Source organism: Paenibacillus rhizosphaerae (genome assembly GCF_014192015.1).
Taxonomy (GTDB): Bacteria; Bacillota; Bacilli; order Paenibacillales; family Paenibacillaceae; genus Paenibacillus_AQ; species Paenibacillus_AQ rhizosphaerae.
Genome location: NZ_JACHXJ010000002.1, coordinates 1 through 57,671, shown reverse-complemented (window position 1 = coordinate 57,671; position 57,671 = coordinate 1). Strand labels below are relative to the sequence as shown.

The window sequence follows — 57,671 nt, the reverse complement described above, 5'->3', positions numbered from 1 at the left end:
ACACCACGACCTGCGCTTTGGTCATAGCGGCCGCAATCGCCTCAGGCGGCTCCTCCCCTGACTTTGCGCGCTCCTTCATGAGCGCCAGCATCGACTCGGCACCGAGACGCTTTCCAGCTTCATGCAGCGCTTCGGCCAGCTCCTTCCGGCTCTCATCGGTAACGACCAGAAAAGTCTCTCCGGATTTCAAGCCAAGGCAATCGGCCAACGTGTTCATACTGATTTCAACGATCTTTTCATTCATTGCGAAACAGCTTCCTTCCTTATGAGAAATAGGGCTCGACCGGCTCAAATCATTTCCGATACGATTTTAGCCATAATAGCATTCGACAGAATGACCGGCAAGCCGGAGGCTTCGGCCACGATACGGCGCGCTTCCTCCGTGTATCCCATACAGTCCAGCAGGATCAGATCCGTCTGGTCCTTCAGCGCTTGTGCGGCGGTTTCGAAATTCCCTTCATCAAAAATGTACGGCGAAGCAACGGCATACACCGGATGCAGGCCATGAAGTTCAAATTTTGACTTCATGCTGTCCTTCTGCTCCTCCAGCGGAACGATGACGCCCAAACGTCTTGGGCCTGCCATTGCTTTCACCGCCGGGGGAATGATATGATCCGGCTCGATCAAATAGGAAGATTGGGCAGCGAGTCCCGGAAACACGCCTGTGCACAGCAGCAAAATCTGCCGGATGCCCTGCTCTTCCATGACATGAATTTTCTGCTGAAGGAGCGGCTGCATCTTGCGTCTTCCCATGACGACCGACTGCCCTGTCGTTAACCGCGAGGTGAGCGTATGGTCCCCTTCCTCCGGCTTCAGCTTGGCGTCGATTTCTTCCTTGGTCATTCCGTCCAGCACGCCGGCCTGGACGATATCCACCCGGCTTGGCAGATGCTCTTCCAGAATCGGCGTAACATCCTTCCGTGGCGCCTGCCCGATCGTAATTACTCCCAGTTTCGTCATACCGCTGCTCCTCCTTCGCCATGAACAATATCGAGTGAAACTTCCCCAATACACACTGCTCGTGATCCCCTTGTTTCGTCATGTTTGAATCGTGAGGAAACGGGGGGTCTCCCTGCCGAAAAAGGGAAGACGGCCGTTTGGCCTCTTCCCTCTTCCATGATGATTCAGGCATGCCCCGCCGTCTGCAGCACCTTCATCGAACCGTACAGCTTGACGATCCGGTCATATTCATCCGGATTATAAAACGCGCAGGTTCCGTTCGTGACCTCCTTGGCGACTTCAACCGCAAAGCGGACCGCGGCGGCGATGTCGATCTCATGGCTCGCCCCTGTGCCGCAGCCCGGAACGACCGACTGCGCCGTGACGGCTACACCTACAACCGGTGCCGAGGTAGCCACGGCAGGCTGTAAGATCGAGTTGATGTGGTACAAGTCGTTGCCGTAAGGCGTAATGTCCTGCATCGTGATCGGGAACGTCACCGGCAGCAATCCCGTCGTCATTTCCATAATGCGCAGCAGGTCCTCACTCACCCGCAAAATGTAACCTTCCTTGACGGTCGGCGAAATAGCAAAGCCTTTATGGTTAATGACCCGGTTGCCCTTCGTCGTGTCGATCGAGAGAACGGCGTCCATTTCCGGCAGCACTTCGTGGGCGTTCATGGCACCGATATCGACCGGCGAATCCATAAAATCAACCGGTTCATGCGGACGGGTCGGGGCGTTGGGACAAATATGCGTCGTCACGATGACGTCGCCTTTGAGGCGGTCTCCCTTCACCTGCATGTCCGCGAGCTTGAGCGCGGAAGCAACCGCCGCTACAGCCCCGTCAGCGTCGGAAACGAGTCCAATCCGGCTTGGACGGGCGCCGATGCCGCCAAGGCGTCCAACGATGCCGAGGGTCGGAACGGACCCGCCCTTGGACTTGCCTTCGGTTCCCGGAATGACGATTTTAATAAAATCGGTGCTTCCCTTTTCACCTGTTACTTTTTGCACCTCGACGGAAACATCCGCATAGCCGGCGAACAGCGTTTTGACCTTCTCTCCCGTTACATACCCATCATCCATCGCATCCAGCGAAATCATCGTTTGCTTGAGTGTCATCTGACCGATACCTCCATCTTCTGTCTGTTGTGCGGGTGTTTTCTCCGTAACCTTCGAACGATCCGTAACAATTTAAAACAAATATTCCAGAACCGGCTTCTTGATAATGTCTTCCACCGGCAGCATCAGCTTCTTGTTGCGCATCGTGCTGCTGAGGAGCAGCTTCTCCTTCGGTACAACGATCACGGCGAGCTGCTGTCCCTTCTCTAAAGCGGCGGTGACGACCGGTCTGGCCGTCTTGGCGTCCAGGGTCATGATCAAGTCCGGGAATGTCCCGAAGCGTTCCCCGTCCTTTTCCAGCGTCATGTATTCATTCCAGAACGTCATTTCGAACCCGTCGATCTGCACGGTACCGACATCGAATCCACCGGTCGTCTCGATCTGGAAATCCGTTACTTCTCCGGCTGCAACGATCCGGCCGCCCAGCTTCGCGACAACCGCGTCGATGGCGGCTTCACCTTTGGCGCCGAGCAGCGCACGGCCGACCTCGATCGCCTGCGAGATGGCTCCCGGAGCGCCGTTCTGCTTCGCATAGGCTGCGGTCACCGGATTTCTCGCCACAGCGACCAGACCGCCCGCTTCAACCGACGCCTTGCGGACCATCGACGCCGCTTTGCCAAGGGAGCCTGAAATGCTGAACTCCAGATAATTGTCGCCTTTGCCGCCGATGGCCGTTTGGTGGGACACGTAATCTTCCACCTCCGATAGATTCAGTGCGCCCATCGTGCCTGTCGGATGCGCTCTGCCGTTGCAGGCGAAGTCGACCAGCGGAATTCCCGTGATGACCGACTGCAGCCATCCGTTGACCGTTGTGCCGGCCCCATTCTCATTGGTGTGAATGGCCGAGATCGGCTTGCCAAGCAAGCCGGCCAGCATATCTAGCGCTTTGGAGTAGTGAATGGGCTTCAGATACTTATCCTTTGCCCCTGGGGCACCGACCAGCGATACGGTCACGAGCGTGTCGTTATCGGCGAATTCGTCGATAGTACGCAGCTCCGGCTGCCCGAGCTCGAGCGCGAGCCGGCCAATCTGCAGGCCTTCCTCGATCCAGCCGCCACCGCCGCCGCCCAGTACCGCGCCGCCATAAACGGCGCTCTCCATCATGTTTTCATCCAAAGGTATACGTGCCATTAGTGTTATGCACCTACTTTCTGATTTTGAATATCGAGTTAAAGAAGCTGTACAGCGCGTCCCCTGCGATAAAACCGGCTGCCAGGATACTCATCGGCGTCTCGGCTTCCTTGCCTTTTACCTTCAAGACGACGATCCGGATCAAGAGACCCGCCAGAACAGCCCAGCAGGCGTTCGGTGTCGCAATGAGGAGGCCAGTCGCAAACATGACGCCGATCTGGCGCTTGGCGCCGCCGACGAGCTGAAGAATTGCGCCAGGAATCGCCCACAACAGCAGCTTCATTGCCACATCGCCCGAGGTTCCCGCTTGAATCGTCGATACGTAGACCGTATCGATCGGCGGAACGAGCTTTTGCGAGAAGTAGGAGTTATACGTCAGGGCAACGACGATGACGGCTACGCCGAAGGCGATCATGCCTGTCATGTACTGCTGTTTTCTGCCCCGCTTTTCAAATTCGGGGTCTTCCCCGTTGCCGCGCAGAATGTACCCTGTCTTCAGGTCGTATCCCATATCCGCAAACGCCGGGCCCGTAGCGGCACTGAATCCGGCCAAAAGGGCCAGCGCCACCGGCGGAAAGCCGATCAGCATGCCGAACAAGAGCGTAATGAACGCGACGGCAAAGGCTGGGAACCAGCCGGAATGCATGGCGGCGATGCCGACGATAATTTCGTGCACAAACGCGGCAAAGGCCGCAAAAAACAGGAAGCCGATCAGCATGCCAAGGGACATCTTCGTCATCAGACCGCCGATGATGGCGATAATGAGTGCTATAACCAGGTAAGCGACAAAGCCCAGTCCCAGAGAGCGTCTCGCTTCGCCCTCCGTGCGGGTGTACTTCGAATCGTCAGCTTCCCGCTCCGATTTTTTCGGCCGCTTGAAAATCAGGATCGCGGCTTGGACGAGGGCAACGATCCCTGCACCGATCATGACACCATGGGCGATATAGAGAGCCTCCACGTCAATGTTGAACCACGGAATGGAATACTGCCGGATCAGAAGGCCGATGCCGAACATGCTGAGCGCCCAGATGTTGCCGATAAAGGCGACGCCGAAGGCCGACATCGAAATGTGGAAATAGGAACCGATGAGTCCGAGCGCCGTACCGACGCCGAGCAGTCCGGCACGCTTGCCGCCCTTATCGCCGGCTATGATCGATTCGGCGGTCGCTACGCCCGGAGCCCATGTCCCCGACGCCGGGAACAGCTTCGAGTCGAACAGCTTGTACAGCAGCGCCGCATCCACGAACATGGCCATAGCCGCGCCGATCAGCATCGGAACGATCAGCTTCGTCTCCCCCATTACGAACGGAATGCCGATCGGAATAAACAAACTGTTGGCCGCTCCGAATGTGGCCGAGGATATCGAAGTCTGCACCATATTTTGCCGGTGTACCGACTTGTATTTCTTAAAGACCGCGATCGGAATCCTCGCGATCAGCATCGCCACGAGCGCTCCGATAATGGCCGTATTCGGCGTAACACCAAGCGTGGTAACGATTTGTATACCGACGATGGCACCCAGGATGCCGGTAACGATGTTGAGTATCAAGCCGAAGGGCTCAAAAATGCTGGGGTGCTTTTCTTTGCCGCCTGCTTGTTCTGCTTCGTGTTTTACTTCGCTCATGATAACGCCTCCAATATATATGAATTTCACTCGGCACTTTAAACGTTCATTTCTTTAGTTCAATCTATATTGCAGGCCGCATTTTGAAGGATATGTTTTATGCTGCTCCACAAGCGGTGTTGTTTTGGTCCAGACGGCCACCGCAGGTAGTAGAAGAATTCCAGCCACCCAACCGTATAAGAAAAGGAGATTCCATTGCCTCGCATCAGGGGCATACAGTACTGGCAAATCCGAGCGATCAGGAAGCGGAAATAATCTGCTTATAGTAGTTTGCGGCCATCAGGCCTTCCGCTTCTACGATATCAACGACGGGAACCTGGAGCTCTTTCCGGATCACGTCGGCAAAAGAGATCGTAGAGAACCCGGTGCAAGCGAATACAATCGCTTTTGCGCCCTTTTGCACCAGGGACCGTGCTCCTTCCAGCGCTGTCTGCCGTCCCGCTTCCGTCAGCAGATCCGTCGTGTTCGACACGCCTTCAGGCCGGCAGTATCCCACAATGAGCTCATCCAGCAAAACTTTCATGACCGGCGGAATCCCTTCGGTGATCCCCAATAATCCGACGGGCTCACCGAGCGAGAGAGCGACCAGGGCAGCCGAGCTTCCGGCCCCGATCACGGGGATCGACACGCGGCTGCGCAATTCCCGGACGCCCGGATCGGCGGCGCAGCTGACAATCAGCAGGCGGCAGCCTTCCTGCTCCATCTGGATGCCCAGCTCTACGATTTTCGGAAGGGCCAATTCCTCCGACGCATCATCATAAATGCCCAGCGGTTGATCGGGTATGCTTCTGCTCATGACAGGGACTTCAAACTGCTTATGAATCAAGTTTCCGTGCGCTTGCAGCACTTCATTATCTTTCGCCGTAAATACACGAATTAATCCTATCAAGTCGATCACCCCTTCGTTCCTTTAAACTATTGATGTTAAAATATATTACATTAGATTTTATGCCTTTCACCACGATGGAACAATGTACTCATCCACCAAAACTGAAAACGACCCTTTGTGCTCCTGGCACAAAGGGTCGCTCTGATCCGCTAATGATTTAATAAATAAAATGTCGTGCATAAATACAGTTCGAAACGGCACCGTGGATTGTTAAAATCCAGGTCGATAATCGATTTAATCCGGTCCATCCGGTAATTTACCGAATTGCGGTGAATAAACATCCGCCGCGACGTTTCGTTCAGGCTGCCGCCTGTCGCCAAATAATGATATAGCGTCCTGACGTAATTTGTGCCGTGGGTCCTGTCGTGTTCGGCGAGCACGCCTACTTTTTCCTCGACGAACGTGCTTAGGCGGGTGGGGTCGGTCGATTCCTGCAGCAAGTGGATCATCTCCACTTCCGTGTAGGTGAACATCCGGCGTTCCTGGTTCAGCCGGTATCCGATCGACACCGCCGTTCGGGCTTCGCCATAGCTACGGTGCGCCTCAACCAGGGAGCCCGGACGGCCGATGCCAATCCGGACTCCTTCCCACGAGCTCAGCTGCCCGGAAAGGGCATCGCACCATGGAAGCGGCACATCCTTGTCCACGGTCCGGCGGTCCTGTCCCGCTGGCTTGGCGGAGGGCAGAAACAGCACGATCCTTCCCCCGTGGATTTGAAGCTGGGAACGGACCTTCCGCGCGGCGGACTCCTTGCGAATGAACGCCTGAATGTTGGTGACGACAGCGCTGTCCTCATTGTAAAAAGGCTCGTCCGCCTCTACGACAGCCACTTCCCACAGCCACTCGGGCGAAAGGCCAAGCTGCCGCCCCCTGGAGGCCGTCACCCGCTCATCGGACACCGTGTTTAAAATCAGCTCCTCGAAAAACGTGCCCCGAAGCCGGTTTTCCGTGTCCTTGGCAATCTTGTTCCTCATGAGCTCAAGCGAGAAAACGAGCCTTGCCTGCTCAATCAGCATGAGATCCAGCTCATTCAGCTCCCGCTTCTCCACCGCGAATTTACCCAGCATTTTGTTGTCGACGCTGACCTCCCACTGGTGATGTTTCCCCGAAGACCGGTAAGGATACCCTTCCGGCGACGAGGCCAGCACCTCTCCGGTCTTTCCAATGATCCATATCGGTGAATCAATCAACTCCGAGACGTTGTCGGCGACGACCTGAATGCCTTTATTGTTCAACACCAGACGGGTCAGCGCCTTGTTGACCTCTTCGGCCCGCCTTAGCAGCACGGCCTGCCGATTCAAAATTTGATCCATAACATGATACGTTATGTCAATGTAAGCCATTCCGATAGGAAGCTGAATGATCGGAATATCGTATTGGTTGCTTTTATCGATCATTTCCTGCGGGATATGGGGAATAAAGCGTTCCGGCTTAATGGCCACCCCCGCCCCGTTCACTTTGGCGAGCTGTTCGATCATTTCGACCAACAGCGACGGGTCGTTCCGGGTCGAATAGCCTGTCGTCAGCACCATCTCGCCTTCCCGCAGCCAGTTTCCGATATCGGGAACCTCCCAAATATCAATATATTGCACGATCCGGTCCAGGCCGCGTTCCCCGCTGATCAGCTGCGCATGCTCCATCACCGGCAGCTTCAGCATCTCCCTGACCGTCAAACCTTTCGGACTCATAGCATCACCTCGCGGTTCACGGATGTCTGGGTGCAGCATGTCATCATGCTTTTTGTAACCGCTTGAATACGCCCCTTTTTTATTGTACCTTACCACTAAACCCGGATGCCATCGCTTTGTAGCCGCAGCCAAAAGAAGGAAAGAGCCCGACTCCCGGGCATAAACAGCAAAAAACCGTTCAGCATCCGAACGGTTTCTTTAGAAACGGCCCGCCTGCTGAGCCATTTCGAGCATATGAAAAAGGTGGTTTAACGCTGCGTGCTCCCATTACGGCTGCCGCATTTTGGAGCGGAACAAACGCGAGAGCATACCTGGCCACGGACTGTTCCAGCCGGCATGCAGCTGTACTGTGCTTTCCACAGGTTTTTCCTTTGCACGCAGCAACCGGCTCCTTCGTCTGTGCAGATCCGCGTGCTTGTATTCCATCAATTTCTCTTGTACATAGTGGTGTTCCATCATATTTTTCTCCTCCGATCTATATTACGCATAGATGGGGAGGTGTTCGCCTACTGGCGTGCCGACACTTTTTGTTTCGAGGCATCCTCGGCATGTTCCGACCGTTTTTTAAAAATCACCTTACGGATGCTCTCCTGAGACAGGTGAAAAGCCTGTTTCAAGTATTCGATTGAATGACCTTGGCAATGAAGAGCAAAGATCTCCTCGTTTCTGCGTTCGATCATTTGCCGTGTCCCGCTGTTTACACCCCATCCGACGCGTTCGTTGCTTCTCTTCGGGATGTAAATCAGCTCGCCCTCAATATGTTTCTGAAGTTCCTTCAGTAAACTAGGGGGAAGCACATCCCTCCCGTTTTTGTAATTCACGATAAACGTCCTCCTTAAACTTCAACAGATGTCCAGTTCCGACGGTTGTTTCAAACCCGCTAAATGCTTGGATCATGCTGTTTTCGCCTCCTTTCGAATTATGTACCCATATATTTTAATAAAACGGTATAAGGGGAGCCGATCGGCCCCCCGATACTGCGGGGCTTCGCTTACGCGAAGACCACCTCGTATTGTGTGATCAAATTGCATCAGCCTCCTTTCGTACAGAATCGTCGGCCGTCCGACACCTTTATTAACTCATATTTTGGGAATTCCAGCAAGTGAAAGAACGGATATAAATATTCTTTACCTCTTCAAAAATTACAGGATAAATCCCCGCACCCGCGTCAGCGCCGGGCTACCGTAGGAGAATTCCCATCAGCAAGCCGCTTTCCTGCCGCCAATAATCCGGCTGCCCCGGTACCTCCTGCAGCATTAATCCCGTCAGCAAAGACAGGTAGAGAAACAGCAGCCGGCGGGGATCTCCTTCACGGAATTCGCCTGCTTCCTGGCCCTTGACCAAGATCGGAACCAACTGCTCGATCGTATCCTCTGGCGAATACCGCCCGATCATTTCCTTCGCCCGCTCCGGAACATCGCTCGAGGTTTGGGCCTGGTGGATGAGCAGAAAGGCATCCTTATTGTCGCCCTCCAGCATAGCTTCAGTCAGGACGCGGAATTGCTCGGCGGGGCTGCCCGGCATACGCCCCAGCTCATTCATCGAGTGCTGCGCCTCCTCCATCGCCTCCTGCACGAGCTCGGTAAACAGCTCTTCCTTGGAGCTGAAGTAGCGGTAAGACAGCCCTTGGCTGATTCCCGCTTCGGCGGCAATCATGCTCATTTTCGTTCCGTTGATCCCGTGGCGGGCGAACACCTTAAGCGCCGCTTTCTTGATCTGTTCCCTGCGTTCATCGTGAATCTGTTCCAACTGCTGCTCGTTCAGCGGTGCCACGTTGGCGCCCTCCTTTTTGTCAGTCATATCTGCTTTTATTGTATCCGTCGCAAGCCCGGTCCGGCAAGGAGTCCGGTCTGCTCTTCACTCACCTGCCACAGACGGCTCGCGCCGGCTTCGGCCCGCGCAGCTTCGGAAGGGGTCTGCAGCTTCATGTCCGCGTAATAACCGCCGCTCTCCAGCAGATGCTCCGGTGATTCCGCGAGCCATACGAGCGTCTGTGCACCTTGTTCCGGCGTTCTGGAGAAAGGCTTCATGCAGGCCATCGTCAGCCGGGCCAGCCCTCCGTTATCCTGGTTGAAGTTGGTCGCGACCAGGCCGGGATCAAAACAGTGGGCCGTAACTCCCGTACCCTTGAGCCGTCTGGCCAGCTCAGCGGTGAACAGAATATTGGCCAGTTTGCTCTGGCCATAACGGAGATTCGCGCCTCCGAGAAGCGCCTTCGATCCGCTGTACAGGCGGTCACCATTTAAATCGGTGAAGTCGATCCCTCTCTTCACCATTTTATGACCATGGGAGGAGGTCGTAATAATCCGGGCATCGCCGCTTTCTTTCAGCCGATCGAGCAGTAGATTGGTCAGGAGAAACGGACCCAGATGGTTCACCGCCCAGGTCATTTCCAGACCGTCCTCCGACAGCTTTTGCTTAACGAACATCGTCCCCGCGTTATTGATCAGTCGATCGATCCGCGGAACGCGGTCCAATATTTCGGCCGCTGCCCGGCGAATATCCCGCTGGGATGACATATCGGCAATGAAGCAGTCTACCTGGGCTTCTCCGTTCGTCATCTTACCCAGCTCTGCTGACAACTCCGCAGCTTTGCTGCGGCTCCGTGCCAAGATGCCCAGCTTCGCCCCTTTCAGCACCAATGCCTTGGCCGCCGCGTGCCCAATGCCGCTGGTAGCTCCCGTGATCACGATATATTTGTCTTCAAGCGTCCTGCTATTGTTGAACCATGCCGTATTGTTCATCTTCGATCGACCGCCTTTACCCGATTTATGAATGAATTATTCATTCATTTGTCTTCAGTATATATTTCCTCCCAGTAACTGTCAATCGTATTTTCAAAAAATTAGTCAACAAACCGGTATCCCAAAAAAAATAAGACCGCCCCTTTCCCAAGGGACAGTCTCGTTCAATGCTATTTCCACCCGCTTGTCACGATATCTTCCTGCGGGTTGTTCAAATATTGCGGCACCTCATCCTCATGCATAATCCACAGTTCGTGCAGCGCGCGCGTGCAGCCGACGTACATCAGCTTGGCATCCCAGGCCTGATCGCCGTAATGGGCAAGATCCGCATCGGCCACGATGACGGCGTCGAATTCCAAACCTTTGGACAAGTACACGGGTAGAACCGATAAACCGCCTTCGTACGCCTTTTTGCCGCCGTCAATCAAATGAAGGTCGGGCATTCCGGGGGCCAGCTGCTCATACAGCCGGGCGGCGTCGGCCAGCGTCCGCGTTAGAATGGCTACGGTCCGGTAATCGCCGCCGGCCAGCTGCTGCAGCCCTTCCTGAAGGGAGCGGAACCTCCCCGCTTCTCCCGTAAGGTACGGAAGAATGCGCACCGGATTGCCGCTGCGGAAGACGGGTACGGCGAGCAAATCGCTTTTCACGCCATGTTCCAAAATGCCGTTGGCGAATTCGATAATTTCCATCGTCGAGCGGTAGCTTCGCGTCAGGGCAAAGTAGGCGGTGTTTTCCGGAGCGAACAGCGAGCTCATTTCCTCCCAGCCGTGGACGCCGCGGTAGGCGTGAATCCCTTGGGACAAGTCGCCGAGGATTGTGAAGGAGTGCCCCCGCACGAACAAGTCCAGCACCGCCACCTGAAACGGGGAAAAATCCTGCGCTTCATCGATGACGATATGGTCAAAGCGCTGCTCCCCCGTAATGTCGTTCAGCAGGTAGTGCATATAGAGGAGCGCCGGAAGATCCTCTTCCCGGATGACATCCTTTTTCAAGTCGGACTGGGTAGACTTCAGCACCGCGGCAGGAATGCCGCTCAGCGCTTCCTCCGGCCAGCCGCCGGCCGTTTTGACGGCTTTGAACATCTGCCTGTACAGCAGCAGCGGCTCGTATTTCGGCCATTTGTTCGCATAGGACTTTTCGCGCTGCGCCGCCTTCTTCTTCCGGTCCTTGAGCGCTGCGGCCGAAGGTGACTTCTTCAGCTCCATTTCGACCCAGCGGTGGATTCTGGCCATGACCCTTTCTTTTCGTTTCGCCAGCGGGTACGGCTTATATTCCTCATTGAACCAGTGCAGAATCGTCTCTCTTGCCAGGGTTGCCCCTTCCCACGGCATAAAATCGCCGGGTGGCACCGAGCTCGACTCCATGGATGACAAGCAGTCACGGATCATCTGCATGAATCGGATCGATCCCTTGAACCGTCCCGGCACGTCATCGGTGATATCCGGCATGCCCCCGGGCGTCTCGAACCAATGCCGCAGCGTTTCTTCGTTATCGGCCAGCGGAAGGTCAAGCCCCAGCAGCCGCATGGCCCAGTCCGCAAACGTGCTCTGCTGGATATCTCCAACCCCGAGCTCAGGCAGCACGTCGGAGATGTAATCCAGGAACATGTGGTTCGGGGCAAAAATGATCATTTTGTCCGCCGACACCTGATCCTTGTACTGGTACAGCAGAAAAGCCAGGCGGTGCAGCGCCACGGTTGTTTTACCGCTTCCCGCCACCCCTTGAATGATGAGCGCCGTGTTCCGCGCGGCCCGGATGATCCGGTCCTGCTCTGCCTGGATCGTCGACACGATGTCCCGCAGGCGGTTGTCCTTGTTCTCGCCCAGCCGGTACACGAGAAACTCGTCGGACACGGCGGGCTGGTCGCTCTCGCGGTTGTATGTATCGGCCACCCTCTCCAAAATCTGCTTGCGGATCACCACGTTTCGCTTCAAATACACCAGCCCTTCGATGATGCCATCAGGCGCTTCGTACGAAGCCGTTTCTTCCCCGCCCGTAAACGAATAGAACAAGCTGGCCACCGGCGCCCGCCAGTCAATCACCATCGGCTGGTCGCCGACCTCCGCTTGGTCCACGCCGATTTTTCCGATGTAGAGCGGCTTGCGTTCCCCGCTTCCTTCCTGGAAGTCCAGCCGGCCGAAATAAGGCTCCTGCAGGCTTTTGGCCAGAGCCTGGCGCTTCTCTTCCCGCCCCGCTTCCAGCACCTGTTCCGTAAAATCATGCCCGGTATATACCGGAATGCCGCGCAGCCTCTCCAGCTGGCGGTCGATCTCGGCGATCGTCGCATTCAGCCTACTCTCTTCCTCTTGATAGGCACTTTGAAAATCGGTCTCCACTTTCAGTTACCTCCTAAAAGTATTCAGGAGCGGACGGACCGCTCCTGCTCTTGTAAGCCAATGCTTAAGGTTTATCCATAAGCCGCGCTTAAAAAGGATATTCAGTATATCACAATCCGGAGGCACTTTACCATAGGGGATTTGAGATCCCCGAGAATCGTGAAAGGACTACATACGATCTATATTCCTTTCGCTGTGACTTTTGCAAGGTTTACTGCAGCTTATTTTCGTACCTGACCTTCCCCTCGCGGTCCAGTCCTTTGATGGATTGCCATCTGAAATCCCGTCCCTCCGTTTTCCACACAAACAGGAACATGTGGTCATCCGATATGCTTTGCCGTTCCGAACCCGACGTCGCCGTATTGCTGCTGCGATCCTCCATCACCACATCCAGTTCCACGGTAACGATGTCGGGATCGTTGACATAACCGTAAAATTTGGCCAGCCCGCCATCCGATCCGGTGCTGTTGATGTCCCAGCTGTAAGCCAACGGTTTTTCCGGGTTTTTGGGCACACCTGCGACACCTCCACTGGGGTGCCACTTCAAATGGCTCCTGGTGACCGTATCGGCAGAAAACCACTGCTTGTAGGTGCCGAGGAACACCACGGTATCCTGATCCACCTGAACCTTCCTCACCACCTTGGACGGCCCGTAATGATAGCTTCGCTCGGAAAGCTCATGGGCGCCCTGAGCCGTAAAGCTGCCGCGATCCAATCCAGATACCCATAGCAGTATCATGAATAAAATCAGGACCGCACACCATTCCAGCACTCCGCCCAGCCTGCTGATCTTCATTCGGTGCTCTCCTCCTTCTCCAGGAGAATCAGCAGCTCGCCCTGCCGGTCATACCAATCATAGCGGAGGGTCAGCTTGTTGATCCCCGCGGGCAGCGGGTCAAAATAGATCCATCCGTTCTCTCCCCACGGCACCCCGGTGCTGCTCGCCCCGTGCTGGACCAGTTCCTTCCCTGACGCGTTCAGCAGTTTGACGGAAGCCGTCGGGAAGGACCAGCCGTCCCGTACCTTTTTGCGGAAAGAGTAGCGGATAGCGGTCCGCTTAGAGGTGGTGTACAGTTCCTTTAATGTAAATGTATCGTCATCCATGTTCAGCTTCCGGTTCACCGGATAAGCCGTAACCCGGCCGTCGTTTTTCAAGTCCGCGATCATGAGCCGGTTGCCGTCTCTCCAAGGGAGCCAGTCGACCAGCTGGAACAGCAGCAGCGTGGCAAATACGAAAATAAGCAGCCTTCGTGCAATCATCCCCACCGTAACATTTTTCAAGGGCATGCTCCTTAATTTCATCAGGGATCTCAATAGCCATTTGTCCGCAACCCAATTCCCGGTGCAGCGATCGTTCTTCCGCTCCAGCCTCTTCACACGGTGGAAGATCCGGTCGCCTAATGCGTTGTTTTGCCGCTGAAAATCAAAAAACAGCCAGGGCGGGTCAACGCACACTGACTGTTTTAACATTCCCCATTATTCATGAATTCAGGATGAAATCTCGTATGAAGTCCGGAAATCAGACGAAAATGCTCACAACGTTAAGCTTTCCCGTATTTCGAACGGTAAAACGCCTTGTTTTCCAGCGCCCGCACCGGCGTGGTCCATTCATCCGTCATGGACATCGTATCGATGGCGTCCTCGGCGGCCTGCAGCTTGGCATCCATCTGGTCGATGAGATGAAGGGCAAGCGCCTCCGGGATTTGCGGCTGCACCGGACTGCCCCACTCGGCCAAATTATGATGGGCCAGAATAATGTGCTGCAGCAGCACGATTTTCTCCGCGTTCAGGTCCATGCCGTGAAGCACCGCCGCCTCCGTGATCCAGCTGACCGCCAGCGGAATGTGGCCGATCAGCTTACCGGTGAAGCTGTACTCGCTGACGATGCCCAGCTCCGCCGTCAGTTCTTCCGTCTTAGCGATATCATGCAGAATAATGCCCGATACGAGCAGATCCCGATTCAAGAACGGCCGCTGCATGCACACGAACTCGGCCAGCTCCAGCATCCGCACCACATGGTAGGCCAGGCCGGCGTAGAAAGCATGGTGCATCCCTTTGGCAGCCGGATAATGCATGAGCTTATCCCCAACCTTGCCGTAGCAGTGCTCGATAATTTTTCGGAGCTCCGGATCCTGGACGCTTGCCGCCGCTGCCTTAATCGTATAGACCAGGTCTGCCGGCTGCACGGGAGCCGACCGTACGAAATCGGTGATGCTGTACCCGTCTTCATCCTTAGCCGGCCGGAGCTGCGTTACTTTAAATTGCAGCCGCTCCCGGTACAGCTGGACGATGCCCCGCACTTTGACGAGCATCGGCGCGAAGAACGTCTCCTTGTCCGTCGAGGAGGTATCCCACAGTTTCGCCGGGATTTCCCCGCTCGTATCCGATAAGATCATATCCAAATAATCCTTGGGCGGCGTGGCGTTCGTCTGTTTGACCTGCAGCGATTTCAGCAGATAGAAGCCCGTAATTTCCTGCCCTTCGGTAAACGATTGAATAAGTGTCATCTCTTTAAATCCTCCTAAAATAATTCACTGAAAAAACGGTTCAGGACAGTTTTCCTAGCTGTCCCTATCCATTACCCCAAACCGGAAAGATCCACCCGACCTATATCGGGTTCCCTTTCGCGCGCTTCCACTTTCGCGATTTATGCCTTAGAGGAATGCATGCAGCACGAAGTTCGCCACAAACAGCGCTGCAATGCCGTACAGCACAGGCGAAACTTCCCGGCCTCTGCCCTGGGCCAGCTTTACTCCCGGGTAAGCGATAAAGCCGAAAGCCATGCCGTCCACAATGCTGTACGTAAAAGGAATCATAACCATAATGAGAAACGCCGGAAACGCTTCGGTCAAATCCGCAAACTCCATCTCTTTGACGTTCTGGACCATCAGCCCGCCGATCACGATCAGGACGGGCGCGATGGCACTGTCCGGTATGTAGCTAAGAAGCGGGATGAAGAAAAAGGTCGCTCCGAACAGCAGGCCCGATACGAGCGCCGACAGCCCGGTTCTCCCCCCGGCGGCGATCCCCGCTGAGGTTTCCGCGGCCGCCACCACAGGACTGCTCCCGAATATTCCGGCGAAGATGTTCGATATCGACAGTGCCCTCAGGCTGCCTTTAAAATGTTCCGGCCTGCCGATCATCTGGGTTTGGGCCGCAATGAGGCCGATATTTTCAAAGACCACGATCAGAAGCAGCAGAAAGACCGCGATCCAGAACACCAGACTGCCGATCCCCGCCGCCGACAGATGGCCGAACAGTTCCCCGTACTGGCGGAAGGTATGTCCGGATTCGAGCTGTACCGGCTTGACGGCACCGAGCAGATAAGCCAGACCCGTTCCTACCAGAATGCTGATGAGCAGTCCTCCCTGCACGCCCCGGATAAACAAAATCAGGGCAAGCAGCAGTGTAAAGCAGGACACGATGACGGCCGGGTCGCTGAAATGCCCGATGGTGACAAACGTCGTCTGATGGGCGATGACGATTTGGCTTTTCTGCAGTCCGATAAACGTCAGAAACAGCCCGATCCCTACCGTGATGCCGTGCTTCAGGTTGTGGGGGATGGCCTCGCTCACGATCCGGTACAGGGACGTAAAGGATACAATCGAGAATAACACGCCCGTGACCGCTACGACCATCAGCGCTTCCTGCCAGGACAGCTTCATGGAATGCACCAGGGTATACGTGAAGAAGGCGTTGATACCCATGCCCGGAACGACCACGATCGGCGATTTGCCGCCAAAAGCCATCAGGAGGCAGCCCACAACGGACGTCAGCAGCGTTCCCACCATGGCGGCCTTCAGCGGCATCCCTGCATCGTGCAAAATATTCGCGTTAACCATCACAATATATACGACGGAAAAATAAGAAACAGCACCCGCAATCCATTCTTTCTTCCAGCTGTCCCCCGGCAGCAGCCCAAGGCTGCGGTGCCAAAAACTAGATTTCAACAATAGTCCTCCTGTTCGCGAACGGTGTCCAGCCTATGTTATTTATACCATATTTGTAAAATAAAAAGCGCGAGCGCCGTTATACGGCCTCGCGCGCCATCACTTGCTTCAGTTATGCCCGTTATTTCCCGAGCGTCTTCCCCTTGGGCTTCAGGATGTTCGCTATACCTGAATCCCTGCTTTGGCCAGCAGGTCCTTCACGGCAACGCTCACCATGATGAGGCCCACGACAGGAGGTACGTAGGCGTTGCTGGCCGGCGGCTGCTTTGCCTTGCGGATCTCCGGCGCATTCTCCGGTACGATTTTTTCCGTAACGTCCACGCGCGGCTTGATCGGCTCTTCGGTCGAGAACACGACCTTGACGCCTTTTTTGATGCCGTCTTTGCGCAGCTTCGTCCGGATGACCCGGGCAATCGGATCCATCGTCGTCTTGGAAATATCCGCAACCTGGAATTTGGTCGGGTCCATTTTATTGGCCGCACCCATGCTGGAAATGATCGGGATTTTGCGGTTCAGGCACTCTTTGATGAGATGGATTTTGTAGGACACGGTATCCGATGCGTCCAGCACGTAATCCAGCTCATACTTAAACAGCTCCTGATAGGTTTCTTCGGTATAAAACATGTTCAATGCGATCGCATCAATGTCCGGATTGATCAATTTGACTCGCTCTACCATCAGATCCGCCTTCTTCCGGCCGATGGTCGTCGTCAGTGCGTGGATCTGGCGGTTGATATTGGTAATGTCAACCACGTCTTTATCGATTAAAATAATGCGGCCGACCCCGGTGCGGGCCAGGGCTTCCACCGCAATGGACCCCACCCCGCCGATGCCGAGGACCGCCACCGTGCTGTTTTTCATGACTTCCAGGCCTTCCGGCCCGATGGCCAGCTCCGTACGTGAAAATTGATTAAGCATATCGTCAGGTGGCCTCCCTTACCTTAAGAATGAACTTTTTTTTCTTCCCCCGGCTTTTTCACGAGCTTGATGTGAAGCTGTTCAAGCTGCCCTTGGTCGACCGGCGACGGTGCATCCATGAGCAGATCGGTCGCACTGGCCGTTTTCGGGAAGGCGATCGTTTCGCGCAGGTTGCTGCGTCCGGAGAGCAGCATCACGAGCCGGTCCAGACCAAACGCGATGCCGCCGTGAGGAGGCGTGCCGTATTCAAAGGCATCCAGCAGGTGGCCGAATTTGTCTTTGGCATCCTCAGGCGACAAGCCGAGGGCCGCGAACATTTTCTCCTGCATGTCGCGCTTGTAGATCCGCATGGAACCGCCGCCGACTTCGTAACCGTTCAGCACGATGTCATAAGCCTGGGCCAGAATGCTGCCCGGATCGGTTTCAAACAGATGCTGGTCTTCGTCGCGTGGACGGGTGAACGGATGGTGCAGAGCAACATAACGTTTCTCTTCTTCATCCCACTCGAGCAGCGGGAAGTCGACCACCCAGGCAAATTTGAACTCATTTTCGTTGATCAGGCCGAGCTGTTTGCCGATTTTCAGGCGAAGCGCGCCAAGCACGTCGGCTACCACTTTTTTATTGTCAGCGGAGAAGAGCAGCAAGTCGCCTTCTTCGGCTCCGGTGCGCTCTCTCAGCGCTTCGATCTCTTCAGGCGTAAAGAACTTCACGATCGGCCCTTTGAATTCGCCTTCCTTGACTTGAATCCAGGCCAAACCTTTGGCGCCGTAACGGGCCGCGAACGGACCCAGATCGTCGATTTCCTTGCGGCTCCATGTGCCACAGCCTTTGGCGTTCAGCACTTTGACCTCTCCGCCTTTTTCAACGACGGAAGCAAACACTTTGACGCCGCTGGAAGCTACCAGATCGCTGACTTGGATCAATTCCAGCCCAAACCGGAGGTCCGGCTTGTCAGAGCCGTATTTGTCCATCGCTTCGGCATAAGTCAGGCGCTGGAAAGGCAAAGGAATGTCTACGTTAACCGTTTCTTTGAACAGGCGGGCCATCAGCTGCTCCATCATGCCCAGAAGCTCGTCCTGGTTCATAAAGGATGTTTCGATGTCCACCTGCGTGAACTCCGGCTGACGGTCAGCGCGCAGGTCTTCGTCCCGGAAGCAGCGGGCGATTTGGAAATAACGCTCGATGCCGCCTACCATCAGCAGCTGCTTATACTGTTGAGGGGATTGCGGCAGAGCGAAGAACTCTCCCTCATGCACCCGGCTCGGTACAAGATAGTCGCGTGCGCCTTCCGGGGAGCTTTTCGTCAGGATCGGCGTCTCGACTTCGATGAAGCCTTCGCCGTCCAGGAAGTCACGGAATATTTTCGATGCTTTGGAGCGGAGCAGCAGCGTTTTTTGCATTTCCGGACGGCGCAGGTCCAGGTAACGGTATTTGAGGCGAAGCGACTCGTCAACTTCCACGCCGTCTTCGATGAAGAACGGAGGCGTTTTGGCGCTGTTCAGCACTTCGATTTCGGTAATCTGCACTTCGATTTGGCCGGTCGGCAGGTTCGGGTTGACCGTTTCCGCATCGCGCTGCACAACTTTACCTGTGACGGACAGCACGTATTCGCTGCGCACTCGGTCGGCGATGGCCAGGGCTTCGCCGGAGTATGCCGGGTTGAATACGATTTGCACGATGCCGCTGCGGTCGCGCAGGTCGATAAACAAGACGCCCCCAAGGTCACGGCGGGTCTGCACCCAGCCGTTTAATGTTACCGTTTCTCCAATGTTCGCGGTGGTCAGGCTACCGCATTGATGGGTCCTATGCATGTTTTGTCATTCCCCTTTAAATTGGTATATTTATTCAGCCTTATCGGCGGATTTACGTAATGCCAAATGCAGTTCGCTGAGCTTCACCGTCTGCTGCTCGCCGGTTTCCATTGACTTCAGGGCGATTTCCCCGCGCGACAGCTCGTCGTCCCCGAGAATCGCGGTATAACGCGCCTTCAGGCGGTCAGCGGACTTCATCTGCGCTTTCATCTTGCGACCCAGGTAGTCACGCTCTGCGGCAAAGCCTTCCTTGCGCAGCAGGTACAGCTGCTTGGTGATTTCGCGGTCGGCCGCTTCGCCGAGGGCCACCAGGTACACGTCCAGCGGCTTCACCGCTTGGAGGTCGATCTCCTGCTTGTCGAGGATCAGCAGGATCCGCTCCAGGCCGATGCCGAAGCCGATGCCCGGCTGGTCCGGCCCGCCGATCTCGCCGACGAGGCCGTTATAGCGCCCGCCGCCGCCGATCGTATCGATCGCGCCGATACCCTGCGCCTTGTATTCGAAGGCGGTGTGGGTGTAATAGTCCAAGCCGCGCACCAGCCGGTGGTTGACTTTGAAGTCGACCTCCATCGCTGTGAGGTACGCTTTCACCTGCTCGAAGTGCGTGGTGCACTCCTCGTCCAGGCTGTCCAGGATCGACGGCGCGTCGGTGAATTTGTCCTGGTCGATCTTGCAGTCCAGCACCCGCATCGGGTTGCGCTCCATCCGCGATTGGCAGTCCTTGCACAGCGTGTCTTTCATCGGCGTCAGAAACTCGAGCAGCTTCTCGCGGTATGCCGCCCGGCTGGCGGGATTGCCCACGGAGTTGATCTCCACAGTCACGCCCTGCAGGCCAAGGTCTTTGCAGAACTGGTATCCGAGCGAGACGACTTCCGCATCGATGGCCGGATCCAATGCCCCAAACGCCTCGATCCCAAACTGATGGAACTGGCGGTAACGTCCCGCCTGAGGACGCTCGTAGCGGAACATCGGGCCGATATAGTAAAGCTTGGTGACATCGGGTTCACCGTACAGCTTGTTTTCGACGTAGGAGCGAACCACGCCGGCAGTGCCTTCCGGGCGCAGCGTCATGCTGCGGTCGCCCTTGTCCCTGAACGTGTACATCTCTTTTTCGACGATATCCGTCGTTTCGCCGACGCCGCGCTCAAACAGTTCGGTCTGCTCGAACAACGGCGTGCGGATTTCGCGGTAATTGAACCGCCGGCACAAATCTCTGGCTTTTTCTTCGACAAACTGCCATTTCTCCACCGTGCCCGGCAGCAAATCTTGCGTGCCCGTCGGTTTTTGGTAAGCCATAGCAACCCCTCTTTTCATAGATCATTTGTAGCTAACAAAAAAATCCCTCACCCCTGCGCTTGAACAAGCCAACAGGGACGAGAGATCGTTATTCATTGATTCCCGTGGTACCACCCACATTCCGGATACTTCTATATGTATCCGCTCCAAACGATTAACGCCCGTTCAGCGCAGCACGTCTACTCATGAGCCCGAACAGCGCACTTCCTGCGCCGCAAGCCACTTTCGCCGCCTGTTCTCGGGGAAGTCATTCATCCGGTCATCCATAGAATCCTCTCAGCCTAAGGGATTCCTCTCTGCATGGTGGGGCACGGACTACTTGGTCCCGTCATCAAATCGATTTTCGATTATTTTTAGATTGTAATGAACCGCTGCACTAAAGTCAAGAGCCTCTGTCACAAATTGGATGCAGCTGTCAGTTTACAGACATTTCTGCAAAGAAAAAACCTACAATCAACATTGTAGGTTCAATAAGGTAATATATTAAAAAAGGGGGTCATGCTGTTATTATAAACAGCTAATATTAAGGAAATATGAATCTAATATTACAGTTATATTACATAAAAGAAAGCGCTTTATTCAGCGCTTTCTTTGGAGCTGTTATATGAGGAATTTAGTCGAAAATTTCCACATATCCGCCGCTTGCCCGCAGTATATTGACAACGTCCTGATAAGTATCGTCAGGTACTTTAGCGGCCAGGACGTATTCCAGGTTCCGGTAATCTTCATCATTCGGAGATACGTCAACCGCTCCGGAGAGCAGATCGTCGCCCTCATCCGCACGGCGTGCGCGTTCCACCTCGGACAGCTCGTCCGGATCCCGGTCGTCCACCACGGGAATGCCTGCGGCCGGATAAGCGGTAGGCACGCCTACCGCACCTGACGTTCCTGCGGCATTAACACTGCCGCTTAAATTGACAGGAGCGATCGGGAGCAGGATGCGGCGGTCGCTATCGATCCCGTCTCCAAGCCGGCTAACCTCCAGGTGCTCCGTTTGGAAGCCAATCAGCTTCGTTTTTGCGCTTTCCGCGTCATCCTCGGATTTGAAGTACGCTTGAATTTGCTTCGTCATGATACATTACCTCCATCTCTATTTAAAATCATGAATCACAAAACGAAAGCTTCCAAGGCACTCCCGGAGCCTTACAGCACGTTCAGCAGTTCCCGGACAAAGGCCGGTTCGTCTTTGGGAGTCCGTGAAGTGATGAAGTTGCCGTCCAGGACGACCTCCTCATCCTGGAATTCGGCGCCGGCGTTCACCATGTCATCCTGCAGCGGCGGGTACGAGGTGATCGTTCGGCCTTTCAGCAGACCGGCGCTAATTAAAATTTGCGGGCCGTGGCAAATCGCGGCGATCGGCTTACCGGCGCTGTTGACCTCTTTCACGAATTTCAGCACATCCTCGTTCAGCCGCAGGTTCTCCGGAGAAGAGCCTCCGGGAATGACGACGGCGTCGTAATCGGCCGCCTTCGCGTCCGCGATGGCTTTGTCCGCCGTATAGGAGGCTTCGCCGTTTTTGCCGGTCAGCTTCTCACCCTGCTGGAGGCCGATAATATCCGTGTCATGGCCCGCTTTGTTGACTTCATCATATGGGACTTTCATTTCCGAATCTTCAAATGCGTTCGCTAGCAAAAATGCAACCTTGCTCATGGAATATCGTTCTCCTTTCATGGATAATGGTCCACGCCTTGTTATTACCCGAAACGCGCACGTTTATAACATGAGTCATGGATCCATTCGCAAGGAAAAAAAGGAGAAAGGGCGGAATTTTCGGTTTGCGAGCCCGACAAGTCTAATTGGAGGTTGATTTTCGTGATAAACTTGGGACGGATCATCTCAAATTATTGCAAAGAGGCACTTTTCTACAGCAAAAAACCCTCTTTCGCAACAAAAGAGGGTTCTGCTTGGTACTATTTACTTGCCGCAATCTTTAGCCAACTACCGGATGATCTGCTGACGGCCGATTCCCTTCGTGTACAAGGTCCATAAGGGAAAAGGAATTTCCCGTACGGCCTGCATCGTCTTGGCGGCTTCGTGCAGCGAGGCGACCGGCGCAAGCGGCAGCGACTGCAGTGTCTGGGTCTGAGCGGATTGGCGCATATCGGATGAACTCCTTATGTGTATAAATGGCTTATGCTCATCCCTATTTTGCCCGAAATTTACCGTTTCTATGCCCCTTTGCTGTCGATAATCAGCGTGACGGGCCCCCAGTTGGTAAAGGTGACGTCCATCATCGCCCCGAACCGGCCGGTGGCGACCTCCAGCCCTTTGTTTCTGAGCTCGCGGTTGAAGGATTCGTACAAACCTTCCGCTGCATCCGGCTTGGCCGCAGCCATGAAGTTCGGACGTTTGCCTTTTCGGCAATCGCCGTACAGGGTGAACTGCGACACGGACAGTATGCCCCCGCCTACTTCCATGACGCTGTAGTTCATTTTCCCTTCGTCATCTTCAAAAATGCGCAGTCCGGCAACCTTATCAGCCAGGTATTTCGCGTCTTTCTCCGTGTCATCATGGGTCACGCCGACGAGTACCATCAGTCCCTGGCCGATCGCCCCCGTGACCTCCCCATCTACCGTAACCTGCGCTTCCTTACAGCGCTGTACAACCACTTTCATGCGGTCTCTCTACACTCCTTCGCTGGTTCCGCTCTCCCGGACATCCAAGTTTTCAATGAATGCTCCGGTGTGCAGCGTGCATTCCACGGGCTATCTACTGAATGATCCGGTGTACGGTGTACACATCCTTCACGCGTTTGATCCGTTCCACAACCGACTGAAGATGATCGGTGTTGCGGATCAGGATCGTCATGTGGATGAGCGCCATTTTGTTTTTGTCCGAGCGCCCGGTCACCGCGGAAATGTTCGTTTTGCTCTCCGATACCGCCTGAAGCACCTCGTTCAGGAGCCCGTTCCGGTCATGTCCCGTAATTTCGATATCGACACTGTAATTCGCCTCGATCTCGGTTTCCCACTCGACTTCGATCACGCGTGCGGCTTCTTCACCTTCGCCAGACGCCGGAATGTTCGGACAGTCCGCGCGGTGCACCGATACGCCGCGGCCGCGGGTGACGTACCCGACGATATCGTCGCCGGGCACCGGATTGCAGCAGCGGGCGAACCGCACGAGCAGGTTGTCGATTCCTTTGACCCGGACCCCGTTGGTTGGGCGTGATCTCTTCTCGGCCGGCTTGATTTCCTTCTTCTCGGTCGTGAGCTCAAGCAGGCTGGCTTCTTCCTGCTCCTTGCGAAGCCGCTCCGTCAGACGGGTACAAATCTGCGGTGCGGTAATACCGCCAAAGCCGACACCCGACAGCATGTCTTCGATATCGTTGAACGAAAACTTCTTCGCCACTTCCAGCAGCTTCTCGTCGGTCATCCATTCAGAAATGTCTAAGCCGCGGCCTTTCAGCTCGCGCTCGACCATTTCACGGCCCTTCTCTACGTTCTCTTCCCGTTTTTCCTTCTTGAACCACTGCTTGATCTTGCTCCGCGCATGCGAGGATTGGGCGATCTTCAGCCAGTCGCCGCTCGGTCCGTACGAATGCTTGGACGTCAAAATCTCAACGATATCCCCGGTTTTGAGGCGGTGGTCCAGCGGTACGATCCGCCCGTTCACCTTGGCGCCGATGGTCCGGTTCCCGACCTCGGTATGAATCCGGTAGGCAAAATCCAGCGGCACCGAGCCGGAAGGCAGCTCGATAACCTCGCCTTTCGGCGTAAACACGAAAACAAGATCCGAGAAAAAGTCCATTTTGAGCGATTCCACAAATTCCGAAGCGTCCTTGGCTTCATGCTGCAGCTCCAGAATCTCGCGGAAAAAGGTCATTTTATTCTCAAAATTGCCGCCGACGGCGGTTGTGCCTTCCTTATAGGCCCAGTGCGCCGCGATCCCGTACTCGGCGGTCCGGTGCATTTCCCAGGTCCGGATCTGAACCTCGGTCGGCTCGCCGTTAGGCCCGACTACGGTCGTATGCAGCGACTGGTACATGTTCGCCTTCGGCATGGCGATATAATCCTTGAACCGGCCTGGCATCGGCTTCCAAAGCGTATGGATAATTCCCAGGGTGGCATAACAGTCCTTAATGTTATCCACAATAATACGGATCGCGAGCAAATCGTAGATTTCGTTGAACTGCTTGTTTTTGGTCGTCATTTTGTTAAAGACGCTGTATATATGCTTCGGCCGTCCCGACAAATCGCCCTCAATACCCATTTCCTCGAGCTTTTCGCGGATACGGACGATGACGTTTTCGACGAATTGCTCGCGCTCGGCCCGCTTCTTGTGGATCAGGTTGGCGATGCGGTAATACTGCTGCGGGTTAAGGTAACGGAGGGACAAATCCTCCATTTCGCTCTTGATCGCTGAAATACCTAGACGGTCGGCAATCGGACAAAAGATTTCGAGCGTCTCATAAGCGATGCGCCGCTGACTCTCCTCAGACTGGTACTTCAATGTCCGCATGTTGTGCAGGCGGTCGGCCAGCTTGATGACGATGACACGAATATCCTGCGCCATGGCGATAAACATTTTACGGTAATTCTCGTTCTGCTGTTCTTCTTTGGAACGGAACTGGATTCGCTCCAGCTTGGTCAGTCCATCGACAAGCATGGCACAGGTGGCGCCAAATCGGGTACGGATATCCTCGAGCGATACGGTCGTGTCCTCGACCACGTCATGAAGAAGCGCGGCGACGATGGACGTCGTATCCATCATCAGGTTCACGACAATATCTGCAACCGCAAGCGGATGCAGGATATAAGGCTCGCCTGATTTGCGCACCTGGCCGTGATGGGCCTGTTCCGCAAACTCATAGGCTTCCCTGATGCGGTCCAAATCCGGCTCTTTTATATAGGCTCCAGCCTTTTCAAGTAATCGCTCTATGCCCATTCTAGTCGTTTCCGTTTCCCTTCTATATAAAATAGAACCCGCGTGATAATCCATCTTTGCAGGTTCTGTCATGTAATGATTTTATATAATTATGACGCTTGAACGGCGTTACGTCAACATTTCCTGCCAGGAACAGGAAGCCTGGGAACAACAAACAAGTTTTTTGGCCAAATTGCGCCCCGAAAGTGAAAAAAAAGATTGAAAAATGTCATAAATCCAGATAAATTAGATTGAATGTATTTATTGGTATGGACGAAATCACATATGGGAGTGAACGAATTGCAACGCGAAATTCAAGTGAATGAGAAGCTTCCGTTTGGACCGGGGCTTCTGCTCAGCCTGCAGCACCTCTTCGCCATGTTCGGAAGCACGGTGCTCGTGCCGAATCTGTTCGGCGTCGATCCGGGCATGATCCTGCTGATGAACGGGATCGGCACCCTGCTGTACATCCTGATCTGCCGGGCCAAGATTCCGGCGTATCTGGGCTCCAGCTTTGCTTTCATTTCTCCGGTGCTGGCCGTGCTCGGCAACAATCCGAAGGAAAATTATCCGCTGGCCCTGGGCGCCTTCATCATTACGGGCATCATCTTCGTCATCGTGGGCCTGATCGTCCAGTTCGCGGGCACGGGCTGGATCGACGTCGTGTTCCCGCCGGCCGCCATGGGCGCGATCGTCGCCACGATCGGACTGGAGCTGGTGCCGACCGCGGCAGGTATGGCCGGACTGCTTCCGACGGCAGACGCAGCTTCCGGTGCGATGACCTATAACATGAACAGCATTATCTTATCCATGACGACGCTCGGCGTAACCGTCATCGGCGCGGTCCTGTTCCGCGGGTTCCCGAAAATCATCCACATTCTGATCGGCATCGTCGTCGGATACGTCCTGTCCTTCTTCATGCCGGGCATGGTCAATAAGGATGCGATCGCCGGCGCCCACTTCTTCACGGTGCCGACGGTCACTACACCAAGCTGGGACTGGGCCGCCATCGCGACCATTATCCCGGTATCCCTGGTCGTCATCGTTGAGCATATCGGCCACCTGCTAGTCACGAGCAACATTGTGGGCAAAGATTTGTCGAAGGACCCGGGGCTGAACCGCTCGCTGCTGGGCAACGGCATTTCGACCATCCTCTCCGGCTTTGTCGGCTCCACGCCGAATACGACGTACGGGGAAAATATCGGCGTCATGGCGCTGACCAAAGTGTATTCGGTCTTCGTCATCGGCGGCGCGGCCGTCATCGCGATCCTGCTGTCCTTCTCGGGCACGGTCTCCTCGGTCATCTCGAACATTCCGACGCCGGTCATGGGCGGCGTATCCCTGCTGCTGTTCGGCGTCATTGCCGCTTCGGGCCTGCGGATCTTCGTCGAGCAGAAGGTCGATTTCTCCAAGCCGACCAACATGATCCTGGCGACGCTGGTTCTGGTCGTCGGCATCAGCGGCGTGCAGCTCAACCTTGGCCCCGTTCAATTGAAAGGCATGGCGCTCGCCACGATCGTGGGCATCGTGCTCAGCCTGTTCTTCAAGCTGATCGAGGTCACCGGGCTGTCCAACGAACCTGGCGGCAAGGAACAGGACCTGGTGGAGAAAATTCCGGATTAAGTGAGTAGGGTTCGGATAGCATAGGGAATAGGAATGTGTCACAGGGAATCGGAACAACAATAGAACCGCCAAAACATAAGCAATGTAAGAAAGCCGGACAAGCATCCGAAAGATGCCGTCCGGCTTTTTCGTATATTCATGGCGTCAATCAGGGCACCTACATTTCCAATGTCCCTTCCGGCCAGTGAAGCTGAACCCCATACCGCTCCAGCATCGCCTGGTAATCGCATAAATGCGTTGCCGAGGCCCTTACTTCACGCGGGGGAATGCCGTGCATCACCGCATAAGCGGCCAACAGGCCCGCGGATTCGCCGATATTCCATTCCGTCGGATGGAGCCGGTAGCAGCCATTGGCGATCTGCGTCATGCCGATATTTTTGCATGCCGGAAGCAGGTTGGTCATCCGTACCGGAATCAGCGAACCGAGAGGGATTTCATAAGGATAGTTCGGAATGAAGAAAGCCCGCTGGTTCACCGTCGTCGGGTGCAGATCCAAATAATAGCTTCCGACGCCAACGCTGTCTTCATACCGCTTGATTCCCTTCTCGCCGCGAAGCTCCTGACTGACATCATGCTCGGTGATCGTGTACTGCGCGCGGATCCGCCGCGACTCCCGGATATAAGGGGACTTTGCCAAACCGTCTTCCGTGCCCAGTACGTCGCCGCGAAGCCGAATGCCCGGATACCCGTATCCCCCGTCAAGCCGGGGAGCCTCGGTCTGCAGCCAATACACAAGCGACAGTGTAAGCTCGCGGGCCGCCTCCAGATGACGGTTGCGCTCCTGCTCCGAAACGCCGATCACGGGCCCCAGATAATAATCGTTCATCGGCCAGTTAAGCAGCGTCACCTCGCCGTCGCTCAGCGGCACCCGCCACAGGGAGGGGTCCACGATCCGGCGGTAATCCCACAGCGACATGATCCCCTGATCGTTCGGAAACATCGTAAACCGCCGCAATTTGGACGTATCCTCGGCTTCGTTCGAGTACCAGCTTAAGATCGGATAAGTGGAAAATGAGGGCTTGTAGTCATGCCAGAAATCGTAACTATCCGGTTTTGGGATCGTAAAATTGCCGCCGGGAATGTATTCCACCGCCGCGACATGGGTGATGGACTGCATATCGAGCGGATCGGCCTGCTCCAATGCATGCGGCTCGTTCGTTTCGCTGCGCGCCTCGGCTCCGCTCACATATTCCGCCCCCGCCAGGGGAAGGAGCTCCCCGGTTTCGGTCGCGTCCAGGAAATACGCGCCGCTTAGCTTATACCGGGTTCCTTGGTCCGCATTCTCCACCGTCACCGACATCACCTGGTCGCCTGCCGTCTCGCTGTGAACGGGACGCGTGTTGAGCAGCACCTGGATCCGGCGAGTATTCACAAAAGGCGCCAGCATATCCTCCAGCACCTGCAGCGCAACCTTCGGCTCATGCGCCACCCTGCTGACCCAGGCGTTCCCCGGATTGAGCTCCGGGTCATGTAGCGCCTGTTCGTTAAGCGGGTAATTGCGTTTGTAATAATCCCTGACCCGGTTTCTGAACTCCCGGTAGGATGCCGTGCAGCCGAAGCTTTCGATCCAGCGGTGCTCATCAGGCGGAACCGCCTGCGAAGTCAGCTGTCCGCCCAGCCAATCGGTCTCCTCTGTCACAATCACCTTCATCCCGGCTTTGGCCGCCGCCAGGGCGGCCGACGTTCCGCCGAGTCCTCCGCCGATGATAATCACATCAGCCACCAGCTCTTGTATCACCGTATCCGCGCTCCTTTCCATATTCGGCTGCCATATTCCATGGACCATGACGCCCGTCCTACTCATGCTCTCAGCGACTGGGCCGCCTTCCGGGCCGCGTTGGAGAAGCGCCGCGTGATCTGCTGCGGCCTTGAAATGGCCCCGCCCACCACGACGGCGTGCGCGCCGAGCTTGAGTGCCTCCTCGACCTGGTAAGGCTCGTGGATCCGGCCTTCGGCAATGAGCGGAATGCCCAGCCGGGCCGCCGCTTCTTCAACCAGCTTCAGGTCGGGACCTTCGAGCTGCGGCGAATAATCCGTATATCCCGACAGCGTCGTCGACACGCAGCTGACGCCGAGGGAAGCGGCATGAACGGCTTCATCCAGCGTCGAAACATCCGCCATGCTGGCAACACCCGCCTGATTCATCTGCCGGATCAAATCCTCCAGCCGGGCCCCTCCGGGCCGCTTGCGTCCCGTGGCGTCAAAAGCGATCATGTCCGCACCGGCTTCAAGCAGCTCATCTACCTCTTTGAGCGTAGGCGTAATGTAAACGTCCGATCCCGCGTACTCCCGCTTGATAATCCCGATCACGGGGATTGAAACCGTAGCCTTGATCGCCCGGACGTCGTCCGCCCCGTTGGCCCGGATCGCCGATGCCCCGCCTTCTTCGGCCGCCTTGGCCATGCGGGCCATAATGTGCGCACCGTGCAGCGGCTCATCCGGCAGCGCCTGGCAGGATGCGATCAGGCAGTATCGCAGTGATTGCAGTATTGGCTCCAGTATGTCCACCCTCTCTCATCTTTTTTGTGACTTATGATGGCCACTATTATCTATATATCGGCGGCTTCACATGAAAGCGCGCTTGTAGTCCAACTTCGAAGGTACGGTTCCAGGGCATGAAGCAATCCGTGATCTCCACAACCCCTTGATCGCTGTTTATGCGCTGATCCAGCATAGCTCCAAGACGTTCCTTGACCAGCCTGGACACTTCGCCGCGCTGGCCGTCCAGCTCGAATACGCTGAGCCCCAGTTGCTCAACCAGACCCGCGTTCAGCTCCATCCGGACGCCCGCGCAGTAGCAGACATCCTCGGCATACCGCAGCGCCAGAAAGTCAAGATGCTCCTGCGTCCTGCCATAACGCAGGTACAGCATGGACTGAGCGATGACTGTACCGAGCGAATTGGAGCTCGTATTCCACCCGGCATACCCTGCCAGATTAAACAGCATCCCTTTTTGCCGCAGCAGCTTCACCAGCTTCAAATCGCCGCCGTTCGCGTACCCGACGTCGGCGACCGCCGCCGGCTTGCCCTGAACCCGCATCGCGTAATCCCCATATTCCACCAGCTCGATAATGTTCCGGTTGATGTCGTAACCGAAGATCGGGTGCTCCTGGGACGCGGCTTCGACCATCGTTTCTCCCGGCGTATTCACGAGCAGCGCCAAATCCGACTCACTGCAGCCGGATCCGATTAACCCGCCCGCCGCCATGATTTGATACTTCAGCGTCTCATAGAAGAACCGGTCCTCGTACAGCGGTGTGACGAAGCTGCCCTGAACCGCCGCAAGGCGCGGATAAATGAGTGGCGTACTCCCCTTGATTTCGTTGACCATCCGAGCCAGCAGAGTGCATCCGACCTCATCGGCGCCGGGATACATGTAAGCCCGCAGCTCCACATCGAGCTCGGAGATCAGCGCCCGGACCTTCTGCTGGTCCTTGGCCGTATAACCGTATGGCGCCGAGTCGTCTTGAGGGAAAATCATAAAATCAATGCCGCCGTCTGCAATCACATCCAGCACACGGCCGATCGCCCCGATGTTCACCGCCCGGCGGTCCAAGTAATCCTGCAGCACATCGGCGGGCAGCCGGACATCGATCTCGGCCAGTTCCATGTTTTCTTCCGCAGTGGCTAGCCCCAGCTCCTGCCGGTGGCTGATAAAGCCTTTACGGAAGATTTCCCTGCCCCAGTCGCCGTAGTAATCCGGCTCCTCGTCGGCGATCGAATACTGCGGACAGCGCATGATCAGCTGAAAGGCGAAGAGCCGCAAGTTTGGATTCCGCGCCTTCAGCCGCCGCAGCCGTTCCACCCGATTCGCAAGCTCTCCTGGCTTCAGATAATGCAGCCGCGACGGGATGATGCCGCCATACAGCAGTGTGTCTATGGCAATGATGGCCCCGTCGGCGTCAGCTGCCTCCTGCTCCAGCCAGGCCCACAACCTCTCGGTATCGCCCGGGCGCTTTTTGAGACCCATCATGTCCATCGGCGGCCGGACCATCTCAAACTCGGTTCCCTGCGCCAGCATATACGGGAATTCATAGTTGCAGGGACGTTCGTCCAGAGGGACGAACACCAGTTTGTGACTCTTCTCCATGTCTGCATGCTTCCTTTCCTGGCGTAAATTAGCCGTACCTTACCCTTTGATCGCGCCGGCCATGCCTTCCATGTAGTAACGCTGGGTAAACAGGAACACGACAATAATCGGCAGCACCGAGATCATCGTTCCCGCCGCGATCCATCCGAAATTGTAGGAGAATTGGCCGTTCAGGAACGTCAGCGCCGCGGCGAGCGGATACTTCTGCGGATCGTCCAGCACGACGATCGGCCACAGGAAATTGTTCCAGAACGCCATCATCTCCAGCAGCGAAATGACCGCAATCGCCGGCTTCACCAAGGGCAGAATCAGCTGGCACCAGATCCGGAATTCGGAAGCACCGTCCATTTTTCCCGAGTCACGCACGTCCGAAGGAATTCCGAGAAACGTCTGGCGCATCAAAAAGATGTTGAATACCGACACGGCGGAAGGCAGTACGACGCCCAGAAAGGACCCGGTTAAATGCAGGGACTGAATCGTCAGGTAATGCACGATCATCGCCGTAGAAGACGGGATAATCATTGTAGCCACCAGCAGGGTAAATACGAGATCCCTGCCTTTGAAGCGAAAGGTCGCCAGCGGATACGCGGTCAGGCTGGAGAGAACGACGTTGGTCACAACCCCGAGCACCGTAATCACGACCGTATTATAGATATACTTCGGAAAGTTCATGAACTGCCAAACCTTCACGTAATTGTCGAAGTCAATGAACGTCGGCAGGATAGCCGGCGGGTTGGCGAACACGTTTTTGCCCGGCATCAAAGACACGCTGAGCAGCCAGAGAAACGGTCCCATCATAAACAGAGCCAGAGCGACTAACAAAATGTAGACGATCGTCAGCCGGATCCCTGTTTTCACTTGCTTCATCCCACGATTCGCTATCATCAGTATGGATTGACACCGCCTTTCCGGTTAAATCGGAACACAAGCACGCTGAATACGGCGATAATGACGCTGACGATGAGCCCCAGCGCCGAGGCGTACCCGAAGTTGAACTGTTCCAGACCTTTTTGGAAAATATAGACGCTCGATGTCAGCGTTGACGTACCCGGTCCGCCTTTGGTCAAAATATAGATTTCGTCAAAGACGCGGATCGCCCCCATGAGGGAGATCAGGGTACAGAATAAAATGTGAGGTCTCAGCAGCGGAATCGTAATGTTCAGGATCAGGCGCAGCCTGCTGGCTCCGTCCACCCGCGCCGCTTCATACAGATCCGAAGGAATGCCTTGGAGCCCGGCCAGGTACAGCATCATGTAATAGCCTAAGCCCTTCCACATCGTAATGAACATGAGCACGAACAGTGCCGTACTGCTGGTGGCGAGCCAGGAAACCTGGTCGCTGATGATTCCCACCTTGATCAGAAGAAAATTGACAACCCCGTTGTTGCTCAGAAGCCAGCTCCAGATCAGCGCCACGGCGACCATGGAGGTCACGACCGGAATATAATAAGCGGTCCGGAAGAACTTCACGCCCGGAATTTTCCCGTTGACCAGAATCGCCATCAGGATGGACAAAATCTGGATGATCGGCACGACGATCACGTACAGCAGCGAATTCCACAGCGAAATGAGGAAGTTGTGGTCTTTAAATGCGTTCACAAAGTTATCGACGCCGACATAATGCGTTTCGGAAATAACCGAGTAGTCCGTAAAGGACAGCGGGATACCGTAAATAATAGGCCAAAATACGAATACAGCGACAACCAGAAGTCCCGGGGCCATAAAAGCCCATGCCGTGAATGACTCCGACCGCATCCATTTGTACACTCTGTGATCACCACCTAACTAGAATGTACGGGGGAACCCAGTCCCCCCGCACGTCTTCCGTCAACCGGCCCAATTATTTCTTGAGCACCCCGTTGACTTCCTGTTCCATTGCATCCACCGTTGACTTGACATCGGCCCCGTTCAAGAAAATTTTCTGCAGGCCGCGGGCGATGGCGGAGTTGATATCCCCGGCGTTCGGCACGCCGACCATATAATCGACCGCCTTATCCAAGCTGTTGGCTGAAGCGATCTTGGCTTCCGCTTCCAGCGACTTGTCGGTTTCCGTAAAGAACGGATCCTTGATCGATTCCTTGGTGGACGGGAGCGTGTTGGCCGCTTTGGAGAACGATGTCTGATTTTCGGCATTCGTCACGAAGACGGCAAACTCGACCGCTTCCTTCTGATGTTTCGATTTGGCCGGAACGACCAGGTCCATAGAGTTGGACAGGCGAACATCGGCTTTTCCGGTCGGCAGCGGGACGGCAATCGTGTTCTTATACACGTCCGGAGCCGAAGTCTTCAGGAAGTTGATAAAGGTCGGACCGGCCAGTTCGAAGGCCACCTGCTCTCCGGAGTAGTATTGGATCTGCTTCGTAAACGGAACGTCTTCTTTCATGATGACACCGTCGGCGATGTTTTTCTGAATCGTTTCGATCATGCTGGTCATCTCAGGTGTGTTAAAGGCTGCGGCCGTTTTGTCATCATTCAGAATCGGAATGTCGTTTACCGGAAGCAGCTTCGAGGCGAACTGCTGGGAATATCCGAGTTTACCGGTTTTCGCCTTCACTTGGCGCGCCCAATCGGCCAGCTCCTCCATCGTTTTCGGCGGATTGGCCGGATCCAGGCCGGCTTCCTTCACGATTTTCGTGTTCATAAAGAGCACCTCGGTGCCTGTGTACCAAGGAAGGGCATAAGCCTTGCCGTCGATGACGGTGGAGTTGAAGATACCGTCAAAATAAGCTCCCTTCTCTTCATCCGTCAGGAATCCGTTCAGATCGAGCACGGCCCCTTTAGAGCCCATCTGGCTGGCAAATTCGGTGTTCAGGTTCACGACGTCCGGGCTGTTGCCGCTGGCGATGCTGGTCAGCAGCTTGTTGGTCACCGCGTCATAAGGATAGTCCTTCCAATCGATCGTGACGCCCGGATGACTGCTCTGGTAATCGGCAATAAGCTTATTAAAGTAGTCCGTGAATGTAGGCTGCAGCGCGATGGTCCAAAACTCCAGCTTGACCGGATCGCTGCTCTTCGTCTCGGTGGACGGCTGCGGTTCGGAAGATTGCGATTGCGGAGCATCCGCCTTATTCCCTCCCCCACAAGCGCTGAGTACGACCGACAACAGCATGACGGACAGCAAAGTCAGAACAAAACCTCTACTTCTACCTCTTCCCTGTTTCTTCATCAACAATGGCCTCCCCTTTGATCATAAAAGATGATTCCAAGCATATGTTTCCTGCTTTAGGCAGATTATAGCAAACCACATAAAAATAAAAAAGATATTTTTCATAACTATTAAAAAAAGTGGAGTTATTTTCCCAAATGGGTTGACCAAGCTCCGTTCCTATGCAGTCACTCTTCAAAAAAAGGCTCAATATATTGCTTTTGCATTGGCGAGCTCTGTTCATCGCCCCACAGCGAATCGGCGTTCTGCCTGACGAGCCGAAACCAGCCTTCATGCGAGCGGCGTATTTCCTACCCGTTATCGTTAGCAAATACACCTTTGTACGAAGTTCGCAGAAGCACCGATATTCCATCACAACAACAAAAAGAGAGCCGCCTGAAAGTCATTTCGACTTCAGACAGCTCTTCATTTATTTCCCGGGAAACGAACTTCCGGCGTTTAATCTTCGTAGGACATGAGGGAGAATACTTCCACACCCGGCAATTTACCGCGTCCGTTCAGGGCCACCAGCTCAATCATGAACGCTGCCCCAACCACGTTGCCGCCCAGTTGGTTAACCAGATTGACGGAAGAGGAAATGGTACCGCCCGTGGCCAGCAGATCGTCAGCGATCAGAACGTTCTGGCCTTTCTTGATCGCATCGGTGTGCATGGCGAGCTTATCCTTGCCATATTCGAGATCATAACCGACTTCAATCGTTTCGTAAGGCAGTTTGCCGCTCTTGCGGATCGGCGCAAATCCAACGCCCAGCGCATAAGCAAGCGGCGCCCCGACGACGAAGCCCCGGGCTTCCGGACCCGCAATGACATCGATTTTCAGGTGAGACACCATAGCCTTGATGTCATCGATGGCCTTTTTGTAAATTTCCCCGTTTTGAAGCAGGGTCGTAATATCTTTAAAACTGATTCCAGCCATCGGGAAGTCCGGAATCACCCGGATATAATCTTTGTAATTCAACATAATCTCTCCTTCTAGAGTTTTACGAAGTAAAACTGACTTTCGTAAGCGTTGCTTGAGGTTACGGTATTATACGGACCCTCGTAGGCATTCATTTCGACCGATCCTCCCCGGTCACGAAGCCCCCCGCATGCGGGAAATGAACCAGCTCGTGACCTGCGGCGTGCTGGCATACAGCAGATGCTGTTCCATTTCCGCTAAGTTCCCTAGCGCAAGGAAATGGCGGGATGAAGCCAAATCACGCTTGGGCGGTTTAGGTATAAAACGGATAAGGCCTTCCTGCCTGTCTATAAAAGACAGCTCCTCGAACACATCCATCATCTTTGACACCATGCGGATGCTGCACGACGCCTGCTGACTGAGCCTCGATAAGGCAGCTTCCTCCCTGACGGGTTCGGCTGCGATTTTCGACAACAATATATACAGCTTCTTGAACTGATCCCTGTCCGGCACAGCGAGTCTCTCTCTCTTATGTACCTGATGAAGCAGAAATACGTTAGACAGTCTCGGAAAAGAAAACAGAACCGCATCCAGCTGCTCCGGCGTCTCCGGCGCGTTCAGCATGAACAGCGTCGTCACGTCGTCCTGGCCGGACCGCTCCTCGTTCGGATGATACGCCAAAATTCCAGCATTCTTATCATATACCCAAAGGGTGGATTCATTCAAACGGATTTTTGCCGGATCCAGAAACTCCCGTTCCATGACCGCCGCCACCTGCGTCGGCCCCAGTCTGAAATGCGATCCGATCAGCTGGCTGACCCGGTCGATCTCCTGCCAAGGATCCTTGGATCCGCGTAAGTCGAACACCTGCGGCTGCGTAAGCTTCAGATCTTGCAGCATCAGCTGTGGTCTGCGCGAACCGTTCCACTCATTGACGCTCATTTCGCCGAGCAGATCAAGCTCCGCGCCTTCCGTCAGCACTTCGGCCAGCTCGCCTTTGCCGAACGCGACCGCTTCCAGGCGGACGCCGTCCTGCTGAACGACCAGCTTGAGATGCTTGCTGCCACGTCCCATCTTCCGGGTCTCGAGCAGCCTGCAGCCCCTGAAAATAAACTTGGGCACAGGATTGTCCATACCGAAGGGCGACAGCATTTCCATCTCATCGATAACCGGCAAGGGAACGTCCGGCAGCCGCCACTCTCCGTCCGATGCCGCGACAGGAATAAAATCGGATTCGGTCAGAACCCCGGCGGCATATTCGTTCAGTGCCTGCTCGAAGGCGTCCAGCTGATCTCTGTGCAGGCTCATGCCCGCAGCGGACGGATGGCCGCCGTAATGGTCCATCAGCGATTTGCAGGAGGTCAGCGCCTCATAGATGTCCAGCCCCGGTATGGAGCGGGCTGACCCCTTGCACATACCGGTATCCGGATCGATACCCAATATAATGACCGGGCGATAATACCGTTCCAAAATTTTGGAAGCGACAATGCCGACGACGCCCACGTTCCAGCCTTCTCCTGCCAGCACGATCACATCGGGCACCCGGTTCCCATCGGTCTTAGCCAAAAGCTGGCTGGTCGCCTCCTTGACAATATCGTCGACCACCTGCTGCCGCTCCTTGTTGAGCTCATCCAGCCCATGGGACAATCTTAATGCCTCATCCTCATTTTCCGTCGTCAGCAGGGCTACGGCCGATCCTGCATGATCCAGCCTACCGCTGGCATTAATGCGCGGAGCCATGCCGAAGGCGACATTGATCGATGTGACATTCCGCATCGTAATGCCCCCGACTTCCATCAGCGCGCGGATTCCCGGAAACGATGAGCTGCGCATCTGCTGCAAGCCGCGGCTGACCAGGATGCGGTTCTCACCGCTGAGCGGCATTAAGTCCGCAATGGTACCGATGGCCACGATTTCCGTCCATTCCACCGGCGGCTCGCCAAGCATGGCCTGAGTCAGCTTGTAGGCTACCCCGACCCCGGCCAAGCCTTTAAACGGATACGGGCAGTTCGGCTGCTTCGGATTGATGAGCGCATAGGCGTCTGGAAGCACTTCCGGCGGCTCGTGGTGGTCGGTGACGATCACATCCATCCCGAGCGAGTTGGCATACGCGATCTGATCAACGGCGCTGATGCCGGTATCGACCGTAATGATCAGGCTGACCCCCTGCTGATGTGCCCAATCCAGGGCATGGTTGTGAAGTCCGTACCCTTCATTGGATCGATGCGGAATATAGATGTCGTAGGATGCTCCAAGATAGCGCATGAAATGGATCATGAGCGAAGTGCTGGACACGCCGTCAGCGTCATAATCCCCGTAAATCAATATATGTTCTCCGGTCTCGACCGCTTTTTGAATCCGCGGAACGGCCTCTTTCATGCCAAGCAGCAGGAACGGATCATGCAAAGCCTCCAGGCTTCCGCTTAAAAACAAGGCGGCGTCTTCCGCATTGTTAATTCCTCTGGCCGCCAGAAGCGAGCCTACCAGAGGAGAAACCGACAGCTCCTGTGCCAGCCGGCCCGCCTTCTCCGGATCCGCTCCGGTAATCCGCCATTCATATTTCGAATCAAACAATCGTCTTCACCTTTCTTTCCCCGCCCCGTCTTCTGTTCGTATAGACCATGAGCAAGCTATTGGAGCAGTGTCGGCTGCTCATTATCCGTCAGATGATGGTTCGACTTGTACGGATAACCGGGATCATAAGGGACGACCTGGATATTTACGATGCTGACATGCAAAAAACGGTGCATCAGAAGCTTCTTGACCCGGTCGGCGATCTCGGCGCCCTCCTGGACGGTAATCCGCGGATTGACGCTGATCTTCAGATCGATCGTAATGTAGTGTCCCTGCTCCGATGCTTTCAGGTCATCCACCGTAATGACGCCGTGAACCCGCTGCACCGTATCGATAAAGTTAATCGCGTCCTCCTGCTCGGTCTCCTGTACCAGCTGTCCGTACACGGAGCTGACGATAAGCCGGTACCCTCTGCGCAGCAGCAGCGCCGCGACGATCAGAGCCGAGATGGAATCCATATACTGCAGCATGGACCACTGAATGGCGCTGCCGGTCATCGCCAAAATGACGCCGATCAATACCGTGATGGACGAGTACAGGCTGAAGCGGTGGTTATCGGCATACACCGTGTGCATGCCGTCGCCCTCCTTCTTGGATTGGCGGTACTGGAACTGAAAGAGCGCTTCTTTGACCGCAAGCGAGACGAGTATCGCAATCAGCGTAAACTGCCCGGGCTCCTGCACACGGCCTGAAGCCAGGTCCCGGACCGCCGCGACGGCAATTTGCAATCCGCCCATCAGCACAAGGACCGAGAATAAAATCGCCAGAATCGGCTCTGTTCTTCCGGTCCGCAGATCAGCCTGCTGCGCGCTCCGGAGCTTTGACGACGTCCGCCATGGAATGCGCCGGGCCAGCGCGCCGGCTGCGTCCGATGCAGAATACAGCGCATCTCCCAGCAGTGCCTTGCTCCCTGTAAAATATCCGACCACGCCTTTGAACAAGGCAAGTAACAGTTCACCGGCAATTCCCGTCCAGGCGACGGTACCCGATGGATTTGAACGCTCTATACTCATGAAAGCCTCCCCCCGGCAATCTGAATACCGATTCTGATCTGTTATTTGGAAAAAGATATGACATTCACGACAATACGTTAAATAAAATTCAGATAAGTTCCAGCGGAAAAGCCGCGCCCAATCAGACGCGGCTTTCCTTCATTACATTCGCTTCACAAGGTTACGCCTTGGAAGGTTTGGCTGGCTTGGCACTGGTCTTTTGCTTGCTTTTGAGTACGAGCCACAGCGGACTGGCGATAAAGATCGAAGAATACGCTCCGAACAACAGCCCGATAACCATCGCCAACGAGAACATCTTGATCGATTCCCCGCCAAACAGGAACAGGAAGAAGGCCGCTATAAACACCGTCAGCGCCGTGTACAAGGAGCGCATAAGCATTTGACTCACGCTCTTGTTCATAATCGTTTTCAAATCGTCTTTGGTCTTCTGCTTGCCGAACCGCAGATTTTCGCGGATCCGGTCGAAGATAACGATGGTATCGTTGATGGAGTAACCGATGATGGTCAGTACCGCCACGATAAATGTCAAGCTGACTTCGAGGCGGAAGATCGAGAAGACGGCCACGACCATGAAGGCGTCATGCAGCAGCGCCACGATGGCCGCCAGGGCGAACCGCCATTCAAACCGGATACTTACATAAATGATAATCCCGATACAGGAAATCAGAACCGAGTAAATGGCATTCCGCCCGAGCTCCTTGGCCATTTCCGTATCAACCGTGTTGATCTCGAACGAAGCTGTTTTATCCAGCTCCTGAATCGCCGACTTGAGCTGTTCACTCTGGTCTTCGTTAAGCTCTTTGGTAAAACGGATGTTGACCCGCTTGTCCCCAGGAGCAACCGTTGCGCCGTCGCTGAGGTGGATCTTGTCCAGCAGCGGCTCTACTTCAGCCTTCGTCACGTTCTTCGACAGCTTGACGTCGACATTGGAGCCTGCTTGAAAATCAACGCCGTAGTTTAATCCAAAAGCGGAAAGGGTAATGATTCCCGCAATCGTCAGGACGATGGAGAAGATGAACGCGTACTTGCTCATCTTCATAAAATCGTAATCTTTTTTAAAGTGCACGAATATCACTCTCCTTTACCCCGAACTGCTTCGGCTTCTTCAGCACGCCGGCTTTAACCAAGAGGTTGAGCAGGTAATGGGTGAAGTACACATTCGTGAGAATACTGAGTACGATTTCCACGATCAGCACCAGCGCAAAGCCTTTGACGGCGCCTGTACCGAAGGCAAACATAACCGCTCCGACGATAATGGTCGTAATGTTGGAATCGAGAATCGTACGGAAGGACGACTTGTTCCCTGCTTTGACCGCAGACATGACGCTCTTGCCGTTCCGCATTTCCTCCCTGATCCGTTCATTCGTAATGATGTTGGCGTCAACCGCCATGCCGATACCGAGAATAAACGCCGCGATCCCCGGCAGGGTCAGCGTAAAGTCGGCCCAGACGAAGACGAGAATGAGCAGCCAGGTGTGGGCGATCAGTCCGAAACTGGCGATGACACCCGGCAGGCGGTACATGGCGATCATGAAGATCAGAATCAGGATGGAAGCGATGATGCCCGCTTCAATCGTTTTATGCAAAGACTGCATGCCCAGCGTTGCGCCCACGCTCTGAGAGTACTTCTCCGTCAGCTTCAAAGGCAGCGCCCCGAGGTTGATCGTATCGCGGATCTGATTGGCTTCGTCAATCGTATAATTGCCTGTAATCGATGCTTTGCCGTCCGTCAGCTCCTGCTGTACGGTCGGAGCGGATAAAAGGGTATCATCCAGGAAGATGGCAAGCTCTTTGCCAAGCAAACGTTTGGTCACGTCGGCAAATTTCTTTTTATCTTTGACTTTGATATCGATTTGCGGCTGGTTCAGCTGGTTATAACCCACCTGTGCACCGTTTTCCACGAAATCGCTTCCGATGAGTTCGATTTTACAATAAAGATCTTTCGGATCTACCGTGCCGTCTTTCCCCGCTTCGGGAGTCTTACATCCATCCGCACTGCGGAAGGTCAGCGACGCCGGCTCCTTCATTTTCTTGCGGACTTCGGCTTCGTTCGTCACGCCTGCGATTTTCAGACGGATCCGGTTCGTGCCCTCGGTGGTCACTTCAGGCTCGCTCGTTCCGAGCGCGTTGGCGCGTTTCTCCAAGCTTTCCGCCGTCCGTATGAGGGACTCTCTCGTAATCTTCTGCCCCTGTTCAAGCGGCTGGGCCTCATACAGAATCTCAAAGCCCCCTTTAAGATCGAGACCGAGTCGTACGTTGTCGAGCAGCGCAGGGCTTGTCCCAGCCATGACCGCAATCGATACGAGCACGACGATGATGAAAGTGACAATTCTTTTCATGCCGTTCCTAGTTCCCCTTTCGTTCTCAATATTCCTATTATAGCCATGCGCCAAAAGGCAGTCAATTTATCAATATTTGTCGTTTTCCGATTTTACAGTATCCTTCATCCCTTTTAACATAAGCAGAAAAAAAGATCCCTTTCAATCGAAAGTGGATCCTTTATATGCGGATATGGTCATAAAATTCATAAACGTCATCACTTTCAAAGAGAGTATATCGTTGACCAGCATGTAGAGCGGCGGAATCCCTTCCTTCTCATATTTGACGCTGACGCAGTTCCAAATGTCCTTGCTGGTGACATGCTCATAGCCGACGAGTCTGAATTCCTCCGCCTTGCTGCGGCAGAGCGATTCAATCGCTTCCTCCAGCTGCCTGTCGTTCATTTCCTCAGAGCTCACTCTACGGCCTCCTCTCGATTGCCTCTTTCCACGCACGATCTGTTTTGGATGTCCTATAGTCCATTGTAGCACTGATTCGTACTATATTCGACCCCACTACCCTTCTTTCCTTCTTTTGTCCAAATGTTACTGGAAAGGATGAATGAGTTGGGACAGGTTCAGCATATCCATTAAACAAGGTCTGACATTACCAAAAGTGGCAGCACAGCTTCGACACGGGAAGAGGGAGTGGACAATTGAACAAGCATCCTAAAAATCCAGGCATCAAAAAGCAAACCTTTATCCAAGGCACGATGATTTTGCTTGCCGCCGGCATCGTGAACCGCATTCTCGGGTTTATACCGCGCATCGCCCTGCCCCGGATCATCGGTGCCGAAGGGGTGGGGATTTACCAGCTGGGCTATCCTTTTTTCCTGGTGATTATGACACTGATCACAGGGGGGGTTCCGCTGGCAATCGCCAAGCTGGTGTCGGAAGCGGAAACCGAAGGCAAACCGCAAAATTCAAAGTATGTCCTGCGGGTCAGCCTTGGGTTGACGGTGGGTCTCAGCGTGCTGTTTATGGCTTTATGCCTGTGGCTGGCCCCTTGGATCACGACAACGATTATAACGGATTCCCGCGTGTACTACACCTTTGTCAGCATGACGCCCATGCTCGTTATCGTGGCCATCTCGTCGGTCTACCGCGGCTATTTCCAGGGAAGGCAGAACATGATTCCGTCTGCGACCTCTTCGATTATCGAGACCATTTTCCGGATCGTGTGCACGCTGTGGTTCGCCTACCTGTTGTTGCCAAAAGGCATAGCTTATGCGGCTGCGGGAGCCATGCTTGGCGTGATGGCCGGGGAATTTTTCGGGCTGCTCGCCCTCCTGTGGCAGTACCACCGGGACGAGAACTGGCTGTCGTCCAGACAGGCCCGGAGAGAGAAAGCAAACCAGCACAAAAAAGGCGGCCTTGAAGACAGTTCCGGCAGCCAGGTCAGCCGCGGATTGTTTCCACGTTTGCTTGGCATTACTGTACCGGTCACCGCCGGGCGTTTGGTCGGCTCCTTTTCTTACCTGCTCGAATCGATTATTACAGCCCAGAGCCTTGCGCTCGCCGGTGTCGTCACCGCTGTAGCAACCGCCCAGTATGGCGCGCTGCAAGGCATGGTCATTCCGCTGCTGCTGCTTCCGGGCGTATTGACCTCGTCCCTCGCGGTCTCGCTCGTGCCATCGCTGTCCGAAGCCGCTGCCCGCAAAGACAAGCTTACCATCCACAAACGCTTAAACCAGACGATTCGGCTCGCGCTTGTCACCGGCGCCCCTTTTGCCGTCATTATGTATGTCCTTGCAGAGCCGCTGTGCCTGCTGCTGTACAACAATGCGGACATTTCCAACATGCTGCGCACGATGGCGCCGTTTGCGCTCTTTCTGTACGTTCAGGCACCGCTTCAGGCCACCCTGCAGGCGCTGGACCGTCCAAGCCGCGCGCTGTTCAACACCTTGGTCGGAGCCGTCCTCAAGCTGTTTCTGATCTGGTACCTGTCCTCCCAGCCGGAGTACGGCATTTACGGGGCCGTCATCGCTATAATCATCAACAGCATTGTGGTGACGTTCCTGCATGGGTTCAGCGTCAGCCGGCTGCTCGCCTACCGTTTCCGGATGTTCGATCTGCTGAAGCTGGCCGGAGCCATGATCATCATGACGGGCATTACCCAATACGGCTATCTCCATCTGCCATTGGGAGGGATCGCTTGGATCCGCTTTTTGGCAGCCATGTCCATAGGCATGATCGCTTTCCTGGCCGCCGTGTTTGCTCTAAAGCTGGTGTCCCTTCGAGATCTGTCCCGCATGCCCTACCTTGAAAAATGGTTCAAACCTAAAGGCCCAACAAACCCCAAGACGCCAGCCGCCTGATCTGCTGCATGGAAGTTCCGTCTTATTTGCGGTCGATGAACAGCCGGCCTTTATGGTCGATGGAGCAGAGAAACACGTCTTTAAAATCTTTGATCCCCTGCTGCCGAATCTGATTTTTCAGCCAGAACCGATTTTTGTTCAGCCGCTCCAAATTGTCGTCCTGTACCTTTCCGTCCATAATGAGCGGGATCGGCAGGATGCCATAGGTAAATTTTCCGCTGGGAACCAGAATTTTTTTGCTGCGGTTTCTTGTTGAGATCCGGGACGGATCGGTATATGGGGTTCCATAAGCCGATTTCGGCTTGCCGGCGGTCTCCTCTGAACGTGCAACGGCTGCAGCATTGCTGGAGGGGACTGGAAGCTTGCCGTTACGATTCGGCTTCTCCTGGGAACCAGGCATGTCGGACTTTTCTTTTCTATCACTCCGTTTGGATTTAGGAATAACCGTTAACTGCCCGGAGTTTTCCAGAATCGCAAATTCCACGTCCGCCACGTTTTCGATACTTCGCCCGCGCAGTTGAAGGAGTAAATCGTCCAAATTATACCGATGCTTCCTCATTTCTTCACGGTTGAGCTTGCCTCCCGAAACAAGGATAGCCGGTTTTCCTTCGAACAGAAGACGGATTTTCCGGCTCTTCAAGCTGATGAAAGCAATCGTGATCTGAATCAAGACAAGCGTAGCCATCGGAAAGAGTCCGTCCGAGATCGGACGTGACGTATCCTCCAGTACAAAAACGCCGATTTCGGCGATCATGATCGAGATGACCAGGTCAAAAATGGACAGCTTCCCGATCTCCCGCTTGCCCATAATCCGGAGGGTCAGGTAGATGACAAAGTACATCAGGACGGTTCGGAAAACAGGAATCAGTATATCGGATATCACAGCCACCTGCTCCTTTCTGCGCCATTCATCATGCCAATTAAGGATATTCTGACCTTTCTGGAACACGGACATTCAGAAGCCGAAGCGATAAATTATTGGAAAATTACTTGTACTACTGGGGCAAGCCGTCACATAAATTTACATTAAATTGTGGAACTATGAAGGGGGTTCTCTTATGCATTTGATCCGTCGCCTGTTCTCTTTTCGGATCTCCAATCCCACTTTGTCGGGACTGTATTATTCCTTTTTCTGGATGATGGTCGGGGCGCTTATTCTTTCTTTCCTGTTGTGGTCAAGCGGTATGAAAGAACAAAACCTGTCCCACTACATTTACGTGGTTCATGCTGCCGCCGCGGCATTTGGAGGTCTTGTATCCGGGAAGCGTTCAGGCAGACGGGGTTGGTACCAGGGCGGATTAACCGGCATTTTGTATGGTCTCATGATCATCATGATCGGATTTCTGGCCCTGGACAGCAGCCTTCGGCTCGGAGACCTGCTGTTGATCGCAGCCGTTATCGCTTCGGGAGCCATCGGGGGGATGTTCGGGGTGAATTTAAAAAACAATCGTAACCATTAAACTCCTCGCATGTGCTACACTAAGTGCACTTAAAGCAAGAGGAGGACGTCCCGACGTGTTGTATGACTCCATGAATTATATTTCGGCAGCAACGCTCGTTATGGCGATCGGGCTGATCTGGCTGGGCACCCTGCGTAACCCTCTGCGGGCCGGATGGCTGCTGATCCGGGAGTTTGGTATGAACCGCAAATTTTTGACCTTGTTTGCTTTGATGGCTGCGATCCTTCTGTTCAACAGGTATGAGCTGCAAATCGAAGCAGGCATGCATGTGAAGCAAGACTTCACCCCATGGGTTTTCGGGATAGAGGGGCATTTCGTACAGCACCTGCAGCAGTTTTTTCACAGCCCATACATTACGCCCGTATCGGTATTTTTTTACGTGGTGGTGTTCCAATCCTTACTCATCGCTTTGCTTGGAATCTTAGCGGCCGACGGGAACAAAGCCTTTCTCATGGCTGCCTGCATAGCCGTCATCATCAATTATGCGGTGGCCATCCCGTTTTACCTCTTCTTTCCCGTGAACGAGGTTTGGTCCTTTCCGCCATCCGGCGCGTCGTTCTACATGCTGGAGGTTTTTCCGAAATTCGAACAGGCGTACCGCCCATTGTCCGGAATTAACAACTGCTTTCCAAGCCTGCACACTTCGATTTCCATCACGATGCTGCTGCTCGGGATCCGTTCGGGGAATCGCCGTCTGGCCTTCATGACGCTGGTCAGCGCCGTCATCATCATTTTCAGCATCTTCTATCTCGGCATCCACTGGCTGACGGATTCGGTTGCCGGTACCCTGCTCGGTTTGCTTGCCGCTTCCGCCGGTATCTACTGGGGACGGAGGCTCGCGAATCCAAAGCGGCGAAATGTGAAGCCCATCGTCTTCGATCTCTGATACCAAAAGGCTGCACCCTTGTCCTGTAGACAAGCAGTGCAGCCTTTTGTCATCCGTAAGTATGAACATCTGCGGTAGCAGCAGAGTTCCCTCTGCCGCTATCGTTATGTGATGTGCCTGGTCTTACTGGAAATGTTGCTGTGAACGTATTCCCGTGTATCCGGATCGTTTCTAGGACGATTTCTCGGATTCGCCGGAGCTCGAGCTAATCGCGTGGCTGATGGATCCGCGATCGAAGGTCAGCTTCGTCACGTCGTTCACCCGCAGTACCACGATATCGTCCGTAATTTCCATAATCGTTCCGTGCAGGCCGCCGATCGTGACAACCTTATCCCCTTTCTTCAATGCGCTCAGCATGGAAGTACGGGTCTTCTGTTTCTTCTGCTGCGGACGGATCAACAGGAAGTAGAAAATCGCAAACATCAGGACGAGTGGCAAAATCAAGCCGACAATGCCGCCTCCTCCGGAGCCGCCTGTACCAGCTGCTAATTCAAAGGTTTGAGATTGATTGAACATATGCTTTTCCCCCCTTTCAAATACAATACTGCAGTTGAAGCTTAAAACCCTTTATCATTGTCATAAAGCCCGTATTGTTCAAAAAACTCATCGCGAAAATCAAGCAGCCTGTCCTCCATAATGGCCTGACGCACCTGCTTCATCAGATTGATAAGGAAATGCAGGTTGTGGTAAGTGGTCAAACGGAGTCCGAAGGTCTCATCCGCTTTGATCAAATGCCGCAGATAGGCTCTTGAATAGTTCCGGCAAGTATAGCAGTCACATGCTGGGTCAAGCGGGCCAAAATCTCTGGCGTATTGCGCATTGCGAACGACTAGCCGTCCCTGGCTGGTCATGGTCGTCCCGTTCCGGGCGATCCGTGTCGGCAGGACGCAGTCAAACATGTCCACGCCGCGGATGGAGCCTTCGATCAGTGCATCCGGCGAGCCTACGCCCATCAAATAGCGGGGCTTGTTGTCCGGAAGCAGCGGAACGGTGTAATCCAGCACTTCGTACATCAGCTGCTTGGACTCTCCTACGCTGAGTCCACCAATAGCATACCCCGGGAAATCCATGGAAGTCAAATCACGTGCGCTCTGTTTGCGCAAGTCTTCATACATGCCGCCCTGAACGATGGCAAACAGCCCCTGATCCTGCGGTCTGGCGTGGCTGTTCAGACAGCGTTCAGCCCAGCGGGTCGTGCGTTCCAGGGACTTCTTGACATAGTCGTATTCGGCCGGATAGGGCGGGCACTCGTCAAAAGCCATCATGATGTCCGAGCCAAGCGCGTTCTGGATTTCCATGGCCACTTCCGGCGACAGAAACAGCTTGTCCCCGTTCAAGTGGGACCGGAAATGCACGCCTTCTTCGGTAATTTTGCGCATCTCGCTCAAGCTGAACACCTGAAATCCGCCGCTGTCCGTCAGAATCGGACGGTCCCAGTTCATGAAACGATGCAGTCCTCCGGCTTCGCGGACAATGTCATGTCCCGGCCGCAGGAACAGATGATACGTGTTGCTCAAAATGATCTGCGCGTTCATTTCCTTCAATTCTTCCGGGCTCATCGTCTTGACCGTGGCCAGCGTTCCAACCGGCATAAAGATCGGCGTCTCGATCACGCCATGCGGCGTATGCACACGCCCCAGCCGGGCTCCGGATTGCTTGCACGTTTTAATATGTTCATAAGTAATTGCTGCTGCCATGATTAAATACCATCCTCTTATATGCCGATCAACCGGTCTTAATAGATAAACATCGCATCGCCGAAGCTGAAGAAACGGTACTTTTCCTTCACGGCCTCCGCGTATGCGTTCAAAATATGCTCGCGTCCCGCCAGCGCGCTGACCAGCATGACCAGCGTCGACTTCGGCAGGTGGAAATTGGTGATCAGGGCGTTTACGACTTTGAACGTATACCCCGGATAAATGAAAATATCGGTCCAGCCGCTGCAGGCTTCGAGCAGACCGCCTTCAAAGCGCGTCCCGATCGTCTCCAGCGTACGGCAGGAGGTGGTCCCTACCGCAACGATCCTTCCTCCGCGGGCTTTGGCCGCGTTCAGGATATCCGCCGTCTCCTGGGTCACCGAGTAATACTCCGCATGCATGACATGATCCTCCACGCGTTCAACCGACATCGGCCGGAAAGTGCCCAGACCGACATGAAGCGTAATGAAGGCGACCGTCACGCCTTTGGCACGGATTTGATCCAGCAGCTCTTCGGTGAAATGAAGGCCTGCGGTCGGAGCGGCAGCGGAACCTTCATGCTTGGAATAGACCGTCTGGTAACGCTCCTTGTCGTCCAGCTTCTCCTTGATATAAGGCGGGAGAGGCATTTGGCCCAACCGGTCGAGAATCTCCTGAAAAATCCCCTGGTAGGTAAAGGTCAGCTTCCGCTCACCCATTTCCCCTTCATCCTCTATGACAGCCTGAAGCTCGTCGCCGAACCGGATCACGCTGCCTTTTTTCAGCTTTTTTCCAGGCTTTACGAGCGCTTCCCAGGTGTCCCCCTGCAAATTTTTCAGCAGAAGCACCTCGGCTTTAGCCCCCGTCTCTTCCTTCACGCCGAACAATCTCGCCGGAATGACCCGGGTATCGTTGAGAACCAGTGTGTCCCCGGGCTGAAGCTCGTCTGCAATATCTTTGAAGGTGCGGTGGGCGATCGATCCATCCAGCTTGTTTAACGTTAACAGGCGGGATGCCGTCCGCTCCGGCAAAGGAGTCTGTGCAATTAATTCTTCTGGTAACTCAAAATCATATAAGTCTACATTCATCTGGTCGTCATTCCTTAACAATAGTTACATTCTGATAATAGTGTTTCAAAATGTCCTGATAGCCATACCCGGCATCCGCCATTCCTTTGGCTCCCCACTGGGAGAGTCCGAGGCCATGGCCGTTGCCGCGTCCCACAAACAGAAACGCTTCTCCGGCTTCGATCCGGCGCGCCTTCGAATCCCCATTCATGACGATTGTGCCTTTTCCTGCAATAGAAGTAGTCCCTGATGCGGAAATGACCGACGTGTCGGACGTGCCGGAAACCTTCGCTGTTGTCCCGTTTGCGCTTAATACAGTATAGCTTCCTGTAGGTACAATATCAAACAATGTGCTTGGCAGACCGTTCAAAGCCGAACGGAACATATCCGGATAGTTCACATCTAGAATCTGCCCGTTGGCCTTAATTTGTACCGCCCGTCCGGACGGTCCCCGCTTGGTGACCTCCAGCGTGCTGATCGTGGAAGGCGCAGCCGTTGAGGTCTTGCCTTTCAGCGTTTTGACCAGCTCGGCTGAAGTGTAAGGTCCCCGAACCCAATCGTAGGTCCCCGATTCCTTCACCTGCTCCAGAACGACAGCGGTATCACCGGGGTTCATCTGAGCGGCGGGTTCGACGTTCGATTGAATGAGCGGAAGCGGACGCACGTTGGTGCTCTTGGCCGTCACCGTAACTTTTGCAAGTCCGGCAGCCGTCGCCGTGCCCAGTTCCTTGACATTGTCCTCTCTGACATACCCGGTGATCCCGTTGCTGAGAAGTACATGGTACCAGGTTTTAGCCCCGTTTTGTGCGGCCACGTCTTCCTTGCTGTCCACGGTGCCGAACGCATCTCCCCCACTGTTCCATACCTCAGTCGGGTCGGCCGATGCGCCTCCGGCATTAGAAGAGAACACGGCCTCGACTACTTTGCCGTTCTGCATCAGCACTTCGCCCTGCGTGGCATCTACGGCATTGATGACGCTTGGCGCTTCGGATGCAACTCCATTGTAAGCTTGGCTGAGCGTCGTATCCACGACGTCCGCCACCTTGAATTTATTGCTGCTTCCGATCTGGAAAGCCGCGTAGCTGCGCGCAGCCACGGCTTGGGCTTTGAGCGATTCCTCCGGCCAGGACGCCGGCACTTCGCCGCCGACGACGGCATAGAGGTATTGTTCAAAAGGCAGCACGTTCACGAGCGCCAGCTGGCCGTTCACCATGCTAATCTCCATGCCGCCCCGGTATGTACGCCCCGATCTTTCCGCTACTTTAATTTGGTCACCGCTGCTGGTGATCCAGCCTTTGGCATCGGTCCCGCTGACCACGATATGTTTCACCGCGGCTGAGCTTCCCGGACTGCTCCCGGCATCGCTGCGGAGGATTAGTACCGGCTGCGATGCATCCACTTCCGACAGCGTGACCGCTGGAAGCTTCGCGCTTACCGCGCTCCGCACCGCCGCCAGGCCGGATGCGTCTGCCGCCTCGCCGACCCATACGGCATAACTGCCGCCGTCTCCGCCCGGCTGAACCGCCACAAACGCATCGGCGCCGGATGCCTGGATTTGCTGGGCTGCAGCCGCCGCTTCAGCCTCCGATGCGTAGGTCCCTGCCGACAAGTGATTGCCGCCGGTCACGATCGGAATCTGTCCGTTCAGCTGTCCCGCGGCCGTCTTGGCTGTCCGTGCCGCTGCATCGTTGGCTGCCTGCTGACTTGCGTACATGCCGGTATACACCTGATACACCGTTCCGGCACCTGTCGATGCGGCATAGATGACCGGCTTGTCGGCCGTCGCATTCAATTTTTTATAGGCGTCCGCCGCCGTTTTGGCATCGGAAGTGGCGAGTACCTTCACGCGGAATCCATCCACGCTGAATTTAGCCGTTTCGTTAGCCCCAAAGGACACAAGAGCCGGAGCCCCCGAAGAAGCCGCCGATACTCCCGCAGACCATGACTGTCCCGATGACAGTGTGACGACAGGCGTCGTTGATTTATAGGTACTGCCCAAGTCGAGAAACAAGCCTACGCGGATTTGATCCGGGCTCGTTCCCGCGGCATCTGCGGTCACAGCCGGCAGCTGCAGGACTCCCGTCGCCAGCACGGCAGCCAAAATCCCTTTGCTTCCCCACTGGACCGCTTTCGTTCTCCACCAATTTCCCACTCGTCATTCTCCTCCCGCTTCTGTCTGAAAATGTGTTTGAACCATTTCACGTTCGGCAGCCAGGCAACAATGACCCATTACTGATCCGTCGGCATAGGCAGACCTAAATGCTGATAGCCCGCAGCCGTCACCATTCTCCCCCGCGGCGTCCGCTGGAGAAATCCGATCTGCAGCAAGTAAGGCTCATATACGTCTTCGATCGTCTGGCTCTCTTCGCCAATGGTGGCCGCGATCGTATCGAGGCCGACCGGACCACCCCGGAAGCTCGTAATCATGGCATGGAGCATTTTATAATCGATCTGATCCAGTCCTTTCGGATCGACCTGCAGCATCTTCAGCGACTCCTCCGCGATGGCCGGCGTAATCATGCCGTCACCCCGGACCTGGGCAAAATCCCGGACCCGGCGCAGCAGCCGGTTCGCGATCCGCGGCGTCCCCCTGGACCGCAGGGCAATCTCGTCGGCCGCATCCCCGATAATTTCGATGCCGAGAATGTCGGCACCCCTGGAGACGATGTAGCTGAGCTCGTCCACCGTATAAAACTCGAGGCGGCTGACGACGCCAAAGCGGTCCCGCAGCGGTGCGGACAGCAGCCCGGCCCGTGTCGTCGCTCCGATCAGGGTGAACGGAGGCAGGTCCAGGCGCACTGACCGTGCACTCGGCCCTTTACCGATCATGATGTCCAGCGCAAAATCCTCCATCGCCGGGTAAAGCACTTCCTCCACCGTCCGGTGCAGCCGGTGGATTTCGTCGATGAACAGCACGTCTCCTTCCTGGAGATTCGTCAGCAGCGCCGCCAGGTCTCCCGGCCGTTCAATGGCCGGCCCCGACGTCGTCCGCAGGTTCACGCCCAGCTCGTTGGCAATGATATTAGCCAGTGTCGTCTTGCCGAGGCCCGGAGGCCCGTACAGCAGCACGTGATCCAGCGCTTCATTGCGCATTTTGGCCGCTTCGATATAAATTTTCAGGTTTTCCTTCACCTGGTTCTGTCCGATATATTCCGCAAGATAACGAGGACGCAGGCTAAGTTCCACCGCCTGGTCCTCCATCATCAGATTTGCCGATATGATACGGTCATCCATTGCTATCGCTCCTCTTGTAACGCCCGCTTACCATAACTATCCCGCATAGAGCTGCTTGAGCGCCCGTTTCATTAAAATGTCCACCGAATCTCCAAACGCCGTGTCATCCTTGATCTTGTGCCATACCCGGTCCAGCTCGACGTCGGTATAACCGAGCGCCTTAAGGCCCTCGCGCGCTTCGGACCAAGCCGATCCGTCGCCTTCCACAGGTTCAGGAACCGCAAACAGCCCTGTTGCCATGGCCGCCGTGCCAAAGCCGTCAAGCTTGTCCTTCAGGTCCAGTATCATGCGCTGCGCGGTCTTCTTGCCGATCCCCGGCAGCTTGGTCAGGAACGTGATGTTCTCCTGATATATGGCCGTCACCACATGATCCGGTGTGCCCCCTCCGAGAATGCCCAAAGCTACCTTGGGGCCGATCCCCGACACATCGATCAGCTTGCGGAACAGCTGCTGCTCCTCGCGCGTCGGAAAGCCGAACAGCAGGATGGCGTCTTCCCTGACATGGTGATGGGTATATACTGTGACCGGACCATCCGTCTTGGCAAAAACAAAAGGGTTCGGGCAAAATACCCGGTAGCCTACTCCCTGCACGTCAAGCACAATGTACTCATTCTCCAGATGGACCACGGGTCCTCTCAAAAAGTCGATCATTTTCTCAATACCTCATTTATTCTGGAATTTAACGTGTACGAATGGGCGTGGCAGATCGCCACGGCCAGCGCGTCGGCCACATCGTCCGGCTTGGGCACCGCCTGCAGCTTCAGGAACATCCGAACCATTTCCTGCACCTGCTTCTTCTCCGCTTTGCCGTATCCGACGATAGCCTGCTTCACCTGCATCGGGGTGTACTCGGCAATCGGCAGCCCGCGCTGCGTCGCCGCCAGAATCAGGACGCCGCGCGCCTGACTGACGGACATGGCCGTCGTGACGTTTCGATTAAAAAACAATTTCTCGAAAGCTACGGCTTCCGGCTGATACTTATCAATAAGCTGAAGCATCGCCTCATAGACGTGCAGCAGCCGTTCTTCATCAGGTGTATGGGCTTCCGTCTGAATACATCCATATTGAACCGGAGTGACCTTACTGCCGTTTTTATCGATAAATCCGAATCCGACGATCGCAATCCCCGGGTCAATTCCTAAAATTCGCAAGTCATTTCTCTCCCTTGGCATAAAGCGAACATATGTATTCGTTCTCTTCATTATAATGTAAAACTTCATACCAAGTCTATGATTCTACCAAAAGAGGTATGCCTGCATCCGGGACCAGTTTAAACAGGCTCCGCCCCGGAAGAGTTGAAGGTCCGGACGAGCTCGTTGATAAAAGCAAGCATCGCCGTGTTCAGATACGTCTGCTTCCGGTATACGATGCCCACCTTTTTCTGGGGGACAGGATCAATGATCGGTACAGTGCAGATCGAAGGATCGGAGCCTTGCAAAAGGTAAGATCTCGGGAGTATGGTCGCGCCGACCCCGAGCCGGACCATCTGCAGCATGGAGTCCATCGTCGACAGTTCAAATGCCGGCTGAAGCTGCACCCCGGCTTGAGCGCTGTAGCTGTCCACCATTTGACGTACCAGAAACTTTTCCGGAAAAAGGATCAGCGGCACCTCTGTCAGTTGGTCCAGTTTCACGGTTTCTGCGGCCGCAAGCGGATGCTGATCCGCCACAGCCAGGCACAATTCTTCGGTATAGAGCTCTTTGCTGACCAGCTGCTCATCCTCCAGCGGGAGAAAAACCACACCCAGATCCAGCTTGTTGGCCAGCAGACCGGCCCTCGTTTCCTCCGTCGCCAGCTCCACGACCGAAATCGAGATGCCCGGCTGCTTCTGGTGAAAAGAAATCAGCGTCCTCGTCAGCAGATGGTTGCCTGAGCACCCGATCGTCAATCTCCCCCGCTGCATCCCTTTCAGTTCATTGATTTCGGACTGCGCCTGCTCCAGCTCATGAAAAATGTTCAACGCATGCTCTTTCAGCGTTTGCCCCGCTTCCGTCAAATAATTCCGTTTTCCGATCCTTTGAAAAAGGGGCATTCCCACCCGCTCCTCGAGCAGGCGGATTTGCTGGCTGAGCGTCGGTTGGCTGATGCCTAATTGAACGGCGGCTTTCGTAAAATGAAGCTCTTCGCATACGGCAAGAAAGTATTCCAGCAGGCGGAAATCCATAAGCCTCCCCCTTTACCCAAACCATAGTTGATAACTATCATTTTAATTGATAACATTGAATTGACCAATCATTTTTTATTCCCTATAGTGAGAATAATAAATTTTTATAGATGAGGTGAGCGTTTCAATGACACAAGAGATCAGCATTCAGTTAACTACCGAGCCGCGAACACGTCCGGACAGCGAGCATCTTGACTTCGGCAAGTATTTTACGGATCACATGTTTATGATGGATTATACGCTGGAGAAGGGATGGCATGATCCGCGGATCGTTCCTTACGCCCCGCTGCAGATGGATCCGGCTTCGATGGTATTCCATTACGGGCAGGCGGTGTTTGAAGGTTTGAAGGCATACCACACTTCTACAGGCGAGCTCCTTTTGTTCCGGCCGGACAAAAACATGAAGCGGCTAAACCGCTCCAACGAACGTTTGGGCATTCCTGAAGTGTCGGGCGACTTTGTCATTGAAGCGATCCGAACCCTCATTAACATCGATCGGACTTGGGTTCCCACGGCTCCAGGAACATCGCTGTATATCCGGCCTTTTATCATTGCTACTGAAGCTTGCCTCGGCGTCAGAGAATCCCACACCTACCAGCTGATCGTCATTCTGTCGCCTGTAGGCGCTTACTATTCGGGTGGGCTTGCCCCGGTTAAAATTAATGTGGAGAGCTCCTACACCCGTGCCGTGCAGGGCGGAATCGGGCATGCGAAGGCAGCTGGCAACTACGCCGCAAGCATCAAGGCCCAAAGCAACGCTAAGAAAGGCGGCTACTCCCAGGTGCTGTGGCTCGATGCGCTGGAAAAGAAGTACATTGAAGAGGTTGGCAGCATGAATATCTTTTTCAAAATCGGCGGTAAAGTAATCACCCCGGCTATTAACGGCAGCATACTGGAAGGCGTGACCCGGGCCTCGGTTCTGGAACTGCTGGGCAGCTGGAACCTCCCGGTGGAAGAGCGGAAAATATCGATTGAAGAGATTTTTGAGGCTAATGCCAAGGGCGAATTGGAGGAAGTGTTCGGCACGGGTACTGCAGCTGTCATTTCCCCTGTCGGTGAATTATATTGGAATGACCGGCAGGTCCTTATTAACGACGGCCAAATCGGCCCATATTCGCAAAAGCTGTATGACACCTTAACCGGTATCCAAACCGGGCGGCTTCCAGATCCATTGAAATGGACGATGCCTGTTTAATTCCCGATTTGATAATTGCAAAAAAGCTTTCCCTTTCGCTTATCGCGGATAGGAAAGCTTTTTTCATTTCGTTCTATTCCTTTTATCGAACATCCGGGTATCTACCCTTTCCGGGCGTAATCGCTGAATGTGGACAGCACACTGTTGTATTCGTCAATGTCCTGCACCCGAATGCCGTCATAAAGCTGCTGTACGGCTCCATCCGGCAGGGAGGATTCCATCGAGTTGATATCCAATTGGAAAAAGGTTTTAATGACCTTTTCGTGTGTCGGCGGTCCCTCGAACAAGGTCAGATTCCCATCTTTGTCGAGGCTGATGTAAGCCTGTTCCTTACAGGTCGGTGAAAGATCCGAAATGGTTTCTTCAAACAGGATCTGTCCCTTACCGGTAAACTCGCCTTTCCAGGTTGGATGCTCATTCATCAGGGTGTAGATGTCATCGCTGCTCAGTTGTCCGAGCACCTGTTCCTCCTCACCGCATATATAAACTTGGCGAACGGTTACTTCGTTTGTACCCTTCGTTTGATTCAACGCCTTCCAGAATTCCGAATTATCCACGGTGTCATCGGAACCTTCCGTCTGCTCATAATGCTGGAGCGTTTCAATGGCAACTGGCGGTTCCGTGCTGAGCAGGCTCTGTACCTGATCCGGAAGATATGACCCGAGCCAGACCAGGGCAAGCATTAACGAAGAGATCCCCAGCGTCAACGCTCTGCGTCTCCAACGTCTCCATTGCTTTTGTATTTTCTTTTTGATTCGCGCTGCATTCACGGTAATCCCCTTCTATTCTCTATCTTTTCCTTTATTGTGACCGGGGAAATACCAAATTATACAGCAAAAAACCACCGAAATTCATTCGGTGGTTGATCTGATCGGGACGACACGATTCGAACATGCGACCCCCTGGTCCCAAACCAGGTGCTCTACCAAGCTGAGCTACGTCCCGTTATTCATATGAAAACGTTAAAATGCCGGTGAAGGGACTCGAACCCCCACGGTTTCCCTCACGATTTTGAGTCGCGCGCGTCTGCCAATTCCGCCACACCGGCTCGTTAGATTATAAGTACGCGCCCTAAGAGATTCGAACTCCTGACCTTTTGATTCGTAGTCAAACGCTCTATCCAGCTGAGCTAAGGGCGCAGGTAAAGACAAAAAAATGGAGCGGACGACGGGAATCGAACCCGCGACCCTCGCCTTGGCAAGGCGATGCTCTACCGCTGAGCCACGTCCGCAAAACCAAAAATAAAACTGGTGAGCCATGAAGGACTCGAACCTTCGACACCCTGATTAAAAGTCAGGTGCTCTACCAACTGAGCTAATGGCTCTCAATTCAACAGGATTCTCATCCCTGAAGCAAGTTAAAATGGCGGAACCGACGGGATACTCTCTCTTCGTTCGAGACTGCGATGCAGCGCTAACGAAGGGAATGCTTCGACGAACCCGTTACTCGGATTCTCATCCCTGAAGTAATTTAAAATGGCGGAACCGACGGGATTCGAACCCGCGATCTCCTGCGTGACAGGCAGGCATGTTAGGCCTCTACACCACGGTTCCACGGCCTTATGGATCTCCATCTTAAGGAGATAATTGCGGGGGCAGGATTTGAACCTGCGACCTTCGGGTTATGAGCCCGACGAGCTACCGGACTGCTCCACCCCGCGTCATTAAAAATATTCTGTTATGGATCCCCTTAAAAGTATTCGAAATAAACTACAAAGCTTTCTGTTCACTTCTTGGGGATAATGGTGGAGGCTGAGGGGATCGAACCCCCGACCCTCTGCTTGTAAGGCAGATGCTCTCCCAGCTGAGCTAAGCCTCCATATTGATTTGTAACTTATAGGGGATTCTCATCCCTGATGATATTAACGAAAGTGGTGACCCGTATGGGATTCGAACCCATGTTACCTCCGTGAAAGGGAGGTGTCTTAACCCCTTGACCAACGGGCCATACTATTAAAATCCAAGCTGGCGGAGAGAGAGGGATTCGAACCCTCGAGACGCTTTTGGCGCCTACACGATTTCCAATCGTGCTCCTTCGGCCAACTCGGACACCTCTCCACAAGTGGCTCCCCGAACAGGACTCGAACCTGTGACAACTCGATTAACAGTCGAGTGCTCTACCAACTGAGCTATCAGGGAATATGTATCGCTTGGCAACGTCCTACTCTCCCAGGACCCTTCGGTCCAAGTACCATCGGCGCTGGAGGGCTTAACGGTCGTGTTCGGGATGGGTACGCGTGGAACCCCTCCGCTATCGCCACCAAACGGAGCATTGGTTATTAACCAAATGCATAATTCAGGTTTCAGCATCGCCAAATGCTGAAAGTCATGCATGTTTTTCTCACCCGCTTGGAGTGAAACCAGCACTTTTGACTCCCTGAAAACTAGATACGAAACGAATCTGTGTTTTAAGAATTACTGGGTCCCCGCCAAAGTACTCGGAATCAGCTTCAACGCTGTTCTTCACTTTGGTGGGTATTCTTTTGGATAAGCCCTCGACCGATTAGTATTGGTCAGCTCCATGCATTGCTGCACTTCCACCTCCAACCTATCTACCTCGTCGTCTACAAGGGGTCTTACATACTGGGAAATCTCATCTTGAGGGGGGCTTCACGCTTAGATGCTTTCAGCGCTTATCCCGTCCGTACGTAGCTACCCAGCCATGCTCCTGGCGGAACA

General features: G+C 54.6%; 51 protein-coding genes, 11 tRNA genes and 2 rRNA genes (1 of these 64 running past the window's edge). 5 read left to right on the top strand and 59 right to left on the bottom strand.

The genetic code is table 11. From position 1 onward, the window contains the following. The 24 genes from FHS19_RS08740 to FHS19_RS08625 form a co-directional block, all read right to left on the bottom strand. Nucleotides 1-244, bottom strand: the 5' portion of a protein-coding gene (locus FHS19_RS08740; protein ID WP_183581549.1) for an aminopeptidase. It extends 707 nt beyond the left edge of the window; only the first 244 of its 951 coding nucleotides appear in the window; the start codon lies at nucleotides 242-244; its stop codon lies beyond the left edge, outside the window. Between the two features lie 44 nt (nucleotides 245-288). Further along, nucleotides 289-960 carry an AroM family protein gene (locus tag FHS19_RS08735; RefSeq protein ID WP_183581548.1) on the bottom strand — a complete coding sequence of 224 codons (672 nt, stop codon included), beginning with the start codon at nucleotides 958-960 and terminating at the stop codon, nucleotides 289-291. A 164-nt stretch (nucleotides 961-1,124) separates the two neighbouring features. Next, nucleotides 1,125-2,060 carry a DUF1177 domain-containing protein gene (locus FHS19_RS08730; RefSeq protein ID WP_183581547.1) on the bottom strand — a complete coding sequence of 312 codons (936 nt, stop codon included), beginning with the start codon at nucleotides 2,058-2,060 and terminating at the stop codon, nucleotides 1,125-1,127. A 72-nt stretch (nucleotides 2,061-2,132) separates the two neighbouring features. Further along, a complete protein-coding gene (locus FHS19_RS08725; RefSeq protein ID WP_183581546.1) occupies nucleotides 2,133-3,191 on the bottom strand; it encodes an S-methyl thiohydantoin desulfurase family protein in 1,059 nt (352 codons plus the stop codon). 13 nt (nucleotides 3,192-3,204) lie between these two features. After that, complete coding sequence (locus tag FHS19_RS08720) at nucleotides 3,205-4,815, bottom strand: OPT/YSL family transporter (protein ID WP_183581545.1); 1,611 nt, start codon at nucleotides 4,813-4,815, stop codon at nucleotides 3,205-3,207. 238 nt (nucleotides 4,816-5,053) lie between these two features. After that, nucleotides 5,054-5,704 carry an aspartate/glutamate racemase family protein gene (locus tag FHS19_RS08715; protein ID WP_183581544.1) on the bottom strand — a complete coding sequence of 217 codons (651 nt, stop codon included), beginning with the start codon at nucleotides 5,702-5,704 and terminating at the stop codon, nucleotides 5,054-5,056. A 149-nt stretch (nucleotides 5,705-5,853) separates the two neighbouring features. Further along, nucleotides 5,854-7,392, bottom strand: coding sequence for a PucR family transcriptional regulator (locus FHS19_RS08710; RefSeq protein ID WP_183581543.1), 1,539 nt, complete (start codon nucleotides 7,390-7,392; stop codon nucleotides 5,854-5,856). 267 nt (nucleotides 7,393-7,659) lie between these two features. Beyond that, a complete protein-coding gene (locus FHS19_RS08705; RefSeq protein WP_183581542.1) occupies nucleotides 7,660-7,851 on the bottom strand; it encodes a hypothetical protein in 192 nt (63 codons plus the stop codon). A gap of 47 nt (nucleotides 7,852-7,898) precedes the next feature. After that, nucleotides 7,899-8,213 carry a CD3324 family protein gene (locus tag FHS19_RS08700; RefSeq protein WP_089548337.1) on the bottom strand — a complete coding sequence of 105 codons (315 nt, stop codon included), beginning with the start codon at nucleotides 8,211-8,213 and terminating at the stop codon, nucleotides 7,899-7,901. A gap of 358 nt (nucleotides 8,214-8,571) precedes the next feature. Then, nucleotides 8,572-9,165 (bottom strand): TetR/AcrR family transcriptional regulator, encoded by a 594-nt coding sequence (locus FHS19_RS08695; RefSeq protein WP_312887174.1) that lies wholly within the window; start codon nucleotides 9,163-9,165, stop codon nucleotides 8,572-8,574. Nucleotides 9,166-9,200: 35 nt separating this feature from the next. Beyond that, nucleotides 9,201-10,136, bottom strand: a complete 936-nt coding sequence (locus tag FHS19_RS08690) for an SDR family oxidoreductase (protein WP_183581540.1) — start codon at nucleotides 10,134-10,136, stop codon at nucleotides 9,201-9,203. 170 nt (nucleotides 10,137-10,306) lie between these two features. Continuing rightward, complete coding sequence (locus tag FHS19_RS08685) at nucleotides 10,307-12,472, bottom strand: HelD family protein (RefSeq protein WP_183581539.1); 2,166 nt, start codon at nucleotides 12,470-12,472, stop codon at nucleotides 10,307-10,309. 211 nt (nucleotides 12,473-12,683) lie between these two features. Then, on the bottom strand, nucleotides 12,684-13,268 hold the full coding sequence (locus tag FHS19_RS08680; RefSeq protein WP_183581538.1) for a DUF5044 domain-containing protein: 585 nt from the start codon (nucleotides 13,266-13,268) through the stop codon (nucleotides 12,684-12,686). After that, the gene (locus FHS19_RS08675; RefSeq protein ID WP_183581537.1) at nucleotides 13,265-13,753 is read right to left on the bottom strand and encodes a hypothetical protein; all 489 of its coding nucleotides are present in this window, start codon (nucleotides 13,751-13,753) and stop codon (nucleotides 13,265-13,267) included. The genes FHS19_RS08680 and FHS19_RS08675 overlap by 4 nt, the downstream gene beginning before the upstream one ends. A gap of 260 nt (nucleotides 13,754-14,013) precedes the next feature. After that, the gene (locus tag FHS19_RS08670) at nucleotides 14,014-14,979 is read right to left on the bottom strand and encodes a 3'-5' exoribonuclease YhaM family protein (RefSeq protein WP_183581536.1); all 966 of its coding nucleotides are present in this window, start codon (nucleotides 14,977-14,979) and stop codon (nucleotides 14,014-14,016) included. Between the two features lie 147 nt (nucleotides 14,980-15,126). Beyond that, nucleotides 15,127-16,422: an NCS2 family permease gene (locus tag FHS19_RS08665; protein WP_183581535.1), complete on the bottom strand. Its 1,296-nt coding sequence runs from the start codon at nucleotides 16,420-16,422 to the stop codon at nucleotides 15,127-15,129. Between the two features lie 162 nt (nucleotides 16,423-16,584). Further along, the gene (locus FHS19_RS08660) at nucleotides 16,585-17,340 is read right to left on the bottom strand and encodes a tRNA threonylcarbamoyladenosine dehydratase (protein WP_183581534.1); all 756 of its coding nucleotides are present in this window, start codon (nucleotides 17,338-17,340) and stop codon (nucleotides 16,585-16,587) included. Between the two features lie 23 nt (nucleotides 17,341-17,363). Beyond that, a complete protein-coding gene (gene aspS / locus FHS19_RS08655; protein ID WP_183581533.1) occupies nucleotides 17,364-19,151 on the bottom strand; it encodes an aspartate--tRNA ligase in 1,788 nt (595 codons plus the stop codon). Between the two features lie 30 nt (nucleotides 19,152-19,181). Beyond that, a complete protein-coding gene (hisS, locus tag FHS19_RS08650; RefSeq protein WP_183581532.1) occupies nucleotides 19,182-20,447 on the bottom strand; it encodes a histidine--tRNA ligase in 1,266 nt (421 codons plus the stop codon). Between the two features lie 613 nt (nucleotides 20,448-21,060). Continuing rightward, a complete protein-coding gene (locus FHS19_RS08645) occupies nucleotides 21,061-21,519 on the bottom strand; it encodes a hypothetical protein (protein WP_183581531.1) in 459 nt (152 codons plus the stop codon). Between the two features lie 71 nt (nucleotides 21,520-21,590). Continuing rightward, nucleotides 21,591-22,097: a type 1 glutamine amidotransferase domain-containing protein gene (locus FHS19_RS08640; RefSeq protein WP_183581530.1), complete on the bottom strand. Its 507-nt coding sequence runs from the start codon at nucleotides 22,095-22,097 to the stop codon at nucleotides 21,591-21,593. Between the two features lie 288 nt (nucleotides 22,098-22,385). Beyond that, entirely contained in the window at nucleotides 22,386-22,547 is a 162-nt protein-coding gene (locus FHS19_RS08635; RefSeq protein WP_183581529.1) for a hypothetical protein, read from the bottom strand. 68 nt (nucleotides 22,548-22,615) lie between these two features. Beyond that, nucleotides 22,616-23,062, bottom strand: a complete 447-nt coding sequence (gene dtd, locus FHS19_RS08630; protein WP_183581528.1) for a D-aminoacyl-tRNA deacylase — start codon at nucleotides 23,060-23,062, stop codon at nucleotides 22,616-22,618. 94 nt (nucleotides 23,063-23,156) lie between these two features. Further along, nucleotides 23,157-25,334: a RelA/SpoT family protein gene (locus FHS19_RS08625; RefSeq protein ID WP_183581527.1), complete on the bottom strand. Its 2,178-nt coding sequence runs from the start codon at nucleotides 25,332-25,334 to the stop codon at nucleotides 23,157-23,159. A gap of 279 nt (nucleotides 25,335-25,613) precedes the next feature. Between FHS19_RS08625 and uraA the strand changes: the two genes are divergently transcribed. Beyond that, entirely contained in the window at nucleotides 25,614-26,936 is a 1,323-nt protein-coding gene (gene uraA, locus FHS19_RS08620; RefSeq protein ID WP_183581526.1) for a uracil permease, read from the top strand. A 157-nt stretch (nucleotides 26,937-27,093) separates the two neighbouring features. On the opposite strand, the gene FHS19_RS08615 is transcribed toward uraA, so the two are convergent. From FHS19_RS08615 to FHS19_RS08560, 12 genes are all read right to left on the bottom strand, one after another. Then, nucleotides 27,094-28,674 (bottom strand): FAD-dependent oxidoreductase, encoded by a 1,581-nt coding sequence (locus FHS19_RS08615; RefSeq protein WP_312887173.1) that lies wholly within the window; start codon nucleotides 28,672-28,674, stop codon nucleotides 27,094-27,096. A gap of 62 nt (nucleotides 28,675-28,736) precedes the next feature. Then, entirely contained in the window at nucleotides 28,737-29,438 is a 702-nt protein-coding gene (locus tag FHS19_RS08610; protein WP_376771892.1) for an N-acetylmannosamine-6-phosphate 2-epimerase, read from the bottom strand. 43 nt (nucleotides 29,439-29,481) lie between these two features. After that, on the bottom strand, nucleotides 29,482-31,026 hold the full coding sequence (locus FHS19_RS08605; RefSeq protein ID WP_183581525.1) for a DUF4127 family protein: 1,545 nt from the start codon (nucleotides 31,024-31,026) through the stop codon (nucleotides 29,482-29,484). A gap of 39 nt (nucleotides 31,027-31,065) precedes the next feature. Continuing rightward, the gene (locus tag FHS19_RS08600; RefSeq protein ID WP_376771891.1) at nucleotides 31,066-31,824 is read right to left on the bottom strand and encodes a carbohydrate ABC transporter permease; all 759 of its coding nucleotides are present in this window, start codon (nucleotides 31,822-31,824) and stop codon (nucleotides 31,066-31,068) included. Nucleotides 31,825-31,910: 86 nt separating this feature from the next. Next, entirely contained in the window at nucleotides 31,911-32,792 is an 882-nt protein-coding gene (locus tag FHS19_RS08595) for a carbohydrate ABC transporter permease (protein ID WP_183581523.1), read from the bottom strand. A 73-nt stretch (nucleotides 32,793-32,865) separates the two neighbouring features. Beyond that, nucleotides 32,866-34,191 (bottom strand): ABC transporter substrate-binding protein, encoded by a 1,326-nt coding sequence (locus FHS19_RS08590; protein WP_183581522.1) that lies wholly within the window; start codon nucleotides 34,189-34,191, stop codon nucleotides 32,866-32,868. Between the two features lie 438 nt (nucleotides 34,192-34,629). Further along, nucleotides 34,630-35,148: an adenine phosphoribosyltransferase gene (locus tag FHS19_RS08585; RefSeq protein ID WP_183582854.1), complete on the bottom strand. Its 519-nt coding sequence runs from the start codon at nucleotides 35,146-35,148 to the stop codon at nucleotides 34,630-34,632. 114 nt (nucleotides 35,149-35,262) lie between these two features. Continuing rightward, a complete protein-coding gene (gene recJ, locus FHS19_RS08580; RefSeq protein WP_183581521.1) occupies nucleotides 35,263-37,662 on the bottom strand; it encodes a single-stranded-DNA-specific exonuclease RecJ in 2,400 nt (799 codons plus the stop codon). A gap of 56 nt (nucleotides 37,663-37,718) precedes the next feature. Further along, nucleotides 37,719-38,675, bottom strand: a complete 957-nt coding sequence (locus FHS19_RS08575; RefSeq protein ID WP_183581520.1) for a cation diffusion facilitator family transporter — start codon at nucleotides 38,673-38,675, stop codon at nucleotides 37,719-37,721. 160 nt (nucleotides 38,676-38,835) lie between these two features. Continuing rightward, on the bottom strand, nucleotides 38,836-39,741 hold the full coding sequence (secF, locus tag FHS19_RS08570; RefSeq protein WP_183581519.1) for a protein translocase subunit SecF: 906 nt from the start codon (nucleotides 39,739-39,741) through the stop codon (nucleotides 38,836-38,838). Beyond that, nucleotides 39,731-41,014, bottom strand: coding sequence for a protein translocase subunit SecD (gene secD / locus FHS19_RS08565; RefSeq protein ID WP_183581518.1), 1,284 nt, complete (start codon nucleotides 41,012-41,014; stop codon nucleotides 39,731-39,733). The genes secF and secD overlap by 11 nt, the downstream gene beginning before the upstream one ends. A 141-nt stretch (nucleotides 41,015-41,155) precedes the next feature. Further along, the gene (locus tag FHS19_RS08560; protein ID WP_076177013.1) at nucleotides 41,156-41,398 is read right to left on the bottom strand and encodes a post-transcriptional regulator; all 243 of its coding nucleotides are present in this window, start codon (nucleotides 41,396-41,398) and stop codon (nucleotides 41,156-41,158) included. Between the two features lie 278 nt (nucleotides 41,399-41,676). Between FHS19_RS08560 and spoVB the strand changes: the two genes are divergently transcribed. Beyond that, nucleotides 41,677-43,311 carry a stage V sporulation protein B gene (spoVB, locus tag FHS19_RS08555; protein WP_183582853.1) on the top strand — a complete coding sequence of 545 codons (1,635 nt, stop codon included), beginning with the start codon at nucleotides 41,677-41,679 and terminating at the stop codon, nucleotides 43,309-43,311. A 22-nt stretch (nucleotides 43,312-43,333) separates the two neighbouring features. Here the strand turns inward: spoVB and FHS19_RS08550 are convergent, their stop codons facing one another. Beyond that, nucleotides 43,334-44,152 (bottom strand): DUF421 domain-containing protein, encoded by an 819-nt coding sequence (locus FHS19_RS08550; RefSeq protein WP_183582852.1) that lies wholly within the window; start codon nucleotides 44,150-44,152, stop codon nucleotides 43,334-43,336. A gap of 217 nt (nucleotides 44,153-44,369) precedes the next feature. Here FHS19_RS08550 and FHS19_RS08545 point away from each other — a divergent pair, with 217 nt between their 5' ends. Together FHS19_RS08545 and FHS19_RS08540 are read left to right on the top strand one after the other, a co-directional pair. Then, nucleotides 44,370-44,771 carry a TIGR04086 family membrane protein gene (locus FHS19_RS08545; protein WP_183581517.1) on the top strand — a complete coding sequence of 134 codons (402 nt, stop codon included), beginning with the start codon at nucleotides 44,370-44,372 and terminating at the stop codon, nucleotides 44,769-44,771. A gap of 55 nt (nucleotides 44,772-44,826) precedes the next feature. After that, a complete protein-coding gene (locus FHS19_RS08540) occupies nucleotides 44,827-45,657 on the top strand; it encodes a phosphatase PAP2 family protein (protein WP_183581516.1) in 831 nt (276 codons plus the stop codon). Between the two features lie 171 nt (nucleotides 45,658-45,828). Here FHS19_RS08540 and yajC read toward each other — a convergent pair whose 3' ends face one another. The 8 genes from yajC to FHS19_RS08500 form a co-directional block, all read right to left on the bottom strand. Continuing rightward, entirely contained in the window at nucleotides 45,829-46,173 is a 345-nt protein-coding gene (yajC, locus tag FHS19_RS08535) for a preprotein translocase subunit YajC (protein ID WP_183581515.1), read from the bottom strand. 41 nt (nucleotides 46,174-46,214) lie between these two features. After that, nucleotides 46,215-47,354, bottom strand: a complete 1,140-nt coding sequence (gene tgt / locus FHS19_RS08530; protein ID WP_183581514.1) for a tRNA guanosine(34) transglycosylase Tgt — start codon at nucleotides 47,352-47,354, stop codon at nucleotides 46,215-46,217. A gap of 38 nt (nucleotides 47,355-47,392) precedes the next feature. Then, nucleotides 47,393-48,421: a tRNA preQ1(34) S-adenosylmethionine ribosyltransferase-isomerase QueA gene (gene queA / locus FHS19_RS08525; protein WP_183581513.1), complete on the bottom strand. Its 1,029-nt coding sequence runs from the start codon at nucleotides 48,419-48,421 to the stop codon at nucleotides 47,393-47,395. A 7-nt stretch (nucleotides 48,422-48,428) separates the two neighbouring features. After that, on the bottom strand, nucleotides 48,429-50,552 hold the full coding sequence (locus FHS19_RS08520) for a SpoIID/LytB domain-containing protein (protein WP_183581512.1): 2,124 nt from the start codon (nucleotides 50,550-50,552) through the stop codon (nucleotides 48,429-48,431). Between the two features lie 77 nt (nucleotides 50,553-50,629). Further along, on the bottom strand, nucleotides 50,630-51,634 hold the full coding sequence (ruvB, locus tag FHS19_RS08515; protein WP_076176979.1) for a Holliday junction branch migration DNA helicase RuvB: 1,005 nt from the start codon (nucleotides 51,632-51,634) through the stop codon (nucleotides 50,630-50,632). A gap of 36 nt (nucleotides 51,635-51,670) precedes the next feature. Beyond that, nucleotides 51,671-52,285 carry a Holliday junction branch migration protein RuvA gene (gene ruvA, locus FHS19_RS08510; protein WP_116229345.1) on the bottom strand — a complete coding sequence of 205 codons (615 nt, stop codon included), beginning with the start codon at nucleotides 52,283-52,285 and terminating at the stop codon, nucleotides 51,671-51,673. Continuing rightward, nucleotides 52,282-52,785 carry a crossover junction endodeoxyribonuclease RuvC gene (gene ruvC, locus FHS19_RS08505; protein ID WP_076176977.1) on the bottom strand — a complete coding sequence of 168 codons (504 nt, stop codon included), beginning with the start codon at nucleotides 52,783-52,785 and terminating at the stop codon, nucleotides 52,282-52,284. Before ruvC ends, ruvA begins: the two co-directional genes overlap by 4 nt. 119 nt (nucleotides 52,786-52,904) lie before the next feature. Beyond that, nucleotides 52,905-53,798, bottom strand: coding sequence for a LysR family transcriptional regulator (locus FHS19_RS08500; protein ID WP_183581511.1), 894 nt, complete (start codon nucleotides 53,796-53,798; stop codon nucleotides 52,905-52,907). 127 nt (nucleotides 53,799-53,925) lie between these two features. On the opposite strand from FHS19_RS08500, the gene FHS19_RS08495 reads away from it, so the two are divergent. Beyond that, nucleotides 53,926-54,993: a branched-chain amino acid aminotransferase gene (locus FHS19_RS08495; RefSeq protein ID WP_183581510.1), complete on the top strand. Its 1,068-nt coding sequence runs from the start codon at nucleotides 53,926-53,928 to the stop codon at nucleotides 54,991-54,993. Nucleotides 54,994-55,094: 101 nt separating this feature from the next. On the opposite strand, the gene FHS19_RS08490 is transcribed toward FHS19_RS08495, so the two are convergent. The 14 genes from FHS19_RS08490 to FHS19_RS08425 form a co-directional block, all read right to left on the bottom strand. Beyond that, nucleotides 55,095-55,763, bottom strand: coding sequence for a BofC C-terminal domain-containing protein (locus FHS19_RS08490; RefSeq protein WP_312887170.1), 669 nt, complete (start codon nucleotides 55,761-55,763; stop codon nucleotides 55,095-55,097). Nucleotides 55,764-55,864: 101 nt separating this feature from the next. After that, nucleotides 55,865-55,938 (bottom strand) — tRNA-Pro (locus tag FHS19_RS08485). Between the two features lie 23 nt (nucleotides 55,939-55,961). Beyond that, nucleotides 55,962-56,041 (bottom strand) — tRNA-Leu (locus FHS19_RS08480). A 17-nt stretch (nucleotides 56,042-56,058) separates the two neighbouring features. Beyond that, a tRNA-Arg gene (locus tag FHS19_RS08475) sits at nucleotides 56,059-56,132 on the bottom strand. A 17-nt stretch (nucleotides 56,133-56,149) separates the two neighbouring features. Then, nucleotides 56,150-56,224, bottom strand: a tRNA-Gly gene (locus FHS19_RS08470). Between the two features lie 17 nt (nucleotides 56,225-56,241). Beyond that, nucleotides 56,242-56,317, bottom strand: a tRNA-Lys gene (locus FHS19_RS08465). A 152-nt stretch (nucleotides 56,318-56,469) separates the two neighbouring features. After that, nucleotides 56,470-56,546: transfer RNA gene (locus FHS19_RS08460), tRNA-Asp, on the bottom strand. A gap of 33 nt (nucleotides 56,547-56,579) precedes the next feature. Then, nucleotides 56,580-56,653 (bottom strand) — tRNA-Met (locus FHS19_RS08455). Between the two features lie 82 nt (nucleotides 56,654-56,735). Beyond that, nucleotides 56,736-56,811: transfer RNA gene (locus FHS19_RS08450), tRNA-Val, on the bottom strand. 53 nt (nucleotides 56,812-56,864) lie between these two features. Then, a tRNA-Glu gene (locus FHS19_RS08445) sits at nucleotides 56,865-56,939 on the bottom strand. Between the two features lie 19 nt (nucleotides 56,940-56,958). Next, nucleotides 56,959-57,050, bottom strand: a tRNA-Ser gene (locus FHS19_RS08440). A 5-nt stretch (nucleotides 57,051-57,055) separates the two neighbouring features. Then, a tRNA-Asn gene (locus tag FHS19_RS08435) sits at nucleotides 57,056-57,131 on the bottom strand. Nucleotides 57,132-57,140: 9 nt separating this feature from the next. Continuing rightward, a 5S ribosomal RNA gene (rrf, locus tag FHS19_RS08430) occupies nucleotides 57,141-57,257 on the bottom strand. A 218-nt stretch (nucleotides 57,258-57,475) separates the two neighbouring features. Continuing rightward, nucleotides 57,476-57,671: ribosomal RNA gene (locus FHS19_RS08425) — 23S ribosomal RNA — on the bottom strand; the annotation flags it as partial.

Excerpts from the sequence above, each read along its gene's own strand:
- FHS19_RS08735 (WP_183581548.1), bottom strand. The coding sequence starts at position 960 with ATGACGAAACTGGGAGTAATTACGATCGGGCAGGCGCCACGGAAGGAT.
- FHS19_RS08730 (WP_183581547.1), bottom strand. The coding sequence starts at position 2,060 with ATGACACTCAAGCAAACGATGATTTCGCTGGATGCGATGGATGATGGG.
- FHS19_RS08725 (WP_183581546.1), bottom strand. The coding sequence starts at position 3,191 with ATGGCACGTATACCTTTGGATGAAAACATGATGGAGAGCGCCGTTTAT.
- FHS19_RS08720 (WP_183581545.1), bottom strand. The coding sequence starts at position 4,815 with ATGAGCGAAGTAAAACACGAAGCAGAACAAGCAGGCGGCAAAGAAAAG.
- FHS19_RS08710 (WP_183581543.1), bottom strand. The coding sequence starts at position 7,392 with ATGAGTCCGAAAGGTTTGACGGTCAGGGAGATGCTGAAGCTGCCGGTG.
- FHS19_RS08705 (WP_183581542.1), bottom strand. The coding sequence starts at position 7,851 with ATGATGGAACACCACTATGTACAAGAGAAATTGATGGAATACAAGCAC.
- FHS19_RS08690 (WP_183581540.1), bottom strand. The coding sequence starts at position 10,136 with ATGAACAATACGGCATGGTTCAACAATAGCAGGACGCTTGAAGACAAA.
- FHS19_RS08680 (WP_183581538.1), bottom strand. The coding sequence starts at position 13,268 with ATGAAGATCAGCAGGCTGGGCGGAGTGCTGGAATGGTGTGCGGTCCTG.
- FHS19_RS08670 (WP_183581536.1), bottom strand. The coding sequence starts at position 14,979 with ATGACACTTATTCAATCGTTTACCGAAGGGCAGGAAATTACGGGCTTC.
- FHS19_RS08660 (WP_183581534.1), bottom strand. The coding sequence starts at position 17,340 with ATGCTTAATCAATTTTCACGTACGGAGCTGGCCATCGGGCCGGAAGGC.
- aspS (WP_183581533.1), bottom strand. The coding sequence starts at position 19,151 with ATGCATAGGACCCATCAATGCGGTAGCCTGACCACCGCGAACATTGGA.
- hisS (WP_183581532.1), bottom strand. The coding sequence starts at position 20,447 with ATGGCTTACCAAAAACCGACGGGCACGCAAGATTTGCTGCCGGGCACG.
- FHS19_RS08645 (WP_183581531.1), bottom strand. The coding sequence starts at position 21,519 with ATGACGAAGCAAATTCAAGCGTACTTCAAATCCGAGGATGACGCGGAA.
- FHS19_RS08640 (WP_183581530.1), bottom strand. The coding sequence starts at position 22,097 with ATGAGCAAGGTTGCATTTTTGCTAGCGAACGCATTTGAAGATTCGGAA.
- FHS19_RS08635 (WP_183581529.1), bottom strand. The coding sequence starts at position 22,547 with ATGCGCCAATCCGCTCAGACCCAGACACTGCAGTCGCTGCCGCTTGCG.
- dtd (WP_183581528.1), bottom strand. The coding sequence starts at position 23,062 with ATGAAAGTGGTTGTACAGCGCTGTAAGGAAGCGCAGGTTACGGTAGAT.
- FHS19_RS08625 (WP_183581527.1), bottom strand. The coding sequence starts at position 25,334 with ATGGGCATAGAGCGATTACTTGAAAAGGCTGGAGCCTATATAAAAGAG.
- FHS19_RS08605 (WP_183581525.1), bottom strand. The coding sequence starts at position 31,026 with ATGGAGAAGAGTCACAAACTGGTGTTCGTCCCTCTGGACGAACGTCCC.
- FHS19_RS08600 (WP_376771891.1), bottom strand. The coding sequence starts at position 31,824 with ATGATGGGACCGTTTCTCTGGCTGCTCAGCGTGTCTTTGATGCCGGGC.
- FHS19_RS08590 (WP_183581522.1), bottom strand. The coding sequence starts at position 34,191 with ATGAAGAAACAGGGAAGAGGTAGAAGTAGAGGTTTTGTTCTGACTTTG.
- FHS19_RS08575 (WP_183581520.1), bottom strand. The coding sequence starts at position 38,675 with ATGAGTATAGAGCGTTCAAATCCATCGGGTACCGTCGCCTGGACGGGA.
- secD (WP_183581518.1), bottom strand. The coding sequence starts at position 41,014 with ATGAAAAGAATTGTCACTTTCATCATCGTCGTGCTCGTATCGATTGCG.
- FHS19_RS08560 (WP_076177013.1), bottom strand. The coding sequence starts at position 41,398 with ATGAACGACAGGCAGCTGGAGGAAGCGATTGAATCGCTCTGCCGCAGC.
- FHS19_RS08550 (WP_183582852.1), bottom strand. The coding sequence starts at position 44,152 with ATGTACTTTGTCATCTACCTGACCCTCCGGATTATGGGCAAGCGGGAG.
- FHS19_RS08545 (WP_183581517.1), top strand. The coding sequence starts at position 44,370 with ATGCATTTGATCCGTCGCCTGTTCTCTTTTCGGATCTCCAATCCCACT.
- yajC (WP_183581515.1), bottom strand. The coding sequence starts at position 46,173 with ATGTTCAATCAATCTCAAACCTTTGAATTAGCAGCTGGTACAGGCGGC.
- tgt (WP_183581514.1), bottom strand. The coding sequence starts at position 47,354 with ATGGCAGCAGCAATTACTTATGAACATATTAAAACGTGCAAGCAATCC.
- queA (WP_183581513.1), bottom strand. The coding sequence starts at position 48,421 with ATGAATGTAGACTTATATGATTTTGAGTTACCAGAAGAATTAATTGCA.
- ruvB (WP_076176979.1), bottom strand. The coding sequence starts at position 51,634 with ATGGATGACCGTATCATATCGGCAAATCTGATGATGGAGGACCAGGCG.
- ruvA (WP_116229345.1), bottom strand. The coding sequence starts at position 52,285 with ATGATCGACTTTTTGAGAGGACCCGTGGTCCATCTGGAGAATGAGTAC.
- FHS19_RS08500 (WP_183581511.1), bottom strand. The coding sequence starts at position 53,798 with ATGGATTTCCGCCTGCTGGAATACTTTCTTGCCGTATGCGAAGAGCTT.
- FHS19_RS08495 (WP_183581510.1), top strand. The coding sequence starts at position 53,926 with ATGACACAAGAGATCAGCATTCAGTTAACTACCGAGCCGCGAACACGT.